Genomic DNA, 51,161 nt, shown 5'->3' on the forward strand with positions numbered 1-51,161 from the left:
AATATTGACAACTTAATATAGAAGAAACTTTTTTAAACTTGATTTAAGACGGCATGAGCTGTTTTAAATAAATAACTTACTAATACCATATAAAAAGGGAGATGGAGGTAATTTGGTTATGAAGAAAAAGTTACTTGGTATGATCCTTTCCGCAACAATGGTAGCAGGAATGCTTACCGCTTGCGGCGAGACAGCAGCAACACCTGCAGCAGAGACACCTGCAGCAGAGACACCCGCAGCAGAGACACCTGCAGCAGAGACACCTGCAGCAGAGACACCTGCAGCAGAGACACCTGCAACTGAGGAAGCAGCAGCTCCTGCAGCTGATGAGGGTAAGGTTCTCAACATTTCAGCTTGGAACGAAGAGTTCAAGTCACGTCTGACAGATCACTATCCCGGATACGAGGTAGTTGATGGAACAACCGGTAAGATCGGTGACGTTACAGTTAATTGGCTTATTACTCCTAACGAGGAGAACGCTTATCAGAACAGACTTGATGAGCTCCTTCTTGCACAGGAATCAGCAGCAGCTGATGAGAAGGTTGACCTTTTCCTTGTAGAGGCTGACTACGCTGTTAAGTACACAGATACAGATTACACAATGCCTCTTGCAGATCTTGGCATCACAGCTGATGACCTCAAGGATCAGTATGCATATACTCAGGCAGTTGTAACAGATTCTAACGGAGTTCTTAAGGGATCTTCATGGCAGGGCTGCCCTGGTGTTATGATCTACAACAGAGCAATCGCTAAGGAAGTATTCGGAACTGACGAGCCTACTGAGATTCAGGCTAAGTTCTCTGATTGGGATAAGTTCTTTGAGTCAGCCGGTGAGCTTGACAAGGCTGGTTACGATGTTATCTCTTCAACAGCTGATACATTCCGTGTATACCAGAACAATGCTAAGCTTCCTTGGGTAGACGGAAACAAGATCCAGGTTGATGACAACCTCATTAAGTGGGTTGAGGATTCCAAGAAGCTTGCTGATGCCGGCTACTGCAACACATGGGGCCAGTGGGGTGAGGACTGGAACAAGGGATTCTATCCTGAAGGAAAGGTATTCGCTTACTTTGGACCTGCTTGGCTTATCGACTTCTGTATGGCAGCTGATGTAGAAGGTTCTGTTGCTCACGATGGCGGCTGGGCTGCTACAGAGGGACCTCAGGGCTTCTATTGGGGCGGTACATGGGTTTGCGCAGCAGCAGGCACAGACAACCCGACTCTTGTAGCTGACATCATCAGAAAGATGACATGCGATCCTGCAGTTATGAAGGACATCGTTCTTAAGGACAATGATTTCGTAAACAACAGACCTGTTATGGAAGAGCTTGCAAACGATACATCATACTCAAGTGCAGTTCTTGGTGGACAGAACGCTCTTAAGATGTTCTGCGCAGGCGCTGACAACATTGATATGGCTAACCTTACAGCTTATGACCAGGGTCTTCTTGGTGACTTCCAGACAGCTATGGGCGACTACATCAATGGCAACTATGCAACAATTGATGAGGCTATGGAGCAGTTCTACACACTCGCACTTCAGAGATATCCTGAGCTTACAAGATAATTTTGTATAGTATCACTACTCAGTGAACAAATTGCCTGCCGGTAATACTGCCGGCAGGCAATTCTTTAAAAAACGCTTGAAATTCTTAAAAATAAAAGAGTAAAGAGTGAAGAGTAAATATTCGCGGAGGTAGAGAGTATGGACAAGAAAAAGTCCACTTCTAACGTGGTTAAGTTTAACAGATGGGGATACATCTTTCTTATACCATTCTTTGTTACATATATCATTTTCAGCTTGATTCCGTTATGTTCAACAATCTATAACAGTTTCTTCGAAAATTATCGTTCCGGACTTAAGCAGATCGGACCTAATCCTGTTGGAATTCAGAACTATGTTAATCTGCTTTCATCACCGGAAATTTGGAAATACTTAGGAAATACGCTTATCATGTGGGTTGGTGGTTTTATCCCCCAGATCGTGATAGCGCTTTTGCTTGCTTACTGGTTCTCAGATCCTTCTCTTAGACTTAAGGGTCAGAGATTCTTCAAGACAGTTATCTACATGCCTAACCTTATCATGGCATCAGCTTTTTCAATGTTATTCTTTGCACTGTTCTCAGACAGTGGCCCGGTTAACCAGATTCTTCTTAGCATCCATGTACTTAAGGAACCCTTCAAGTTCTTCCAGTACGTTGTAGCTTCAAGAATTCTTGTTATGCTTATGAACTTCCTTATGTGGTTTGGTAATACCACCATCCTTCTTATGGCAGGTATGCTTGGTATTGACTCATCACTTTATGAGGCAGCGCAGGTGGACGGCGCAACTTCTTCACAGGTATTCTTCAAAATTACAATGCCTATTCTTCGTCCCATCTTCGTATATGTGCTGATCACATCACTTATCGGTGGTCTGCAGATGTTCGATGTTCCTCAGATCCTGACAAACGGTCGTGGTAATCCGACAGATTCCCTGACCACAGTTATCATGTTGCTGAACCGTTACCTTACAAGTAAGGACGTTGGCCGTGGTGGTGCATTGTCAGTATTCATGTTTGTAGTAACTGGTATTCTGAGTCTTCTCGTATTCAGAATGAACAGTTCCAAAGAAAAGAATTGAGGAGGACAGTGGGATGAATAATGATACTAAAATGAAATCTCATGGCGTGCCAATTGGAGTCAGAAGAATCATTGCATATGTGGTTCTGGTTTTCTTCTCATTCCTTTGCCTTATTTGGTTTTATATTTTGCTTATTAACTCAACAAGATCACATTCAGAGATGACACTTGGATTTACAGTTTTACCAAGTACCCATCTGTTGGATAACTGGCACAGCCTTATTACCGGAACGATTCCTATCGCAAAAGGCTTCCTGAACAGTATTACTGTTTCAGTTTGTACAGCAGTTTTGTGTACATATTTCTCAGCTATGACAGCCTATGCGATCTTTACTTACAGATTCAAGGGCAGACAGGCAATCGCGACCTTCATCCTGGCAATCATGATGATTCCCGGACAGGTTACAGCACTTGGTTTCCTGCAGTTGATCAACAAGATCGGACTTGATGATTCCATCATTCCTCTGATCATACCTGCAATTGCTTCTCCCGTTACTTACTTCTATCTGAAGCAGTACATGGAGAGTAACCTGCCTCTTTCTCTTGTTGAGGCTGCCAGAATCGACGGATCAGGCGAGTTCCGTACTTTTAACACAATTATTTTGCCGCTTATTAAGCCCGCTATCAGCGTACAGATGATCTTCAGTTTTGTAGGAAGCTGGAATAACTACTTCACACCTGCTCTGATCCTTCATACAGATGCTAAGAAGACACTTCCTGTTATGATCGCTCAGCTGCGTGGTGCTGACTGGCTTAGATTTGATATGGGACAGATTTATATCATGATAGCAGCATCTATTTTCCCTGTTATCGTTGTATATCTTATTCTTTCCAAGTATATAGTAGGTGGAGTATCAGCCGGAGCAGTTAAGGGTTGATTATTCTATAAACCTCCTATTTTACTCTTTCCTTTTATAAGCGCTTTTAGAAGAACCATGACGTTCCCCGACGCCATGGTTTTTCGCTGTTTAGACACCGTTTTTTCACTTTTTTGGGTATAGTAAATCACTGTAATTTGTGTTATTGTTTTGGAGGTTGGGAAAAAGGATCACCAAGATCCCGGAGTTTTTAGGAGGAAGTATGAGACGAATCAAATGTATTCTAGTGATGATTATGGCGATCATCTGTCTTGTGGGATGTGGAAAATACGAAGCCGCCATGCAGGTTAACGAAGATGGAACAGGATCAATTGCAGTCCTGTATGCTATTAACCCTGACAAGATGCGGGAAAATGGTATGGATCCCAGTAAGTACAATATGGATTCAATTACAGAAGAGCTTGAGGACAGAGGTTTTACAGTAGAAGATTATAATGAGGACGGCTGTGAAGGTTTTGTTGTAAGTGCAGCCAATGTTGACCTCAATCAGGCGTTTAACAATATGTGTGTTGAAGGCTCGGGAATGGAACTGGTAGGATTTAATCCGGGCAATTTCCAGTTCAATCGTAGCGGCAATGAGTGTACCATCGACTGGTATTTCTATAATACTGATTCCACCAGTACAGAGAAAATTGAAGTAATGCGACAGAGCATCGAAGGTGCCGGCGGAACAGCGAGGGTTACAATGTATTTCCCTTCTGAACCGATAGAACATGATGCACCAATGACATCTGACGGTGGAACAGTTCTTCAGTGGAATATTCTTGATCTTGGTTCCGATCAGTCATTACATGTAAGATATAGAACAGACGGATCTTCATCTGCGGCACCCCAAGGACAGGGCGGTGGTCAGGGTGGTAGCCAGGGCGGTGGCCAAGGCGGCGGCCAGGGCGGCACAGGATCATCCGGTTCACAGGGTAACCAGGGAGGTGGTACTATTATCAGTTTAGGTTTAATTCTTCAGATTTTGGGCGCTGCAGCAGTAGCGGGAACAGGCTTTTATCTCTACTTCACTTATAGAAAGAGAGAGAAGATTGCCGAGATGTATGAAGATTACAACGGAGGAATTGTGAATCCTCTTAATATGAATAAAATGGGCATTCAGCCCCAGCAGTTTTCCAATGGCCCTCAGATGCCTGGAATGGGACAGAAGCAAACAGGCTTTGGCGGACCCGCTGGTATGAACGGAATTAATAATACAATGAATAATGGTATGCCGGGAATGAATGGACAGATGGGTGGAATGAATGCTTCATCACCTATGGGAATGAATGCCGGAATGGGTAATAATGCAGGAATGCAGAATAGTCAGTGGAGTCCCAGAATGAATCAGCAGACTTCTATGGGCGGTATGAACCAGCAGAATCCAATGAATGGCATGAACCAGATGAATGGTATGAATCAGAATCAGTCCACAGGAGCTGCGTGGACACCTCAGGGTGCTCAGCCTATGCAGCAGATGCCCGGTATGCAGGCTCAGGCTACTGATTTTGCACAGAGTGCTCCTTCAGTTACCTCAACTCCCGATTGGGGCGTTAACAATTAAATAATAGCCTATAAGGACATAAAAAAGGCCGTTGCAGATATGATAACTGCAACGGCCTTAATAATTTTATTTACCAAAAGAATTATTTCTTCATAAGCTGGTCGAGCTTATCCTTATCAAGCTTGCCCTGAGCGATGGTATTGGCTACCCAGATCTTCAGAGATTCAACGGTTGAATCGATCTGATCGAGATTCTTCTGGATATCGGCAAAGTCTGAAAGTTCGTCATCGGATACTATTCCGTCTGCTGTGATGTCAATAAGACGGTTCTTCTGATTCTCGAGAGAATTCAGTGATGAGAGCATACCAAGAACGATCTCTGAAAGAGATGAGAGCCTGGCCTCAGGAACTGAAGTACGTCCGATAGCGCACTCGTGAGTACAATAGTAGTTACAAAGCTCCGGCTTCTTGTAGGCCTTAGCCATTGAAACAACATCCTCCGGATAGATGCTGGTCTTACCTGTTTCCATTTTTTCAAGAGAACTGTCGCTTATTCCTCCGAGGAGTTCGCTGGCCTGGGCTCTTGTAAGTCCTGCCTGTTCCCTGCTCTCAAAAAAGATATTCTTATCTTCTCTGATTGATCTTTTCCCCATGATACACCTCCTAAAACACATAAATACTTGTATAACGAAATAATACTGATAAATCCCCTCTAATGGAAAAATAAATACGCTTTATTCGCCAACGTACTTATTTAAACATATAAAGACAAAACTTACAATATTATTATCAAAAGAAACGCAAACAATACAAAAACTCTCCTTATTCTCTCTCTGTCTACGGTTTCTTTTGATAGCCAGTATATGTGGTGTTCCATATTTTATAATGTAAAAAAGCTGTATGCCGCATCCGCCATACAGTTTTTTTCGTTGCAGAAAAAAGTATTCTTGGCAATGTTACCAAAGGGATTTGGAAAAGGACTTCAATATTTATAGAAATTACCGCTTGCCTTCATGACTTTAGTGTGTTAAACTCTTTCAGGTGAACACAAATGTCCGTGGAGGAAAAACATTAAATGCAACAGGACTCAGGTTACTATGTAATCAGAAAACAGGCGGTGCCGGAGGTACTTCTCAAGGTCGTTGAGGCTAAGAAGCTTCTGGAGTCCGGGAAGGTCAAGACGGTGAATGATGCCGTGGCATTCCTTGGAATCAGCCGCAGTTCTTTTTATAAATACAGAGATGATATCTATGAGTTCCACGACAGTCTTCAGGGGACGACCCTTACTCTTACATTCCAGATGAATGATGAGGTGGGACTTCTTTCATTTGTACTTAATCTTATAGCAGAGTTCGGTGCTAATATTCTTACGATTCATCAGTCAATTCCACTGAACGGGGTGGCATCAATATCCATTACGATACAGGTACTTCCCACCACCAGGGATATCATGGACATGATAACTCTCATGGAGGCCAAGGAAGGTGTACACAAGGTTCACATTACGGGACGAAGCGCATCGATTTCGTAATGCGGACAATAAGTTATGAATTATGTTTTAATTATATTATAAAAGTTGGAGGTCATGATGGCAAAGATAGCGGTTTTGGGATACGGAACAGTTGGAAGCGGAGTGGTTAACGTGCTTGATACCAACGCAGAGGATGTGAAGCTCAGCGCAGGTGAAGCAGTTGAAGTTAAATACATTCTGGACCTTAGGGATTTCCCCGGGGACAAGCATGAGGCACAGGTTGTACATGATATCGAGATTATCTTAAATGACCCTGAGGTAGAGGTTATCTGTGAGACTATGGGTGGTCTTGAGCCTGCCTTCACTTTTGAGAAGAGAGCCCTTGAGAAGGGTAAGAGCGTATGTACCTCCAACAAGGAGCTGGTGGCAGCCCACGGCCCTGAGCTGGTGGAGCTTGCAAGACAGCATGGTGTCAGCTACCTGTTTGAAGCCAGCGTAGGCGGCGGAATACCGGTTCTTCGCAGCATCAACGATTCTCTTAAGCATGAGAAGATCGATGCAATCACAGGTATCCTTAACGGAACCACCAACTATATCTTAACCAAGATGGACAAAGAGGGCGCCGACTTTGATACAGTCCTTAAGGACGCTCAGGATAAGGGATATGCAGAGAGAAATCCCGAGGCTGATGTTGAAGGCTATGATGCCTGCAGGAAGATCGCGATCCTGGCCAGCCTTATGAGTGGCAAGCACGTTCAGTACGAGGATATTTATACCGAGGGTATTTCCAAGATAAACACAGCAGATTTTGCTTATGCCAGAAGCCTTAATATGGCTATCAAGCTCCTTGGAATGTGCAAGAAGAATTCGACCGGTTTCTACACAATGGTTGCACCTTTCCTTATTCCGATGGAGAATTCTCTTGCCAATGTAAACGGCGTATTCAACGCAATCAATGTTCATGGCAATATGCTGGGCGATGTAATGTTCTACGGCAAGGGAGCAGGCAAGAATGCCACAGCAAGTGCAGTAGTAGCTGACGTGATTGATATTCTCAAACACAGAGGAAGACATATCGCAGTTAACATGAATGCAGAGAAGGCAGATCTTGCTCCCAAGGACAGCGCAGTTCGTCAGTTCTTCGTAAGAGTTCCCGAGAATGAGAAGGACAAGCTCTTTGACATCTTCGGACCTGAGATCGATATCGTGAAGGCTCCCGAGGTTCAGGGTGAGGTTGCGGTTATTACGGACCTTATTTCCGAGAAAGACTTCGAAGAGAAGCTTAAGAAACTTGATGAGGTCAAGGGATACTTAAGGCTTTTTTGACAGACAGATTACATTGAGGCTCGATTATAGAGGCTTAGTTACAGAGATTTAGTTATAGAGGTTTAGCTAATAAAAAAAAGAAAAAGGAAAAATAGGCGATGAAAAAGGTAGTTAAATTTGGTGGCAGTTCACTGGCAAGCGCAGAGCAGTTCATGAAGGTTGGCGATATCATAAGATCCGATCCGGACCGCAACTATGTAGTACCTTCAGCTCCCGGAAAGAGAAATTCCAAGGATACCAAGGTTACAGACATGTTGTACAAGACCTATGCACTTGCAGAGGCAGGCAAGGATTTCTCCAAGCAGTTATCTGATATCAAGGCAAGATATGATGAGATCATCAAGGGACTGTCTCTTAAGCTGAATCTGTCAGATGAATTCAAGACCATTGAGAAGAACTTCAAGGCCAAGGCAGGAAACGATTACGCAGCAAGCCGCGGAGAGTACCTTAACGGTATTATCATGGCTGCTTATCTTGGATATGAGTTCATCGACTCAGCTACTGTGGTTGCTTTTGACAAGAACGGCGAATTTGATGCGGAGAAGACCAACAAGCTTATGGCCAAGAAGCTTGAGAAGACTCCCAAGGCTGTTATCCCGGGATTCTACGGAGCATATCCCGACGGAAGCATCAAGACCTTTTCAAGAGGTGGTTCTGATATAACAGGCTCCATCGTATCAAGAGCCGTGAAGGCTGATGTATATGAGAACTGGACAGATGTTTCAGGATTCCTTGTGGCAGATCCCAGGATCATCGACAGACCGCCTCACATTGAGACCATCACCTATACAGAGCTTCGAGAGCTTGCTTACATGGGCGCGGGCGTTCTCCATGAGGATGCTATTTTCCCTGTAAGAAAAGAAGGAATTCCGATCAATATCAGAAATACCAACAAGCCTGAGGATCCCGGAACCTGGATCGTTGAGTCAACAGCAAGAAAGTCCAAATATGTTATCACCGGTATAGCAGGTAAGAAGGGCTTCTGCTGCGTGAACGTTCTCAAGGATCAGATGAACTCAGAGGTTGGATTCGTAAGAAGAGTTCTGCAGGCCTTTGAGGATCAGGACATCTCAATCGAGCATGTTCCTTCCGGAATCGACACCATGACAGTCTTCGTTACTCAGGATGAGTTCATTGACAAGGAGCAGGCTGTAGTTTCCGAGATTCACAGACTGGCTCATCCCGACAAGCTTGATATCGAAACAGATCTTGCACTTATCGCTGTAGTGGGAAGAGGTATGAAGTCCACAAGAGGAACAGCGGGAAGAATATTCTCAGCACTTGCTCACGCCAGCGTCAACGTCAGAATGATCGACCAGGGCTCCTCAGAGCTTAACATAATCATCGGTGTAGAGAACCGCGACTTCGAAAAAGCCATCAGAGCCATTTACGACATCTTCGTTACAACACAGATGTGATGACAAAGGGATAAAATAAAAGAAGCATATCATGCTCGCATGATATGCTTCTTTTATTTTATCCCTTTGTCATCACATGTTTCTACCGATGTCACAATTTCTCATTTTAAAAGATAATCTATATACTTCATATCCACATCCGTATGCTGCGAATTAATAACAACCGCCACAGCACACTCCTGACCATAGTACAGACCGTACTTGTCAACAACCTGTGATCCTGTCAGCTTGATGGCAATCGGAACCGGCTGCTCCATTGTGTCCGGAGACTGCTCATCATAGCTAAGCGTCTTGTTGTAGTTATCTGCCATTACAGCAAACTTGTTGTTCTCATCGAACTCGCCGGTTGATATATAGGTCTGATATTCCTCAGAGGCAAGATAATCAAGATATGCCTGATCAACATAGATGAGTCTGTCACTCAAGGACTGAAGCTCCTCTTCGGAATAAACGGTCCTAAGATCAAGGAAGGTCTCCTGGTTAGCATAGAAGAGCATTGTGGGAATATCTGCAGCTATCACATCCAGCTCCTTGGCTGACATGACTGCCATGATCTTCTGACTGGTGGCTACTGTGAGCTCGTCAAAGGTCTGTGTGTGGAAGCTGGAAGTGGTATCTATCAGGCAATCGTAGGTGGTTGTATCGATGCCTGCAATTGGTGCAAATTCATCTTCCATTGCGGTCTGTGCCTCTGAGGCTCCGCAGTTGAGCATCATGGCGTAGAAACCGTAGGGCTTGTTATTTCTGATATCTCTTATTAGGATTGCCAGAAGTATGATGGCAAATATCGCCACGATCGTATGAATCTTATAATAGTCCCAAAAGTACTCAAGGTTAGCCTTAAGTCCTTTGCCTTTCAGCTTTTTTCTTTCCGCTCTTATTTCGTCGTGTACTGACTGTCCGTTTGCCATATTTATCCTTCTTTCTATAATTATTTACTCTATTGTTTAATGCGTTGTTTCCTATGCTTTTTCTATATCTTTAACTTTGAATTAACACAAAAGTAATTTTATTTTGATGTTAAAACATATATAATTGTAATAGGGCGTTTATGCACTTAGTCATGATTATAATTCCTAAGACAAAGGTGTCAATTGAAAATTGAAAATAAAATAGGATTTTGGTTAAAAAACATCTTGAAAGATTATCACAGATAATATAGGATATTCGTTAAATGTTGATATTTTTCACAGAGTTCTTCGAATACTTAACATGGACTTTATTCTATGGTCCGTATCTTTCATTATCAGGAGGTAATTTCAGGCATGGTTAACGACAACAGTTATGTTGAATGCCTAGTGGAGAGTAAGGCATCACCCCTTATGGTGGTACTTAAGTATCTTACTCTTTTTCTGGCAGTTCTATTTTTTATTGCATTTATCATCACACCTTTGGGAATAATTGCTCTTATATTAGGTATAGCCGCAGCTGTAGGATATTATTTTATATCCCTCAACGCCAGCATCGAGTTTGAGTATCAGTACTGCGACAGAGAGATCACAGTTGACAAGGTGCTTAACAAGTCCAGAAGAAAAAATGTAGGTAAATATGAAGTTGAACGTATCGAGATAATGGCTCCTTCACGTTCCTATCACCTTGATGAGTACAGAAACAAGACTTACAAGGTGCTGGATTACTCCGCAAGGGAGAAGAACCCTCAACCGGATCCAACATATACTATCATCTATGATGGCAAGGAAAAACTTATCCTTGAACCGAGCGGCGAATTCGTTGCCGCCGTTAAGAGCGTAGCACCAAGAAAAGTATTTACAGATTAATTGTTAATAAGTATTTAGGGGTAAGGTTACAGTAACTGCTGACAAGATTATAGTTTTTGGGAAGAACGGAGAGAGACAAGATGGGACAGATTATCGGTGAAGGAATTACCTTTGATGACGTACTTTTGGTGCCTGCTTATTCGCAGGTTATACCTAATCAGGTGGATGTTAGTACTTACCTGACCAAGAAGATCAAGCTTAACATTCCGATGATGAGTGCGGGAATGGACACAGTTACCGAGCACAGAATGGCCATCGCCATGGCAAGACAGGGCGGTATCGGCATCATTCACAAGAACATGTCTATAGAGGCACAGGCCGATGAGGTAGACAAGGTTAAGAGATCAGAGAATGGAGTTATTACAGATCCATTTTCACTTTCACCGGAGCACACACTGGCTGACGCAGATTCACTTATGGCCAAGTTCCGTATTTCAGGTGTACCTATCACAGAGGGTAAGAAGCTGGTAGGTATCATAACTAACCGTGATCTTAAGTTTGAGAAGGATTTCTCACAGAAGATAAAAGAGGTTATGACTTCCGAGAACCTCGTTACAGCCAAGGAAGGTATCACCCTTGAGGAGGCCAAGAGCATTCTGGCCAAGTCCAAGAAGGAGAAGCTTCCTATCGTAGATGACAACTACAATCTTGTAGGTCTTATCACTATCAAGGATATTGAGAAAACTATTAAATATCCTCTTTCAGCCAAGGATGATCAGGGAAGACTTCTCTGCGGCGCAGGTGTTGGTATTTCAGCTAACTGCCTTGACCGTGTAGCAGCCCTTGTTGATGCCAAGGTTGATGCTATCGTTCTTGATTCCGCTCACGGACATTCAGAGAACGTTCTTAAGTGCCTTAGAATGATCAAGGAGAAATTCCCGGATCTTCAGGTAATTGCAGGTAACGTGGCAACAGGCGCAGCTACCAAGGCTCTTATTGAGGCAGGTGCAGATGCTGTCAAGGTTGGTATCGGACCCGGTTCCATCTGTACAACCCGTGTGGTTGCAGGTATCGGCGTTCCTCAGATCACTGCTATCATGGACTGCTACGCAGTTGCAAGGGAATATGGTGTACCGATCATCGCTGATGGTGGTATCAAGTATTCCGGAGATATTACCAAGGCTATCGCCGCAGGCGGTAATATCGTAATGATGGGTTCAATGTTTGCCGGATGTGATGAGGCTCCCGGTGAGTTCGAGTTATATCAGGGCAGAAAATACAAGGTATATCGTGGCATGGGTTCAATCGCAGCCATGGAGAACGGTTCAAAGGATCGCTATTTCCAGGAAGATGCCAAGAAGCTTGTTCCCGAGGGCGTTGAGGGGCGCGTAGCATACAAGGGAACAGTTGAGGACACAGTATTCCAGCTTATGGGCGGTCTTCGTTCAGGTATGGGTTACTGCGGATGTGCAACAATTGACGAGCTCAAGGAGAATGGCAGATTTATCAAGATGTCTGCAGCAGCCCTTAGAGAGTCACATCCTCACGATATCCAGATCACCAAGGAGGCGCCTAACTACAGCGCACTGTGATTGACTAACAATTTAAGATAAGCATACTAGCATATTTCTTGAGGGGGAAAAGTGCAGGATACGGTATCTTTAGAGGAACTTGAGAAGACCGCAAAAATGGGCTCCGAAGAGACTACAATGGGAGTCCTTGGGAGTTTTGCGCTCAAAAATGCCAAAGAGATACAGTCCTGGCAGGACCACTTCTGCGAGCTGGCCGGAGTATATGCTCTGTGCCTTGATGAGGATGGAGCTCCCATCAGCCACTTTTCCGGTAACCCTTCGGATGTGGAAGTAATAAGAAAATATGTAACGGATGTACGCATCCACAATATCTATAAACGCGTGTCAGAGAGCGAGCTGGAGGATCAGGCGGTGGAGATCACCGAAGTGCCTAATCTTCGGCTTGCGGCTGTGGCCGTGCGACATAACGGTATTGCCGCCGCTGTCTGGATTGTCTGCGGAGTTTTTCCTGAAGCAGACTATGAAAAAGAGTTCTTTCACTTACCGCCCATAGAATCTTTTGGGTATCAGATTTCCGAGATGAAATTTTATAAGGTTTTGGATCTGCTCCGGGAGACCCTTAATGCCCTTATTGGCGTTGAGACCTCCAGGTCTATTGCTGTTGCCAAGAGCAAGGAGTCAAGGCAGCAGGAGCTGGAGATGACCACCTCTTTCCACAGAGCTGAGACCATGACCGAGATCGTATCCCTCCTTGACAGCGATGAGACCATAGAGAACATTATGGCCACAATACTGTCCAAGCTCTGTTCCTATCTGCAGATCAGTAACGGTTTTACCTGCAAAATAGGAACCCGAGGCCTTATGGACATAATAGTTCAGTGGACAGCTCCGGGTGTAAAAAAGATGTTCACTGATACCACGGACCAGGAAGTATGCTGGTTTCTTGGCAATGAGAAGGCTGTTGTCATATCCTCCGATACCCAGATGAATGCAGGAGAAAGAGAGCAGCTGGATCAGTTCGGAATTAGGGCGCTTGTTTCAATGCCCATTATCATCAATGGTGCTCCAAGGTTCTACGCCTGCTTATCTGAGACCAAGGAAAACCGCATCTGGTCCATCGATGATATCAAGTTCATCAATGACACCATAAGGATCCTGCAGAGTATCATAACCAAGAGAATACAGACCAATTCCCTGGCCAGCTCTTTTGCCTCACTGGAAGCGGTACTTGATAATGTAGGAAGCTCCATTTATGTAAGAGATATCGGCACGGGAGTACTTCTTTTTGCCAACAGGAGCTTCAAAAAGAACTTTAGTAAGGAACTTGCGGAGAACAGACTAATTGAGCTGTTTGAATCAAATATTCCCTCCAGAAGCCATTCCGGCAACTACGAGGTGCATCACAAGCAGAGAGAGAAATGGTACGACGTATATTACACCAGAATTAAATGGGTGGACGGTCGTCCCGTGTCTTTGTGCGCTATTTACGATATTACAGAGAAAAAACTCTATCAGAGAAGAATAGAGCAGCAGGCCTACACAGACTTCCTGACAGGCCTCTATAACAGGATGTGCTGCGAAAAGGATCTGGCCAGATATGTGGATGAGGCAAGACAGAACGGAACCACAGGTGCACTGATGTATCTGGATCTGGATGACTTCAAGCATATCAATGACAGCCTGGGGCACCAGTACGGTGACATCCTTCTTCAGGATATCTCCAAGGCTGTGGGACGCATTGAGGGTATCAGTAACTCCTGCTACCGTATGGGCGGCGATGAGTTCGTAATCATAGTTCCTCCTGAGAGCTATTACAGAATGGATAAGATCATGGAGGAAATCAAGAATGCGTTTGCTACGCCCTGGTATCTCAAGGACAGCGATTATTACTGCACCATGAGTATGGGCGTTGTGAAGTTCCCGGAGCATGGCGATAATGTCTCTGAGCTTATCAGAAAATCTGACGTAGCCATGTATGAAGCCAAGAAGTCCGGTAAGAACAGGATTGCGGAATATTCAGATAACATCGATTCCTCATCAATACACAGACTGGACCTTGAGAAAAATATGTATGATGCCATCGGTAAGAGCTGCAACGAGTTTGAGGTATACTTCCAGCCCATCATCAGCGGAGCGGCAATCGGAAACGGTGAGAAGGATGAGGAGAAGCATATTGCAGCAGAGGCCCTTGTTCGCTGGAACAGCACAAGGCTGGGCTTCCTTAATCCCGATGAATTCGTGCCTCTTGCGGAATATCTGGGGCTTATTACCCCTATCGGTAATCATGTGCTCAAAAAGGCCTGTGAATGCTGCAGACAGTGGAATGAAGCCGGCAACGGGGACTACGCTGTCAGCGTAAATCTTTCTGTTGTTCAGATAATGCAGAACGATATAGTCGATGTTATCAGACAGTGTATAGAAGATAATCATATCAATCCCAATAACCTTATCCTGGAGCTGACGGAGCGCCTTGCCATCAACGATCTGGCAAGAACCAAGCAGACTCTTCTGGATATCAAGGATCTGGGAGTAAGGCTTGCCCTTGATGACTTCGGAACGGGATATACGGCTATTAGCAGTATCAGGGCACTTCCCTTTGATATCATCAAGATTGACAAGGATTTTGTTAAGGATGTAGCCACCAGTGAATACTCAAGGGCCTTCATCAAGATGATGGCTGAGCTGGGGCAGACCATCGGAGCTGAGATCTGCGTTGAAGGAATTGAGACGGCAGAGCAGCTGGAAGCTATCAAGGGAATGGGAGTTAAATATATTCAGGGCTTCTATTTTGACAAACCTATAAGAAGGGCTGCTTTTGAAGAGAAGTATGTATATGACTAAAGATTTTTGGTGACCCTGTGAATAGAATTTGACAATCGTTCTATGTTATAATATGGTGATATGGTTTATACCGATAAGTCTGTTTACTTATCAGTAAACCCAAAATAAGTAGAAAGTTGGTTTTATCAGCAATGGCAGAAGAAGTAATCAAGAATTTAGGCGAGAATGCCGAGGGTGATAATACACCTTCAAGACATTTCATTGAACAGGCAATTGACAAGGACCTGGCAGAGGGAGTTTACGATCACGTTCACACACGTTTCCCTCCCGAGCCCAACGGTTTTTTACATATTGGACATGCTAAGAGTATCCTTCTTAACTATGGCATGGCCAAGGAGTACGGCGGCAAATTCAACATGAGATTCGATGATACCAATCCTACCAAGGAGAAGCAGGAATTCATGGATTCCATCATCGAGGATGTTAAGTGGCTGGGAGCAGATTATGAGGACAGACTCTTCCACGCTTCCGATTATTTTGACGAGATGTATGAGGACGCCGTTAAGCTCATCAAAAAGGGCAAGGCTTATGTTTCCGAGCTGACCGCCGAGGAGATGAGAGAGTACAGAGGAACCCTCACAGAGCCCGGTAAGGATGATCCCAACAGAGACAGAAGCGTAGAGGAGAACTTAAGACTCTTCGAAGATATGAAGAACGGCAAGTTCGAGGACGGCACAGTAACTCTTCGGGCCAAGATCGATATGGCTTCACCTAACATCAACATGAGAGATCCTATCATCTATCGTGTTGCTCATATGACACATGCAAGAACAGGCGACAAGTGGTGCATCTATCCTATGTATGACTTTGCTCATCCTATTGAGGACGCCATCGAGGGAATCACTCATTCACTCTGTACCCTGGAGTTTGAGGATCACAGACCTCTCTATGACTGGGTAAAAAATGAGTGTGAGTACAAGAACCCTCCTCGTCAGATCGAGTTCGCCAAGCTCTACCTCAACAACGTTGTTACAGGTAAGAGATATATCAAGCGCCTTGTAGAGGACGGTATCGTTGACGGATGGGATGATCCCAGACTTGTAACCATCGCATCCCTTAGAAGACGCGGATTTACTCCCGAGTCCATCAAGATGTTCGTTGATATGTGCGGTATCAGTAAGGCCAACTCAACAGCTGAGTATGCAATGCTTGAGTACTGCATCAGAGAGGATCTTAAGCTCAAGGCTAAGAGAATGTGCGCTATTCTTGATCCTGTTAAACTCATTATCGACAACTATCCTGAGGGCGAGACTGAGTACCTTGACATCGAGAACAACAAGGAAGTTCCCGAGATGGGCAAGCGTCAGATTCCTTTCGGCAAAGAGCTGTGGATCGAGAGAGAAGACTTTATGGAGGAGCCTCCAAAGAAGTACTTCCGTCTGTTCCCCGGCAACGAAGTAAGACTTATGAATGCTTACTTTGTGACCTGCACAGGCTTTGAGAAGGATGAGAACGGCGTTGTGACAGAGATTCACTGCACCTACGACCCTGCAACCAAGGGCGGCGACAGCCCAGACGGAAGGAAGGTCAAGGGAACCATTCACTGGGTTGCCGCAAAAGAGGCAGTTACAGCAGAAGTTCGTCTGTATGAGAATATAATTGATGAGGAGAAGGGCGTATATAACGAGGATGGATCACTTAATCTCAATCCCAATTCCATCACCGTTATCAAAGAAGCTAAGCTGGAGCCTGAACTTGGTAAGGCAGTAGCTTACGATAAATTCCAGTTTGTAAGAAACGGATTCTTCTGCGTAGACAGCAAGGATTCCAAACCTGGAGCTCCTGTATTTAACAGGATAGTATCACTTAAGAGTTCTTTTGTATTACCTAAAAACTGATCAGCTTAAGAAAAGAGGTATAGGTTATGGGTATTTTTTCCGGACTTGAGAAACTTGGACTTGGTGGCATCGGCAAAGGGGAACTTTTTGAGGATCCTAAGAAGAAACAGACAACGGTTAAGAAGGAAGAAGCTCCTGTTAAGAAGTTGTCTCTTGTAAATGAAGAGGATTATCTATTCGACAAAAAATACAAATGTCCTGTCTGCGAAACTGATTTCGAGGTCAAGACTGTAAGAACCGGTAAGGTCAGAATGAAAAATGTTGATATCGACCTTCGCCCGGACTACGATGAGCTTGATCAGAACAAGTATGATGTTATCGCATGCCCTGACTGCGGCTATGCAGCCCTTGGCAGGTATTTTACTACCTTGAACAAATACCAGATCGATGATATCAGAAAACAGATCAGTATGAACTATAAGAGGATGGAAAATGAAGGCCCGACCTATTCCTATGATTATGCCAGGAGCCTGTATCAGCTGGCCCTTGCCAATGCAATGGTCAAGAAGGCCAAGAACAGTGAGAAGGCCTATATCTGCCTTAAGACTGCCTGGGTTATAAGAGGCGAGACCCAGCGCCTTGATCCTTCTGAAGAGGGCTATGAGAAGAAGAAGGAAGAGAACGATGCACAGGAGAAGGAGCTTCTTAAGAACGCTCTGGACGGCTTCGTTATGGCAAGACAATCGGAGGAATTCCCCATTGCCGGAATGGATTCCTCTACCCTTGATTATCTGGTGGCTGCCCTTGCGGTGGAGACAGATCAGAGGGATATCGCCAGCAAGATGATAGGAGAGATCCTTATCTCCCGTGTGGCCAATTCCCGTATCAAGGACAAGGCCCGTTACCTCAAGGAGATGCTGGCAGAGAAGGACGACGAGTAAGATCAGATATTAAGACAATAAAAAAGCGGTATGGTCCATCGGATCATACCGCTGTATTTGTATTGTAAGAAATTCAGAAATTACTTCTCGTCGTCGAAGAACTCTTCTGACTCATCGGGCTCATCACTGTCTTTCTTATCATCTGAAGAAGCCTGTTTAGCCGGTTCTGTCTTGTCTGATTCTTCTGCTTCATCACCGGATGTGATATCTACATATTTTCTGGAGCCGAACTTGAAATCTGAGGTGGTGTCGAAGTCGTCATCCTCAAAGTCATCGAAATCATCGAAGTCGTCATCATCGAAGCCCTCGGCAATACGCTCATCTCTCTTGGTCAGATAATAGTAAATTCCTGCGAAAGCGGCCCCCACAGCAGCACAGAACAAAAGGAATTTGCCAAACCCGTTATTTTTAGACATAATGATATCCTCCTCTTTTGAAAACACTAAAGTCATTTTAATACAAAAATCGGGCAAATGAAAGAGGTTTTGAGAAGTTAATCATTAGTCCACTCATTTTTCTTGATGCCCCAGATCAGATTACGCCACTGTTCAAGCTGCTCCGTGGTCATGAAACCATTGGAAGTGCCCATGTAGCCTATCTTGTAGGAGGCAAACAAAAGTGCATTCTTGATGGCATTAACGCTGTCGCCGGTCTCCATGTAATAGTGAAGGAAGCAGGCAAACAGGGCGTTTCCGGCACCTATTGTATTAACAACCTCGTTGGTCTTAACTGTTTTGTAATGAACTCTCACGTCCTTGGTCTTGTCAAAGAGGATAAGACCTTCACGGCCCTGTCCCAGAATAATGATCTCTGTTCCGTAGGTGGCGGCCATTCTGTCTATGAATTCGTAAGGATCTTCATGGAGTGTGTCGTCACTGAAGTAGAGAACCTTGGCGGGCTCAAGGAAGTCAGTGTTGTATTTTTCCTTTTCAGGGTTGTAGTTTCTGATATTTACGGCGATGGGTTTATTATGCTCAACGGCTGCCTTGGCAAAGGGACGGCAGAAGTTGGCATTGGCAAGGATCATCATATCGCAGCTCTCAGCTATGGGGGTCACCATTGACATGTCATATACGTTGTCACGAAGATCCTTGATATCCTCAAAAATCTGCTGCTTCCTGTCTCTGTCATAGAGAACCACCTCAGTGGGGGTCTCTTTCATCTGAGGAATGATATAATCGGTGGACAGGGTTATCTTTCTGTCCGGAGGATTGATGATGCTAAGGTCCTGATTTCTGCCAACGATGGACATAAAGGTAACATCATCTCCAAGCCACTTAAGTGCCAGGGACTCATTGTAAGCATCTCCGCCCACAGCTGTAAAAATGGAATCATTCACGCTGGTAAGCGGTGCATAGCTAACGGGAATCTTGTCCACCCTGACGATGGTCTCAATCTGTGTAACGCCTGCAACTAAGAACTTACTCATGTCAGCCTCCTTGTTTTGCAGATGTCCTGTTTTAGCCTTGTTCCTTTTCATAGGACATTTGCTTAATCATATCTATATATTCCTCTGCTTCCTCAAGAAACAGGTCAGATCTGAAGTTTTCGCTCTTTACATTCTTAAGAAGAATTCCTTCAATGGTATAATCCAGAATCTCTCCGATCTTAGCGTAGTCAACGCCGGGGGCAAAGCCGGTGATATCAGCTCTCTCCTTAAGAGCCACCATGATCCTTCTGTATTTGTCCCTTCTCTCGGTTATCTCCGCAACAGCTTCAGGGTGGGTCTCCTCATCGGCTCTGTCAAGGAAGATGAAGATATAAGGATACTGGGACATGGCAGCAGCCTTGGCGGAGGTTATCTGATTATAGAGTTCAAAATAACGATCCTCATTTTTTTCCACATTCTGAGTAAGCTCTAAGGTCACGAATCTTGTGGCATAGTCGTACAAGAAGGCGTAGAGCCCGATCTTACTTACAAAATAATGGAAAAGAAGTCCCTTGCTGATGCCCGCATGCTTAACAATCTCGTCGGTGCTGGCGTGATAGTAGCCATATTGGGCAAAGACGTAGAGAGCAGCATTGATCATGCGATCCTGTTTTTCTTTTTTTAATTCAAAGAATTTTTCATTCATAATTTCGGTCCTGTCTTCAAGCCTGTTGACCATGTTGGTCTAGTTTAAATATAGCACGGGTTGCCGCTTTCTTCAAATGAATTACCGCTTTTTTAACAATTTTAATATGTTTTTTAGCGTCTCTTGAAATCATTGCCAAAAACTGATACCATAGATTTATGGAAACGTTACCGGGAACGTGCATTATTTCCGGAAATTTTTTTCACAGAAAGGGGTTATTATGGCTAAAAAGAAGGGTAGTAGGGCCTGCGGAGTGCTTCTTCCCATATTCTCGCTGTCGTCGGAATACGGAATCGGCACTTTCTCAAAGGAGGCTTATAAGTTTGTGGACTTTCTTAAGGAGGCCGGACAAAGTTACTGGCAGCTTCTGCCGCTGGGACAGACCAGCTATGGTGATTCACCGTATCAGTCATTTTCGACTTTTGCGGGAAACCCTTATTTTATTGACATAAACACACTTATCGAAGAGGGGCTTTTGACCAAAGCTGAGGCTGATAAGTGTGATTTTGGCGGCTCTGAGGAATACATCGACTACGAGAAGATGTACAGAGCCCGTTTCAAGCTACTTATGAAGGCCTATGAGAACAGAGATAATGCCAAGGACGCAGCAACCATCAAAAAAGAATTTGAAGCCTTCAAGAAGGATAAAGACAATGACTGGCTCTTTGATTATGCTCTTTTCATGGCTCTTAAGAATGCCTACGACGGAAGGGCATGGAATACCTGGGATGAGGGTGTAAGACTCAGAAAGAAAGCGGCGATCAAGGAAGCAACAGCCAAATATGCCAAGGAGATCGATTTCTACAGTTTCCTTCAGTATCTGTTTGCCAAGCAGTGGTCACAGCTTAAGAGCTATGCCAATGAGAAGGGAATAGATATTATCGGTGATATTCCGATCTATGTTGCCTTTGACAGCGCAGATACCTGGGCCAATCCGGAGCTGTTCTTGCTGGATAAGAACAATACACCGATTGATGTTGCAGGATGTCCTCCGGATGCTTTCAGCGCAACAGGTCAGCTCTGGGGCAATCCTTTGTACCGCTGGGACTATCACAAGAAGACCGGCTATAAGTGGTGGATGAAGAGAATCGCCCAGTGCTACAAGCTCTACGATGTGGTCAGGATCGACCATTTCAGGGGCTTTGATGAGTACTATGCAATCCCCTTTGGCAATTCCACTGCGGAGATCGGAGAATGGAGAAAGGGACCGGGCTACGATCTGTTTGACACCATGAAGAAGGAACTTGGTGAGAGGAGAGTTATCGCAGAGGATCTTGGTTTCCTTACACCATCTGTTATAAAGCTTGTTCAAAAGACAGGCTTCCCCGGAATGAAGATACTTCAGTTTGCCTTTGATTCAAGGGAGGAGAGTGATTACCTTCCTCACAATTACACCAGGAACTGCATAGTTTATACAGGAACCCATGACAATGAGACCACCAGGGGCTGGTTTGATCAGCTTCCAAGGGCGGACAAGAAATTCTGCAAGGAATATCTGGGGATCCACTATGCCAAGGATGCGGTATGGGAGTGTATAAGAGCGGCATTTGCCAGCGTCTCCGACACTGTCATCATTCCGATGCAGGACTATCTGGAACTTCCTGCCTACGCCCGCATCAATACACCTTCTACTCTTGGCGGCAACTGGGTGTGGAGAATGAAGAAGGACGCCCTTACAAAAGAGCTTTGTCAGAAGATGCACGATTATGCTAGAATATACCGCAGGCTGAAGTGATTTTGAAGCTTCCTATACCAAATATGTGAGAGTACAGATATGGCAGAAATAACGATCGTAGAAATAGCAAAAAGATGCGGCGTTGGCGTCAGCACCGTATCCAGAGCTATCAATAATCACTCGGATATCAATCCTGAGACCAAGAAAAAGATAATGGCTGTGATCAAGGAGACCGGCTACATACCCAATAACAGCGCAAGGAACCTTAAGAGAACCGATGCCAAGTGCATCGCCGTGCTGGTTAAGGGTATCACCAATCCCTTTTTCTCACCCATGATCGAGGTGGTGGAGCATGAGACCGAGAAGAGGGGCTACGCACTGGTTCTTAGGCATGTTGAGGCCTATGAGGATGAGGTGGATGTCGCTCTGGAGCTTGAGAAGGAGAAGAGACTCAGGGGCATCATCTTCATGGGAGGCAGTACCAAGCATGCGTCAGACAAGGTCAAGCAGTTAAATGTCCCTGTGGTATTTGCTACCATAGGTTCCGATATCTCGGATGATCTTAACAGAAATGCCTATTCTACAGTATCCGTTGACGATGCCTTTGAGAGTAAGAAGATCACCGAGTATCTCATCAGCCTTGGTCACAAAAAGATTGCGATCATGGCTGAGGGAAGCGATACTCCTTCAATTGTCAGGCTACGTCTGGAAGGCTATCTGGAGGCGCTTAAAGATAACAATATCGAAGTTAACAATAACCTTATCAGATACGTTGATAAAAGAATCTACACCATGCAGAATGGTTATGATACCGCCAAGGCACTTATTGATTCCGGAGAGGAATTCACTGCTTTGTACTGTGTATCCGACGTTCTTGCAATTGGTGCGCTGAGGGCCTTTGCCGATGCAGGATTAAGAGTTCCCGAAGATGTGTCTCTTGCAGGCTTTGACGGACAGGAACTGGCAGCCTACTGTGTTCCCAGACTTACGACCATCCGCCAACCCATGGGAGATATCTCCAAGGAGACCATGAAGCTTTTGTTTGACATTATTGACGGAGAGAGCAGACATAAGCATATAGTATTTCCGGGAGAACTCATCGAGGGAGAGTCCACAAGAAAGATCTGAAAATAATATTTATACTTAATTTAGTTAATATTTAATCTTTTTTATGATTACGGAATCTCTACAAAAGTTATAATATAATCGTGGGTATTTGAGAAAGAATATTATGAAACGATTATTGGGATTACCGACAAACTTAAAGAAGATAAGGTTTCTAAACATTCTACCGTTCATTGTATGGCCGCTTTTATTTTTTGCGGCCTTTTTTATTATGTATTTCAGGTTTGTGAATCTGTATGAGAATAACCTCATATGCAAGTGCGAAAATGCGTCATATCAGGTGGAGGGGACCTTTGACTTGTATCTGACCCAGATTGACAATGTGCTTAAGGGATCCGCGGCGACGCTTGAATATATGCTGGACACAGATGCTTCTGAGGAGACTATGCTGCAATTTATTACCTATGAGTCTGAGAGACTGGGAATTGTATCTTCCACAGGAGCGCGCGGAATATTCGGCGTATTTGACGGCAAGTTCCTTCACGGCCTTGGCTGGAACCCTGAGAACTACGATCCCACAGAGCGAGTATGGTATCAGGAAGCTATTAAGGCCAATGGGCAGTATGTCCTTGTAGGACCGTATTTTAACAAAAGAACCGATGAGTATGTTATTACAGCGGTCAAGATGCTTAAGGATGGAGAGAGTGTTATTGCTTTTGCAATAGATTACGAAACCTTCAAGAAGATGACAACCAGCGGAGTTACGGCAGATGAAAGCCATATGGTTCTTGCCATGAACGGAGCGGGTATTGTTCTGGCCAATTCCAATGATGATGAGATGGGAGTGGACTATTCCGTATCTCAGGATCCTTTTAAGAAGGCAATTTACAATGCCATTATGACAAACGGAGGAAAGAGCACTTTTACACTTCGGACAGGAAACGACACAAAAGACAGATACATCATCTCGAGACGGCATGTCCTGTATAATCTCTATGTTGTTACCATCACCAATGAGGATGCGGAGCTGGATGATCTCAAAAAGTCGGCAATCTTGTTTGGAGGCATGCTTTTCCTTGGTATTGTAATTATTCTTGTCTTAAATATTATCGCTCTTTTCCGTGATCTTAAGGCAAGGCAGCGTGCAGAGAATCTTAATGCCATTGCAAATATTTATTCCACTGTACTCAGGATCGACATGAAGCAGGACACCTATGAGAAAATCGCAGTTGCGGAGTACAGGACCTTGAAGTTCTTTGAAGGAGCAGGTTACAAGGCCTCTGTTATGATGAAAGAGGCTGCGGCAGTTGTGGCGGATGACCGTTCCAAGGCGGATCTTCTTACCTTTACGGATCTGTCCACTTTAAGTGACAGGATGAAGGGAAGAGATACTATAGCCCAGGAGTTCCTAAGCTTTGAGCATCTATGGCAGAGAGCCAGATTCATCGTTGTGGAAAGGGATAAAGACGGGAATGTGGAGGACGTTATCTTTGCATCTGAGATAATTGATGATGAAAAGAGAACCCGTGACAAGCTCCAATACCTCGCTGAGACCGATCAGCTGACAGGAATTAACAGAAGAGGAATCGGAGAGAATAAGATAAGGGATCTTCTTAAGAAAAATGTTGGCGGAATGTTCATTATGTTCGACGTGGACAAATTCAAGTATGTAAATGATCATTTCGGACATGAAGTCGGCGACAAGGTTCTGGTGGCAGTTGGTGAAGCCATGCACAAGACCTTCAGAGAAAAGGATATTATAATGCGCCTTGGCGGCGATGAGTTTGCAGCCTATGTTCCCGGGGTATATACCGAGAATGGCGGTAATCAGATCATTGAAAGATTGATAGGGCACATAGATGAAATGGATATTCCGGAGCTTGGGGAACACAAGATAAGTATCAGTATCGGAGCTGCTTTCTTTTATCCTACAGATACCTTTGGATTTGAGGAGCTGTATAACCGGGCAGATTCCGGAACCTATGACAGCAAGAAGGTGGAGGGTTCGGAAGTTACCTTCTACAAGAGAATGGACAGTGGATACAATGAGGGCGAGTAAAATACTCGCCCTCCTATTTTTTACCATATCCACTTCATCCATTTGGGAAGAATCCTGAATTCAAGAGTCTTTGAGCCGTAGTAGCCTTTTTCGGGATCGCCGGTTATGGTTACTTTGCCGGTTCCGACAGAAGTATTGTTGTCGTAAGTTATGAACACGCTGTCGGAGATATCCTTGCCCTCAGAATCTGTAATGACTATTTTTGGAGTGATCTGTTCACCGGTAAAATAGATTTTGTTACTGTCAGCAAGTTTTATGCTGACTTTTTCTGTGTCCGTGATAGCGGTCAGATCGCCGGGGAGCAGGACGATGCGGGTGCCTGTATAGTTCTTACCTTTGGCGGTAATGGTGAGGCTGTACTGATTACTTTCAGCCTCGCTCAGAGCATAACTATATTCCGACGCGGGGATGACTTTTTCGTCCTGCGTAAGTTTTACGGAGACAGAGCTTGGCTTTCCGGCTTTCATGGAACATTTGGCCAGATTGACGTAGATTCCTTTGTCACCAATATTCTTTTGAGTGACGGAATAATTTAAGTCTCCTGTTTTGTCGTTACCTGATACTGTGCCGGCAAAATTACCCCGGCCTGTAATCTTTATATAGGCGTATTTGCCGCTTGTAACCTTTTTGTTGTTACAGTATGTGACTTTGTAGTCTTTTCCCTCTGTAAGAGGCTTGGAATCGTATAATACACTTACTTTTGGTATGCCGCCTATAGGAGAATATGCTGCGCTGTTATCGACGGATACCTTCAGCTTGTTTGCGGCAAAAGCGCTTGCAAGGTCTGCCTTGGTGATTGTGTAGGGAAGTGTCACTTTGCCTTTGTATCTGTTAATTCCTGTAATGACTATGCTGTACTTGCCGGCATCTACGACCTGATCTGCAGTTATGGCTTCCTTACCACGCATATAAGAAACGGTATAATCCTGATCAGGGATCAGCCTTGTGGTGATGGTGGGAAGAGCGCGTCTGCCTGTGTATGTGGATGCTCCTGTGCAGTCAAACATTGATGAGGACAGTGATGCTTTACCCTTAACCGTAGCATTTTTGCCGATGCAGGTAATGGTGTAAATTCCGGATTTGCCCTGATAATCACCGGTGTACAGGCCGTTTTGGCTGTTGGCCTCAAGCTGCAGGTAATAGGTTCCTTCTAAGGTGATTCCGGGGACTTTTTCTGTTAAGTCTTCGTCCACATAGTAGCTGACGGTATAGAGGTTCTTTTTAACTGTAGAGGGACCGTTTTTAACTGTGACAGCGGCATATTGGAGCTTGTTTTTGCCCTTGACGCGCACATATTCGGGAACGGTTATGTCCATGGCAGCCATGTCAGCCTTGTGGATACTAAAGGTAGCTATCAGCGGTGTGCTGTTCTTGTAATCACCCATGCCCTTGACAATGACCTTGGGAACACGGGGGGCATTTGCTGCGACCTCTGACAGTTCGCAGGGCTTAACGTTATTCTTGCAGGTCAGCTTGTAATCTGTGCCTGCGTTAAGGACTTTACTTCCGTCTCTTACAATTATCGAAGGAGTAACAGCTTTGCCTGTATAGTAATAGCTTTCGGGCCTTAGGATCTCGATGCTTATGCCGGTATCAGCTCCGTTTTTGTCCACATGGGTTTGGGCCCATTTTGCAAAAAGAGTGATATCTTTTACAACAGCGTCTTTTTCAAAATCCCATTCATCAGAGAATTGTTCATCCTTGAACCAGCCGCAGAAGACATAGCCGCTTCTCTTGGGATCGGAGGGCTTTGTTATGGTGCTGCCCACATCGGTGGTCACAGGGCTGATAACTGTTTTGGTTCCTGTATTAAAGGAAACGGTTCTGCTTAAGTTTTTCTGTGTAGACCAGCCTGCATAAAGTGTCGTATCTGCTTCAACCACATCCTTGGCAAAATTCCAGCGAAGGCTGCAGGCTTCATCTTTGAACCAGCCTGCGAAGTAAAGATCATCCTTTTCAGGGGACGTGGGAGCTTTGATGGTTTCGCCGGATCTGACATTCATAAGGGTGTCCACTACGGAGCCTCCCTGAGAATTGAAAATGACGCAGTATCCGTAATCTTTTGAATCGACCGGTTTGTTATCAGAGCTTATCACTGCGCAGCTGCCATCATTCTCCTTAAGGTCAATTCCGCCTTCGGGAATGGTGAGAGCATCAAAGGTAGTCTTGTTGATGTCGCCTTCAACGGTGATTTCGGCTGTTTTGCCGGGAGTAGCGGTGGATACATGGAATCTGTCGCTGTAGTTCTCAGTGGACACGGCCTTGTCTGTTGCTGTTACATACAGGCTGTACCAAGGCATTGACACGGCATTGCTTGTGACGAACAGTTGTTGCTTGGTGTCCTCGTCGAAGGAGGTTTCCACATTGCCGCCACATTTGATGGTTATTTTGCCGGGGAGCTGTGCCTTTACTGAGGAGTGGAACCCTGCTGCGCCGAAGCTGTAGTGGAGCGTTGTTATATACAGATCCGGAGAGACGCTGTCAGGAGATATGGTATAGCTCTTATTTTCTGCGAGCTTAGGCAGTTCAAACTCATATTCCGGATTTTCTCCCCATTGGTTGACAGTGCCTTTGCAGCTTATCTTGAGTTTGCCTGCGGTCTTTTTGCCATACCGTATTGTTGCTGAGTCTTTGCCGCTGCTGATGGTAAATGAAGAGTAGCTCGTGTTTAATCTGTAGGTAGCGGCGGCTGTCTTATCTGATTCTTTTACTCCGTAGGGATCGATGGTTCCCGGAGAAGTAAGGCCTGCGGAACTGGTTAGTATCTCTTCTGCGGTGGTTACAGAACCGAAAAATATGTCAGCGGAGCTTCCGTATTCCTTCTCCAGTTCGCTGAAGTCGCATGTAAAGTACCCGTCGGAATCCTTTGAGATAACGGCTAAGTAGGGTTTCTCATTATAATTGCAGTCATATATGGACAGGTTATATGTGTCCGGGGATACTTCCTGCAGATCGTAGGCCACGATGGCATGAGCAGCACGGTTTTCGTCACTGTCTCCCTTGTAAATCAGTACACACAGAACTACAGGCTCATAATTCTGTTTCATTTTTTGAAGAGCTGCTTCGATATTTGAGGCTTCGGCAGCTTTTGTATGCTCGGCGCTTGCGTTGTTGATGATGGCACGAAGAGTGCGGTTCCATTTAAGAATCTGATAGTAATTGATCAGACTTTCAAACTTGCCTGTCAGTTTATAAGGCATATCATCCTTGATTGATACGCTGCGGGGATTCGGGCGGTTCTTTTTAAAGGATTCTGTATCAATGACATTCTGACTGCACAAAACAGCGGTGGCAGACATTCCAAAGCAGGATCCTGTCCATCTTTCATCCCTGGCTTCCTTAAATGCAGCTTTATCTGCGTTGTTGTTATTAGCAAGAAGGATCTTAAAATCTTCATTGAGGATGTCATATTTATAGAGGTATCCGAAGGGATTAGCTCCATCAATAATATAATCCAGTTCGTAGGGTGAACAAAAAGCAGTGGAAGAATTGGTAAATCCCCAGGTATGGGTATCAAAATCAAAACCGGTTTTCTCCCAGGCTGCATAGAGTGTGATGTCATCCTCAATGTAATATCTCTTTGCCTTGTTTTTCTCATGGAAGAAATCCTGCTTGGTAGTGGGGTTTTCCATATCATACCAGCCTGCGAACTTATATCCGCCTCTTATGGGTGTAACCGCATCGTACTTGAAATCTTCCCAGGGCTTAACGAGCTGCGTATATACTACCGTGTCGGTGCCGTCGTTTTTTTTGTAGGTTACTCTGAAGGCATCGGTGATTGCCATTTTGAGGTCAAGGGTTTCAAGTACATTCCCCTTGGAATCGAGGAGGTTAATGTATATGCCCTTATTGCTGTTAATGGTGTTCTTTTCCCGGTTATAGTTCTCTTTGAAAAGTTTGCCGGGGATTATGGAAAAGGTTCTGTTTGTGTCCTCAAAGAGGTTTGATCTGTAACCATGTTGCCCTACAACATACTTTGCGACACTACCCAGTTCCTTAGAGGGGGTGACTCTGATCGCAATTACTTCTTCGGAACCTGTCACATATTTGGCAGTGGTGTTAAGTCCGTCGTACCAGGGGGTCCCTCTGTGGATCTCGACCTTGGTGGGTTCTGTTTCCGGATCATCGGGGGCAGGAGTTACCTCAATGTCCTTTCTGAAAACAGCAATCAGCGGAAGGAGGTATGAGGCGTTAAAATATCTGTCTTCACTGCCGGCGATGGTTTCCAGGGTTTCTTTCCTTGTTTTGCCTTCTGTGGTACCGGTAACATCGATGCCAACTGTATATATTCCGTATTTTGTTCTGAGTTTATCTGCCTGCTCATATATGCTCTTTTTGTTATCGTCAGGAGATCCCTGGCTGAACATTACAATGTACTTATTCTTGCAGGAGCTCTTTGAAAGCACTTTATCGGCATTTTGAAGGGCGGATAGGAAGTTGCTCTTGCCGCTTGCTACCTGCATATTGATGCGCCTGTCGGGAATGCTTTTCAAAAAAGTTCCTTCCTCGGCAATATATGAATCATCAGAGTAGGTTACCATAGATATCCTGGTGTTATACTTGGGGCCGCAGACGTAGTCGGTGAATTCGGTTGCGGCTTTTTTGAGGGCATTCATGCGCTTTTGAGTCATTTTGGAGGATGTATCCAGGACAAGAACGATTTCGGTTCCGCCATTGGAATCATCGTATTTAATGAATTTACCGGTTCTTTTGCTTGCGCTTTGCCACTCTGATGTATCATATCCCTTGCCGGATCTGGGGTAGTAAACTGTGCAGTTATCTAATCTTGCATATGTAAAACTGATTGTCGGAGCTGTTTTGCCGGTAAAGATCAGTTCTTCGGGTGATCCAAAAGGGCTACCTGAACATTTGGATAAAGCAGGTGATAATTCGATGAAATCTACTGAGGAGCCATTCCACGCATTATTATCCAAATGTTGAACAGATCCTGTCATTACTACATCTTTAAGCTTCTCAAAACCGGAAAAAGAACCCGTTCCAATCTTGTTTACATCGCCTTTTATAGTTATTTGTGATATAAAAGGAGCTGCGGACTGCCAGGGAGCGGGAGAGGTGCTTGAGTAGCCGGGAATGCTTCCTGTTCCTGTAATTATAAGATTGTGGAATGATGGCGCTTCCACTTCCCAGGTAAGACCATCAATTGTACCCTTATAAGTTATCCCGTCAAAGTCGGTCTTGGTCATTCGGAAGTTTTCACCGATATGTAATCCCTTGAAACTGCCGCATCCCTTGAAGGTATTTCCCTTGAGAGTAACATTGTCAAGTATGGTGACATAATCCAGTGTGGGGCAGTCACTGAAGGCACCGGTGTCCACAACTGCGCCGGCTGGGATTTTGATGTTATTGTATCCTGTGCACTTGGCAAATGCGTTTTTCCCAATGTAGGTCACTGTTTGGGGTAAATAAGGCATAAAGATCTTCTCACAGCCATAGAAACAATTTTCTCCGATGCGCTGCACTTTTTGTCCGCCATTAATATGGGTTACACCGCTGCAGCCATAGAAAGCATTGTCTCCTATTTCGATAACTGAATTTGGTATGTTCAATTCAGGTAAGGAAGTACAGCCATAGAATGCATTCTCGCCTATGTATTCCAGCTCCGTACAGGTTGATGTCTGTAAGCTTCTCAATTTACTGCATCCCTTGCAACAGTTATCGGGAATTGTTTTTAGGTTGTTTAAATATAAAATTCTGAGGTCAGGGAAAGCGTTTTTCCCGACTGTTTCAATGTTTTCATACAAGGTGAGCTGATTAAGTTCAGGACAATTATCGAAACAGTGATCGCCGATGGATTTAAGACCTTGGGAAAGCCATATGTCACCCAGTGAGGTGCAGGATGCAAATGCATACTCACCAAAAGACTCTAATGTCTGAGACATTCGAATCGTCGTTACTTTATCGTTGCCAAAAAACGCCTTGTCTCCAATGGCTGTAACGGTATATCCACCAAGAGTCTCAGGGATAGTTACGAAATCTTTACTACCGGTATATTTAGTGATAACGGCTTTACCACTGCTTACTGTGTATTTAAAATCTCCGGAGGTGAGAACTTGTTCGGTAAGTTCTGCTTCCTCGATTGGAGTAACTTCTTCGGAGTCTTCTTTTTCAGAGTCTTCCTCTGTGAGTTCTTCCTCTATTGGTTCCAACTCTGTGAGTTCTTCTGATGCAGTGATTGTCTCATCTGCGTCAATGACTTCATCGGAAGTGGTGACCTCATCTGTCGGATCTAATGTATCCTCCTCGATAATTACATCTTCATCACTTACAAATTGGGAAATATCAGCCTGATCACCGGCATAAGACAAAATATGGTTTGTAGAAATCCCCATGGAAAATGCCAGTAGAAATGCTAATCCCCTTCGCACTACTGCTTTTTTCATTACACTATTACCCTCCACGCTGTAAAATATGCTTTACGCAGCGCCATTTTATCATCGCTAAATGTTGATGTATAGTGGTTTTGCGCAGAGTTCAGCCTTTGTTCACAATCTTTGGCGGGATATCGGCAATTTTTCCTTGCAAAAATATGGGCTACATAGGATAATACACTTGCATTGTATCCGGAGAGACCGGAATGATAGCAAAGGAGGAAACAGAATATGGCTAATACCCAAACTGCCGCAGCCGGCGGCGAACTTGGCGCGCAGCTCAATGAGAGAAACGCGACCGGGCTTCAGAACATGACTGTTCTGGCGTTCTTTACGGCAATCATTTTACTTATGAGCTACACACCACTGGGGCTCATCGACCTGCCACTTATCAAGGCAACAATCCTTCATGTACCGGTTATTATCGGTGCCGTTATCCTGGGACCTAAGAAAGGTGCATTTCTTGGCTTCGTCTTTGGTTTCGTATCACTTATCAAAAACAGCATGGCTCCCAGCCTTCTGTCTTTTGCCTTCACACCCCTTGTTCCCGTGCCCGGCACAGGCCACGGCAGCCCCTGGGCAGTTGTGATCGCACTCGTACCAAGAATGCTGGTTGGCGTAACACCTTATCTTGTTTATGCAGGTATCAGGAAGCTTGCAGCAGGTAAGTTTAATCTTGGCGTCAAGACCATCGCCCTTACAATCGCAGGAGTAGTAGGTGCTCTTACCAACACAGCTCTTGTTATGGGTCTCATCTTCGTTCTTTTCAAAGAGGCTTTTGCAACAGCCAAGGACATTCCTGTTGATGCTGTAAGAGACGTTATCCTTGGAATCGTAGCAGCCAACGGAATCCCTGAGGCAATCTGTGCTGCAGTTATTGTTCCTTTGGTAGTTACAGCTCTTTTGAAGGTAGACATGGTTCGCAGAATGGCCAAATAAGGTAGAGTTACATGATTCTTACTTTTGATGTAGGTAATACAACCATCGCAGTCTGCGGTGTATATGAGGGAAATATCCTGTTTAAGGAAGGCTTTGCCACTTCGCTTCACGGCTTGGAGGAAGGGTATCTGCCGTCGCTTAAGCAGGTTTTGGACAAAAATATATCAAACCCAAATGATATTTCGGGCACAATCATCTCATCGGTTGTGCCCGATGCAAATATTATGCTGAAAAATGCAGTTCTTTCTCTGACCGGGAAGGAACCTCACTTTGTAGATCCGGCCGATGATACCGGCCTTATGATAAAAGATTATGACGAAAGCTGCCTTGGCATCGACAGGCTCATAGACTGCGCTGCAGCGGCCAAATACTACGGAGCCCCTGTCTGTGTGTATGATCTTGGAACTGCCAGCACCTTGTCGGTTGTTGATAAGGAAGGATGTTTCAGAGGCGGAGCTATATCGGCAGGAGTTCAGCTAAGCCTTGATACTCTTGATGATCGCTGCGCAAGGCTCCCGCTTTTTTACGCAAAAGATGCTAAGATAGAGGCAGTTATAGGAACAGATGTTAAGACCTGCATGGAGATAGGTGCTGTTGTCGGATGCGCGGCTATGATAGACGGGATGGCAGCAAGGGTATCCGGGGAACTTGGATGTGACAGGGGAGAACTCAAGGTGGTTCTCACCGGCGGAAATGCGCCTTTTGTCTTACCACATATTATGTACGAAAATGTTGTTTATGATCCGGACCTTATACACAAGGGAATGGAAATTGTATGGAGGAACAGCTCATGTTAAAGGGAAAACACATACTTCTTGGAATATCGGGAGGAATCGCAGCCTACAAGGCAGCATCGCTGGCATCAAGTCTTGTGAAGCAGCATGCTGACGTACATGTCGTTATGACAGAGAATGCCACCAAGCTGATATCACCTGTGGTATTTGATTCTCTGACCGGGAATAAAACAAGTATTGATACCTTTGACAGAAACTATGAGCACAAGGTGGAGCACATCGCTCTGGCCACGCTGGCAGATCTGGTTATTGTGGCTCCTGCCACTGCCAACGTCATTGCCAAATTTGCCAACGGCCTTGCTGATGATATGCTCACAACCACGGTTCTGGCCTGCAGATGCCCCAAGATATGCGCGCCTGCAATGAATACCGGCATGTATGACAATCCTGTCACTCAGGATAATATAGATAAACTCCGGCACTACGGATGGGAAATAGTTGAGCCTGCCGATGGGTATCTTGCCTGCGGAACTTCCGGCAAGGGCAGAATGCCTGAAGCAGATCAGCTCCTGGAGGTATGTCTCCATGCTCTTCGCCATGAGCATGACATGGAGGGAATGAAGGTCCTGGTTACTGCCGGACCCACCAGAGAGGCCATTGATCCGGTGCGTTTTCTTACCAATCATTCCACCGGCAAAATGGGATATGAGGTTGCCAAGGCAGCAACCGCGAGGGGGGCCAAGGTGACATTGGTGTCAGGGCCGGTTGAGCTCACACCTCCGCCTTATATGGATGTTGTTAATGTAATGAGTGCAAGGGATATGTTCGAGGAAGTAACTTCACGAGCAGGAGAGCAGGATATCATTATCAAGGCAGCAGCGGTGGCAGACTACCGACCTGCTGATGTAGCCTCCGATAAGATTAAGAAGTCGGGAAATGATGACGACCTCACCTTACAGCTCGAGCGCACAGATGACATACTTGCATATCTTGGAGTACACAAAAAAGACGGACAGATTCTCTGCGGCTTCTCAATGGAAACCAAAGATCTGCTTGAGAATTCAAGAAAGAAACTTGAGAAAAAGAATCTTGATATTATCGCTGCCAACAGCCTCACCACTGAAGGAGCGGGATTTGGCGTTAATACCAATGTTCTTACGCTGATCACTAAGGATGGCCAGGAAGAGTTGCCGCTGATGTCTAAAGCTGAGGCAGCGGACAGATTGCTGGATGAGATATTGAAGCTGAGATGAGAATGACACGGGATGACACGGGGACGGTTTTTATACCAATGGGGACGGTTCTTAATGGTAAAGTTTTTGCAAAGAAAAAACTTTACCATTAAGAACCGTCCCCATTGGTATAAAAACCGTCCCCGTGCCATTAGTGCAGGTACACAATCTTCTTAGCCATCTCACTTGCAGCCTCCGCACCCTGGAAATGCTCAATTATCGCAAGTCCGAAAGGAATCGCAGTTCCCATGCCGCGGCTGGTGATGAAATTGCCGTCCTTGACTGTTTCTGTGGTCTGTACATCAGCACCAAGAAGGTCAGGTTCTCTTCCCGGGAAGCAGGTGGCTTTTTTGCCATTTAGAAGTCCCATCTTGCCATAAACTGTGGGAGCGGCGCAGATTGCTGCCAGCATCTTGCCGGCTTCATTGAATCTGGTGATCTGCTCTTTTAACGGAACGCAGTTGTCAAGGTTGGTGGTTCCGGGCATTCCGCCGGGAAGAATCAGCATATCTGTGCTGTCAAAATCTATCTCATCAAAAAGAGCATCGGATTCTACTGTGATGTTGTGGGAGCCGGTGACATTTTTTCTTCCCATGATGGAAGCTGTTGTTATGTCTATTCCCGCTCTTCTTAAGAGGTCCACAACGGTAAGAGCTTCGATTTCTTCAAAACCGTCCGCAAGAAAAATAACTGCTTTTGCCATATATCATTCTCCCTTTCTTCTAAACTATAGTAAAATCATTATAACAAAGAATTTTGCCAAGGGAAAAGAAAGGTATAAATATTCAAAATGGGAATTGAAATAGAAAAGAAATTCACTGTGAAAAGTCTTCCGGAGGATCTTACGAAATATCCTTACCATGAGATAGAGCAGGGGTATCTCAACGTCCATCCCGCTATCAGAGTGCGCAGGCAGGACGACATATATTACATGACCTACAAATCATCTGCAATCTCCGAGAATACAGATAACATCGGACAGACAGAGTACAATATGCCTCTTGATGAACAGTCCTATGAGCATCTGGCGCAGAAGGCAGACGGCAATGTCATCAGGAAAACAAGATATTTGATCCCGCTTAACGAAGATGCATATTCGGAGGCGTATCTTAGTGATACTCCCGAGCTTGATAAGCTAATTAAGGATGGGAAGATGGTCATTGAGCTGGACGTGTTCAAGGCGCCCTTCGACGGGACAATTGTGGCAGAGGTAGAGTTTCCTTCGGAGGAGGCAGCAGCTGCATACAAGCCTGCGCCCTGGTTTGATAAGGATGTGACATCAGATCCCAAGTACAGAAATTCCTACATGAGTTCTCTAAAACTTGGTTGAGATACTATATGATCTAAAGCAAACATTACAAAAAATCGGCGGACATGCGTATGTTGCATGTCCGCCGTTATTATGTGCAATATAGATTATTTGAAGAATTCCATCTCCTGATTGAGCTTCTCGGCAACTTCCTTGAGGCCGTTGGCACTGCTTGCAAGGGTTGTAACCGTAGCGGAGAGTTCTTCCATGGAGGCGCCTGTCTCCTCTGATGAAGCTGCGTTCTCTTCGGAGATTGCGGACAGGGCACTCATGGTATCAACAACAGCATTCTTGGAGCTCTCGCAGGTATCTGCACCCTGGGAGATGAGCTGTACGCCGCCTACGGTGCTTCCGATATCTCCAAGCATTCCGTTTACTGCATCCAGTGTCTCGCCAAGAGCAAGCTGCTGGTCCATATTTCCCTGTTTTACGTCTTCAGCAGCAGTAACGGCAGCCTTGGACTGTTCGAGAAGGATATCCATCTCTTTTCTGATATCGTCAGCCATTGCCTTGGAATCATCGGCAAGCTTACCAATCTCTTCGGCAACAACCGCAAATCCTTTACCTGCCTCACCGGCTCTTGCAGCCTCGATGGAGGCATTGAGGGACAGGAGGTTGGTCTGGGTTGCGATGGAGGAGATACCCTCAACCTTGTCATTGATATTGGAAACGGCTTCCTGGGTAGCTGCGATGGTTCTTGAAATATCGTCGATCTTGGTTGTCATCTCTGTGGAAGAATTCTGAAGGGATGCCAGTGAATTGCTGGATATCTCGGAGGCTTCCTTCATCTTGTTTGCCAGATTTGACAGATTGTCTGTGGAATTCTGTACATCTCCCACAGCATCACCGATACGTCCGACATTTTCGGAGGCCTGCTGGATCTCATCAGCTTGCTGAGTGGCTCCTGATGCGATTTCCTGTACGGCATTGGATACGTCCTCTGCGGTTTGGGAGATCTGGTTAGCCATATCTGACAGTTCTTCGGAGGAGGAAGCAACGCTGAAGGCAGATTCTTTTATGCTCTGAACAATGTCCTCAAGCTTATCGATAACGGAATTGGTACTGTTTACCATGGTGCCGAATTCGTCTTTCTGAGAAGTGAATTTATTAATTTTGGCAAAATGTCCGTCGGCAAGTTTGGCAAGGGAGTCGTTAACAGCCTTGACGGGATCGGTGAAGCTCTTGGCCATCATAAAGGAAATAACGGAAGCTATTAGCAACATTACGACACCAACGATGATGGTGAATATAGCAGATTTCTGAGCAGCATTCATAGCCTTGTTATAGTCAGTAGATACTACAACCTTGTAGCCGGTAACCTCATCTGTGCACCAGGACATGATCAGTGGTGTTTCATAGGATACCTTATCAATTATGGTTCCCTGGTCAGACAAAGTGTAGGGAGCTCCTGTAAGATCATATACATCGTCTACGCCAAGGGACATCTTTGCGTGGGCTGCCATTATATTATCTCTGGCTATCACAAAGGCATCCTCTGTTTCCTGCTCAAGGAAAAGATGCAGAGCCTCAAGATTGTAGTTTCTCTGAACTTCACCAAGTACAGTTCCTGAAGGATCTTTAATGGGAACTGCCATTGTTATCTGACGAAGTCCTGAGGAGGCACTAACGATGACATTTGATATGAAGATATTGCCCTTCATGGCTTCCTGGAAGTACTCCCTTTCGTGAACATCAACGCATTTGCCGGTGGATCTTATGATCTGCATACCGGTGGTATCTGCGATGGCCATGGAGTTGCCGTCGTTTAAGATATTATCGCCTGAAGTCAACATATCAATCATTACCTGATCTTCGATTCCTGCTGTTCCCTGCATGTAAACGAGTGTTGTAGGGTTACTGGCAATACTCTCAAGGATCATAAGATTCTTGTTAATGATATCGGCATAATCGGCGGCAATATATTTTGCCTGCCATCCAAGGGCAGTTTTAGCATCTTCGAGAGCTTTATTGGTTGAAGATACGTAGCTGATAATAAGTGATACAATGAGCGGAATAGACACTAACAGCAAAATAATGGCAATTAGCCTTGTTTTTATGCTGTTTGTTGCACTGATTTCATTTTTTTTCTTCACTGAATCTGCCATAATGAGCCTCCGTGGAATTTGTTTGTATAAACATAAAGATACGATATAACGTACACAAATTATACAACTAATACGGCGGAATGTGGCATCATTTGGGGATTTTTAATACTTTTTTAATTCTTGGAATTATTTATTAATAGATAAAGGTTATTGATAAAAATTATCAATTGGCAAACTTTTTGTGCATATTATGAATAAAACCTTTTCACAGGTAAAAAGGTTTTCAAAAAGGTTTTATTATAAAAAAATGTGGATATTCAAATTGTATTGTGATATAATCTGAAAGCGATTGTGCCTAAATGCGGGCAAAAGGGCTGTAAACCACAATATGACAGCTCTTTATATAAATATTTATCTAGGAGGAAATACAAATAAAATGAGCGTAACAGTAGAGAAGCTTGAGAACAGCATGGCTAAGCTTAAGATCGAAGTATCTGCAGAGCAGCTTGAGAAGGCCCTTCAGAAGGCTTATGAGAAGAATAAGAACAAGATCCAGCTTAATGGATTCCGCAAGGGTAAGGCTCCTCGTAAGATGATCGAGAAGATTTATGGCAAGGAGATCTTCTATGAGGATGCAGCCAACGAACTTATCGAGGAAGAGTATCCCAAGGCAGTAGAAGAGTGTGGTGAGGACATTGTTTCTTCTCCCAAGATCGATGTTGAGCAGCTTGAGGCAGGCAAGGACTTCATCTTCACAGCTGAAGTAGCACTTAAGCCTCCGGTTAAGCTTGGTAAATATAAGGGAATCGAAGTAGAGAAGATGGACCTTGACGTTACAGACGAAGAGGTTGATGCTGAGATAGACAAGCAGAGAAATACCAACGCAAGAACTGTTGAAGTTACAGACAGAGCAGTTGCTATGAACGATATCGTAACTCTTGATTTCGAGGGATTTGTTGACGGTGTTGCATTCCAGGGCGGTAAGGGAACAGATTATCCTCTTACAATCGGCTCAGGTGCATTCATTCCCGGCTTCGAGGAGCAGCTTGTAGGCTTCGAGATCGGCAAGGAAGGCGAAGTTAACGTAACATTCCCTGAGGAGTATCAGGCAGAGGAGCTTGCAGGTAAGGATGCTACCTTCAAGTGCACAGTTAAGGCTATCAAGGCTAAGGAGCTTCCTGAGCTTAATGATGAGTTCGCCAGCGACGTTTCTGAGTTCGACACCCTTGACGAGTACAAAGAGGATGTAAAGAAGAAGCTTGCTGAGAAGAAAGAGAACGAAGAGAAGGCTAAGAGAGAGGATGTTGTAGTTAAGGCTGTTATCGATGATTCAGAGATCGAGCTTCCTGAGGCTATGGTTGAGACTCAGCAGAGACAGATCGTTAACGATTTTGCTCAGAGACTTCAGATGCAGGGCATGAACATGGACCAGTATCTTCAGTACACAGGCAGCAGCGTAGACAAGATGCTTGAGCAGGTTAAGCCTCAGGCTATCGAAAGAATCAAGGCAAGACTTGTACTTGAAGAGGTTGCTAAGAAGGAGAACATCACAATCAGTGATGAGGAGTTCGAGGCTGAACTTCAGAAGATGGCTGACCAGTACAAGATGGAAGTTGCTAAGCTCAAGGAGCTTATGCCTGAGTCAGAGTTCAAGACAATGAGAGAGGACCTTGCAGTACAGAAGGCCGCTGATTTCCTTGTAGAGAACGTTAAGGAAGGCGCTAAGAAGGCAGCTAAGAAGACAACAACCAAGAAGGCTGCTGACAAGGACGAGACAGAGGAGAAGCCTGCTAAGAAGACTGCAGCTAAGAAGACAACAACCAAGAAGGCTGCTGACAAGGACGAGACAGAGGAAAAGCCCAAGAGAGCAACAAGAAAGAAAAAGACTGAGGAAGAGGCTTGATCCTTAATATCCTATAGGCTTTGAATATCATATGATAAATAATAAGAGGCTGAGCGCTTAATGTGCTCAGCCTCTTTGGTTATATGTCATGTACTTATATCCTGAGAAGAACTGTCGGAAAATCCCGGCTGGTCGGGAACAGGCGTTGTATCTGCTTCGCCGGAGTCAGGTCCCGGATCGGGAAGCTCAGGAAGAGTCGGTTCATCGGATGGAGCAGGCTCTTCAGGTGCAGGCTCGGGATCTGCAGGTGCGGGATCGGGAGCAGGAGTAGGTGCAGGTGCGGGATCCGGTGCAGGTGCAGGTGTTTCGCCGTTGTCACCGTTACCCGGTTCTTCGGGTGTTGGATTCTCTGCGGGAGTTGTGGGCTCTGTGGGAGCGGCCGGTTCTGTATTCGATGCTCCATCGGAAGGTGCGTCCGTATTCTCTGTGGGAGTAGTGGATGCCTCTCCTGAATTCTCTTTGCTTGCCTCGGCGCTGGTTGCGGCTGCTGATGCAACTTCGTTGCCTTCTTCTATGATGCTGGCTGAAGCAACCGCTGTGTCAGCAGGAGTAGATGATGCTTCTGGAGCTTTCTTCTTTTTCTTCTTGGTAGGATTAACTGCCGGAGCAGAAGGTTCGCTGGTCTGTGACGGCGGTGTGTAGGCCGGTGTGTTGGCTGCATCGCTGGTTGTATCCTGATAGGAATACGGCGTCTGAGACATAGCGATCTGCTTTCTGGCAGTATTTGCTGCAGAGGATGCAACAGTTCCAAGACTGGAAGCTGTGCCGGTGTTTGTGGTAGCTGTTGTAGCTGCGGAAGTGGATCTGCCGTCCTTGATAACCTTGAACTGGCCGGTACTTATGCCGGAGCCCTTGGCGGAGGCACGGTCTTCCTTGTCGGACTTAAGGAGAGACAGGCTTAAGGATGAATCGGAGCCTGCTGCACTCTTTTCTACCTGTTTGGACAGTTTCTCGGAGCGGGAGTCGCTCTCAGAAACCACGTCTATAATAATTTCATTTGTGTCATCCGTCAGATAATCATTGGCTCTTAGAACCTCCACCGTCATATCGATCGCATCACTAATGGAGTTATATTTTACACCCTGATGAGTAAGTGTCTCGATGATCGGTTGTGCTTCCTCATTCAGAGCCTCGATTTTGATTACCTTGTCCAAACGGTTCAAAGTATATTCAATGGAGGGTGTTGCATCCAGTGTTACGTAGGAACAGGCAACTGAGGTCTCGTAATAACCAACGCCCATGGTAAGGACTGCCGCTGCTGCGATACCCGACAGAATGGGGAGTGATTTCCTTAAGGTTGTGGAACAGGACTCTGCTGTTATAAAGTCCGAGCTCTTAACCTCAATGGTGTCGCCCACTTTGTGGACTCCCCTGATCTTACGGAAGGTTCCGTCTTCACACAGGACTACGCATATTTTCTTTTTTCCTTCCATTACAACTGCTTTCATGTTGTAGTCCTCATACTTCCTTAACAAATTTCATGTATTCCGAGAGAAGCGGATAATCTCCGGAAATGATCTCGACTGCTGCTATAATGTATCTCCTGTGGCGGTCAAGAATCTTCCTTGATATATTGGCCATACTTGACAGGTCTTTCATTGGCAGTGTTCTGGTTTTTCTAAAACTGCTCATAAGTTCATCGGAGCCGATAAGGGTCTTGATGGCAATCGCACAGGCTGTCTTGGTTTTCTGTGCTGTGGGAGAACACTCAACAAGATCGGAGAAGCCAAAGCCATAGGGCTCTAATGCCTGGGACAGGGCTTCAATCTCGTCCTTGATGGTAACGTCTGCACTTACAGAGGTGCTTTTCTCTGCGGACAGGGTCGCTGTTCTCTCCTTTAGCTCGAAGGCAATGGGATTGTTCTCGTCCTCATTTAATTCGCCTTCCATCATGTAGGGTTCGACACTTATCTCTGCTTTGTGGCGGTACTCTTTCTCCATATGATCAAGAAGTCGTCTTTTGATGACAATTTGAGCAAAAGTTGAGAAAGCCCCCTTCGTTTCATCAAAGGAGCGGACCGCTTCATGGAATGCACTCAGAGCGACAGCATATTCATCATCGCTGTCAGACACATATTTATGAACAGATTTATAAGCACATTGCTTGATAAATTTACTGTTGTTTTTAATGAAAGCATTCAGCCTCTGGGAATCTTCTCGAACTGCGAGAGCTTCCGTACCAAACACATCTTCTTTCATTAAAAGTCTCCTGTGTCATGTTATATTAATTCGATTATAACTTATCTAAAAGTGGGGTACGAAGAAATAAAAATAAATAAAAATAAACATTTTATAAAACAAAATTCTAAACCCCAATTTTTTATTTTTGACCCCCGAATCTTTTTAATAACCGAACAAGAAAGTCGGTTTTACGTTAACCGCAGCATCAGTTTTACTTAATTTCTGATGATGAGAGAGGCGGATAGCATTCACTGGAATGAAAGCCGCCCGGAGGCACCAACAGGCGACCGGCAATTACAGCCGCCCTGATGCAAGGATAAACAGCCGGATCCTTGGGATGGCCAGCACCCCGATAACCGGCACACAAAAATTGTCGTCCGAAAGCCCCAACCTTTAAGGGAAGTCACGGAGGATGCGCCCTAAAGCTTCGCAACCGGAGCTGCTTGAAAAAACGATCTGATGATCCACGTCCCAGGTCATACAGGATTGTAAGAGTAAAACAGATCTCCAAAAGTATTTTTTATCATCCGGATAAGAAAATATGGCGGACTATAAGGATTGGAGCACAACGGATCCATGAACCGAAACGAAATAATCGAAAGTGTTTTCGATAGGGAAGACTTCAGAAGGAAGACTTCAAAATGCAGATTTCGTATTTTCGAGATGGAAGAAAGCCCTGCAGAAGTCTTGGGACTTCTGACGAGATTGAGGCTTTTTTGGACGATCAATCACTATTGGCAGTTGGCAAAAAGTCAAACTAGCCGTATAATATAGTGTGGTTGTATATAGTTTTTCGAGAGTAAAGACTATATACCACCGCACTATTTTTTTCGAGAGGAGTAAAAAATGAGCTTAATTCCATACGTCATTGAACAGACCAGCCGTGGAGAGAGATCCTATGACATCTACTCCAGACTTTTAAAAGAGAGAATTGTATTTTTGGGTGAGGAGGTTAACGCAACTTCCGCAAGTATCGTGGTTGCTCAGTTGCTTTTCCTTGAAGCAGAAGATCCCAACAAGGATATTCATATGTACATCAACAGCCCCGGAGGAGAGATCACATCCGGAATGGCAATATATGACACAATGCATTACATCAAGTGCGATGTCAGCACAATCTGTATCGGCATGGCAGCCAGCATGGGAGCATTCCTTCTTGCAGGCGGTGCTAAGGGTAAGCGTATGGCTCTTCCCAATGCAGAGGTTATGATCCACCAGCCTCTTGGCGGAACTCAGGGCCAGGCTACAGAGATTGAGATTGCTGCCAAGCACATCCTCCGCACCAAGGAGAAGCTCAACAGAATGCTGGCAGAGAACACAGGCAAGCCCTATGAGCAGATCGCAGCAGACACCGAGCGTGATAACTGGATGAGCGCCCAGGAAGCTCTTGATTATGGTCTTATTGATTCCATCATCGAGAATCGTCCCAGCGAGAAGGACAATAAATAATTAAGCCAAAGGAGATATGATGGCAGGAAAGAATTCAGGAGAGATCAGGTGCTCTTTTTGTAATAAGACACAGGATCAGGTAAAAAAACTTATAGCAGGACCCGCAGGTGTTTATATCTGCGATGAGTGCGTTGATATCTGTGCCGATATCATTGAGGAAGAATTTGAGGATGAGCCTGTATCCGGCAAGGCCCAGCAGATCAATCTGCTCAAGCCCGTTGAGATCAGGAATTTCCTTGACGAATATGTAATCGGACAGGAGGAGGCCAAGAAGGTCCTCGCCGTATCCGTTTACAATCATTACAAGCGTGTTCTTGCTCCCAAGACTGATGACAAGAACGAGGTTGAGCTTCAGAAGAGCAATATTATCATGATCGGACCTACAGGTTCAGGTAAGACCTATCTTGCCCAGACCCTGGCCAAGATCATCAATGTTCCTTTTGCAATTGCAGATGCCACCACACTTACCGAGGCAGGTTATGTAGGTGAGGACGTTGAGAATATTCTGCTCAAGCTCATTCAGAATGCAGATTACGATATTGAGAGAGCTCAGTACGGAATCGTATACATCGACGAGATAGACAAGATCACCAAGAAGAGTGAGAACGTTTCAATAACAAGAGACGTATCCGGTGAAGGTGTTCAGCAGGCACTTCTTAAGATCGTGGAAGGTACCGTTGCTTCTGTTCCACCTCAGGGCGGCAGAAAGCATCCTCATCAGGAACTTATACAGATCGATACCAGCAACATCCTCTTTATCTGCGGAGGAGCTTTTGACGGACTGGACAAGATTGTTGAGGCAAGACTTGACCGCAATTCCATCGGATTCAATGCTGAGATAGCAGACAAGACAGAGCGTGAGATCGGTGAGGTTCTCAAGGAGGTTACACCTCAGGACCTCGTTAAGTTCGGACTTATCCCCGAGTTTGTAGGCCGTGTGCCTATCACTGTAACCCTGGAAGGACTGTCCAAGGAGGCTCTTGTAAGGATTCTTACAGAACCCAGAAATGCGCTGGTTAAGCAGTATCAGAAGCTATTTGATTTCGACGATGTTAAGCTTACCTTTGAGGATGAGGCAGTTAAGAGAATTGCCGAGATGGCTTACGAGAGAGAGACCGGTGCCAGAGGACTTCGTTCTATCATGGAGAAGTCCATGATGGATGTTATGTACGAGATTCCTTCGGATGATACCATCACAGAGTGCGTCATTACAGATGCATCCGTAGACGGAACCAGTCAGCCGCTCATCGTGCACAAGGATTCCAAGAGGCTTAAGCCCGCGAAGTAAATTGTATATGGACGCTGCCACAAAAGCCCTTTGTGGCAGCGTTTTTTAAACACCACGAGATCACGACAGGGCAATAAGGAGTTATTTATGGTTATAAAGAATGTAAATCTGGAGACCGTATGCGGTATCACCAGCACTCTTCCCGAGAATGAGCACCCTGAGTTTGCTTTTGCCGGCAAGAGTAATGTGGGAAAGAGTTCTCTTATAAACGGTCTTATGAACCGCAAGAACTATGCAAGAACCTCCCAGGAACCGGGGAAGACCCAGACCATCAACTATTACAATATCAACAATGAGTTCTACCTTGTGGATCTTCCGGGCTACGGTTTTGCGAGGGTTTCCCAGAAGACCAAGGAGCAGTGGGGCAGGATGATAGAGAATTATCTTCATACCTCCAAGCAGCTCATGAGAGTATTTCTTTTGATCGATATAAGGCACGAGCCCTCCGCCAATGACGTTCAGATGTATCAGTGGGTTGTTCATCAGGGCTTCCAGCCTGTGATAATTGCCACCAAGGCAGATAAGATCAAGAAATCCCAGCACGAAAAGCACCTCAATATGCTAAGAAGCGGTCTGGGACTTCCCGATGATGTGAGAATCTTCCCCTATTCGGCCCTTAGCAAGGAAGGCAGACAGGAGATATATGATTTCATGGATGAGCTTCTTGCAGAGGCGGCAGGAGACGCTGAATAAATAATATACCGGGGGCATAAGCAATCATGGAAAAGGCAAAAAAGTACAAACTTCACAATATAGTTCAGGCTCTTATTACGATTGCCATAGGACTTGTACTGGCGGTATGGCCGGGAGCCAGTGTAAATTTTGTAACTAAGGCATTGGCAGTTTTGCTGCTTCTTATCGGAGTGGTTTTTGTTATCGCATATTTTGTGCGAAAGGAGAAGAGTTTTGTCTCCTCCGGCGAATTTGTTGTGGGAATACTTGTGGCTGTTATAGGCGCCTGGATATTTGTTAATCCGGGCCAGTTCACGGATCTTATCCCCAAGCTGTTCGGAGTGTTTATCATTGTCAGCGGACTTGGCAATCTGGGACAGACTTTTTCCCTTATCAAGGCCAAATTCAGCAAGTGGTGGACATCGCTCCTGATAGCTGTTCTTACGGTGGGACTTGGAGCTTTCCTTCTCTTTAATCCAACTTCAGCCAAGGAAATTGCGATAACACTTATCGGAGCATTTCTTATTATCGACGGTGTGACCAATCTTTTGACCTATATTATGGTCATGATAGCCCAGAAGAACAAGGAGAAGGATGAGGAAGCTCTGGTGACGGACGCCGAGGTGGTTGAGGAAACAGTGGAGTCCACAGATATTGAAGTAGTTGACAGTTCTGATTCAGACAGTGAGGAATAATGAATTTTATACCTTTGAAAGTATCGCTTGATGAAGCCTGCCTAAGGGAATTTGTCAGGCGATATCATTTTAATGACACGGATAAAAAAGAAATAATAAGGCTCTACAGACAGCTTTCACCCAGAGTGCATGCGGAGTTTCACTATGTATTGGAGGGCGGGAACGCTGTAGTTGTCATGACTTTGGGTAATGCCTTTGACGAGCTGCAGGACAGTTACATCCAAAAAGGTGATATCAACAGAGCCTATATGGTGGACTGTCTTGGACTTGAGATTATGTCTCAGGCCTACGACAGGATAGATGAGAAATTGCAGGAACTTACAGGCAAATATGCCGGAGGATATATTTTCACAGGAGTGGAAGAGCTGCCTTTGTCGGAGACCCCTAGGCTTATGGCACTGTTAGGGCAGAAGGTTGTGACCTATAATGAGGCCTTTGTTCTGATGCCCAAAAAGAGCGTCCTTTTTATTGCGCCTTTGTTTGATGAGAAGATAGAAAAGCATGATAAATGCGCATATTGCAGCGCGGCAAATTGCCAGCTAAGGAAAGCGGAGTATATCGGTGGCAGCAGCTCCTATAAAGAAGATAAGTCCGGTGATGATGCCGGGAGTGATTCAGGTTTAGGAGATTCTCAGAATATGACTTCTGTAGTGGAGAGACACCCCGGTCTTATCCATTTGTACACAGGAGAGGGCAAGGGCAAGACTACAGCAGCTATCGGATTGTCCGTAAGAGCTGCCGGAGCAGGCAAAAAGGTTGTGTTCGCCCAGTTTATGAAGGGTAGAGATACCTCAGAGCTTGGCATCCTTAAGAGTATTCCGAATATCAGGGTGGTTCGTAGCAGTAAGAATCTTGGCTGGTTTAAAAAAGATGATCCGGATTCCGTTGCTGCTTTTACTGAGCTTCACAACGGCCTTTTGGATGAGATTGAAGGTTATGTTTACGGCGGCGACTGTGATCTTCTTGTTATGGATGAGGTGACCTATCCCGTTAACTATGGCATTATCGATACTGATCGTATTGCTAAGCTAATAAACTCCAAGCCACCTTACCTTGAGCTTGTTCTTACCGGAAGAAATGCTCCCGATCTTTTTGCCAAGAAGGCAGACTACATTACGGAAATGCACAAGGAGAAGCACCCTTATGATCAGGGGATTCAGGCCAGACGAGGCATTGAATACTGATTGAAATAAGCCAAAAGGCTGGTCTTAACGGACCAGCCTTTTGTTGAGAGTGCCCCTGCTCCCTGAGACTTGGCGGTGCTGGCCGTTCCCGGCAGAAGGATAGAAATGTTCGCCCCTCCTTCGCTTAGATTACATGGCCCGCTCAGAAGGTCACGTCTAATCTACGGCTCAAAACTCCGCCCGGATTGTACTGCTATGGTTTCCCGGATTATGGTGGCCGGCTGGGGTGCTTGTTGGAGAGCATCTGCTTCCCTTGCTTTGATGGGGCTGTCCCTCCCCGGCAGAATAATAGAAATGTTCACCCCTCCTTCGCTTAGATTGCATGGTTCTCCCAAAAGGCCCCGAATAATCTACGACTCAAAACTCCGCCCGGAATATACTGTTATGGTCTTCCTGATAACAACGGCCGGGCGTCAGACAATGAGCCGTGAACAGATTCTTCGGGACCTTTTGAGAGAACTCATGAATCTATACGCTCCATCCCAGGCTCACATTTCTATTATTCTGCCGGGGAGGGACAGCCCCACCAAGGCAAGGGAAGCAGATGCAGCCCAACAAACAACACCCAACCGGTCAATTAGGGGAACACCATAGCAGTGTGATCAGAGCGGAGTTTTGAGCCATAGATCCTTTGGGGCTTCTGACCGGACTCATGAATCTATATGCTCCCTCCCAGGCTCACATTTCTATCCTTCTGCCGGAAATGGCCAGCCCCGCCAAGTCCCAGGGAGCAGGTGCACAGGGAAGAAGCATCCGGCCAATTTAAACAGGGAGACCATAGAGATATATTCCGGGCGGAGTTTTGAGCCGTGAACAAATTCTTCGGGGCCTTTTGACCGAACTCATGAATCTATACGCTCCAATAGAGGCTCACATTTCTATCCTTCTGCCGGGGAGGAACAGCCACGCCCAGGCCAAGAAGGCAGATGAACTTCGCCAAGCACCCCACAAGGCCAAATTCTTTGGGGGACCACTGCACATACTCCGGGCGGAGTTTAGAGCCGTAGATTAGATGTGGCCTTCTGAGCGGGCCATGTAATCTAAGCGAGGGAGGGGCGAACATTTCTATCATTCTGTCAGGGAGGAGCAGTATTGCGGGGCGCAGGACGAAAATATGAATAAGGCTTGACAGCGAAAAAAGATGTGTTATAGTTGTAATAGAACAAGAATAACAAGTGGAGAAATGCGCTTTCGGATAGAGAGGAGGAGCTTATGAATATACAGAAGTTTACCCAGAAGTCTATAGAGGCGGTAAATGGCTGCGAGAAGGTTGCCATAGAGTATGGCAATCAGGAGATTGAGCAGGAGCATCTGCTATATGCTCTTATGACCATTGAGGATAGCCTTATTGCCAAGCTTGTGGAGAAAATGGGCGTTGATACAAGGGCATTTTTGGACAGGATAGAGCAGGGCATCAAGAAGAGACCCAAGGTTCAGGGCGGTCACCCCTTTGTGGGTTCTGACCTTAACAAGGCGCTTCTTTCTGCAGAGGATGAGGCTAAGGCTCTCGGTGATGAGTATGTATCTGTAGAGCATCTGTTTATGGCTGTACTTAAGAAGCCCAACAGAGAGGTCAAGGACATCATCCAGAGCTTTGGCATCGACAGGAACAGATTCCTACAGGCTTTGTCAGAGGTTAGAGGCAACAGGAACGTTACAACGGACAATCCGGAGGCGACCTATGACACCCTGAACAAGTACGGAACAGAGCTGGTTGAGAAGGCAAGAAAGCAGAAGCTTGATCCGGTTATCGGCAGAGATACCGAGATCAGAAATGTCATCAGGATCCTTTCCAGAAAGACCAAGAATAATCCGGTTCTGATCGGTGAGCCCGGCGTTGGTAAAACAGCTGTTGTTGAGGCACTTGCCCAGAGAATAGCAGGGGGCGATGTTCCCACTGCCCTTAAGGACAAGAAGATCTTTTCCCTTGATATGGGCGCTCTGGTGGCCGGAGCTAAATACAGAGGCGAGTTTGAGGAGAGACTCAAGGCGGTTCTTGAGGATGTTAAGCAGTCAGACGGAGAGATCATTCTTTTTATCGATGAGCTTCATCTGATTGTTGGAGCCGGCAAGACAGACGGTGCCATGGACGCCGGTAATATGTTAAAACCCATGCTGGCCAGAGGCGAGCTCCATTGTATCGGAGCCACAACGCTGAATGAGTACAGACAGTACATCGAAAAGGATGCGGCTCTTGAGAGACGTTTCCAGCCGGTAATGGTTGAGGAGCCCACTGTTGAGGACACCATCAGTATTCTTCGAGGACTTAAGGAGAGATATGAGGTTTTCCACGGCGTCAAGATCATGGATTCAGCCCTGGTGAGCGCTGCAGTTCTTTCTAACAGATATATTTCCGACAGGTTCCTTCCTGACAAGGCCATTGACCTGGTGGATGAGGCCTGCGCCCTTATCAAGACCGAGATGGATTCCATGCCTGCGGAGCTGGATGAGCTGAACCGCAAGATAATGCAGATGCAGATCGAGGAAGCTGCCCTTAAGAAGGAGGACGACTCCCTTAGCATTGAGAGGCTTAAGAATCTGCAGAAGGAACTGGCTGAGCTCAAGGAGGAATTCGATTCCCAGAAGGCTCAGTGGACCAATGAAAAAGAGGCTGTGGACAAGCTGGCAGCCATGCGTGAGCAGATAGATACCATCAACTCAGAGATCGCCATCGCCCAGAGAAACGGTGATTATGAGAAGGCCGGAGAGCTTCAGTACGGCAAACTTCCTGCCCTCAAGAAGCAGCTGGAGGAGGCTGAGGAAGCTGCAAGGGAAAAAGAGAACGACACAACCCTTGTACATGAGAGAGTTTCTGAGGATGAGATTGCGGGAATCATCAGCAGGTGGACCGGAATTCCTGTAAATAAGCTGACTGAGAGTGAAAGAAACAAGACACTTCATCTGGCAGATGAGCTGCATCTTCGTGTCATTGGACAGGATGATGCGGTTACCAAGGTTTCTGAGGCTATCATGAGATCCAAGGCAGGAATCAAGGATCCCAGTAAGCCCATTGGCTCATTCCTGTTCCTTGGCCCCACCGGTGTAGGTAAGACAGAGCTTGCAAAAAGTCTTGCTCAGGCGCTTTTTGACGATGAGAACAACATGGTCAGAATTGACATGAGTGAGTATATGGAAAAATACAGCGTGTCAAGGCTCATCGGTGCACCTCCCGGATATGTAGGCTATGAGGAGGGCGGGCAGCTTACAGAGGCTGTGAGAAGAAAGCCCTATGCTGTGGTTCTTTTTGATGAAATAGAGAAGGCTCATCCCGATGTTTTCAATATTCTTCTGCAGGTTCTTGATGACGGAAGAATTACTGATTCACAGGGTAGAACCGTTGATTTCAAGAATACGATACTGATCATGACTTCCAATATAGGAGCGCAGTATCTGCTGGACGGAATAAGAGATGACGGAACCATTAGTGAGGAAGCTGAGAATGATACCATGGAGGACTTAAGGGACCACTTCAGACCGGAGTTCCTTAACAGACTGGATGAGATTATTATGTTCAAGCCCCTGACCAAGGGCAATATCGGCGGAATCGTGGATCTTGTTATCGATGATCTTAACAGACGTCTGTCTGACAGGGAGATCAATATCCGTCTGACTCCTGCGGCAAAGGACTATGTTATTGACAATGCTTATGATCCAATCTACGGAGCAAGACCGCTTAAGCGTTATATACAGAAATATGTGGAGACGCTGTCGGCGAAGCTGATACTGGAAGATGCGGTTCATCCGCACCAAACCATAGAATTCGACGTATCCGGGGACAATCTTACCGCAAGAGCAACCTCTTGATTATGTAACGGTCAAAATGCCGGAAGCGAAGTGTATTCACAGCATAAAAAATCCGGGTCTTCGAAAGCGCTGTAAAAATGCTGGTTTTCGTTCGCCTCGTGATTCTCTGAAACTCGATAAAGAAGAAATGTCTCCTACTCATGCCTATTCGTGGACAGTCGCCATTTCTTCTTTCTCTCGTTTCGACAATCATCTCGTCGCCCAAAGAACTGCACATTTTTCCAACACTTCCGAAGACCCGGATTTTTTATGCCAAGTGTACATTGTTGATTTCCGTCATTTTTCCCTGTGTATAAACTGATGCAGGTTTGTTGATGCCGGAGTAAGTAAGATTTCCTCCGGTAGTCACTGGTTTTTAATATAATGATATGGGTGTCAAAAGTCAAAAATGCGTACATGCTTGCATGTTAAGCATTTTGACTTTATGACCCGAACAAATATGAGGAATAAGCA

The 51,161-nt window shown here is 45.4% G+C and carries 36 protein-coding genes; 26 read left to right on the forward strand and 10 right to left on the reverse strand.

Annotated elements, in window-relative coordinates; translation table 11 throughout:
• Nucleotides 1-118: 118 nt before the first annotated feature.
• From G588_RS0112885 to G588_RS21655, 4 genes are all read left to right on the forward strand, one after another.
• On the forward strand, nt 119-1,567 hold the full coding sequence (locus G588_RS0112885) for an ABC transporter substrate-binding protein (RefSeq protein WP_022779152.1): 1,449 nt from the start codon (nt 119-121) through the stop codon (nt 1,565-1,567).
• A 138-nt stretch (nt 1,568-1,705) separates the two neighbouring features.
• Nucleotides 1,706-2,623 carry a carbohydrate ABC transporter permease gene (locus G588_RS0112890; RefSeq protein WP_022779153.1) on the forward strand — a complete coding sequence of 306 codons (918 nt, stop codon included), beginning with the start codon at nt 1,706-1,708 and terminating at the stop codon, nt 2,621-2,623.
• A gap of 13 nt (nt 2,624-2,636) precedes the next feature.
• Nucleotides 2,637-3,500 (forward strand): carbohydrate ABC transporter permease, encoded by an 864-nt coding sequence (locus tag G588_RS0112895; protein WP_022779154.1) that lies wholly within the window; start codon nt 2,637-2,639, stop codon nt 3,498-3,500.
• A 202-nt stretch (nt 3,501-3,702) separates the two neighbouring features.
• Nucleotides 3,703-5,046 carry an LppM family (lipo)protein gene (locus G588_RS21655; protein WP_155830799.1) on the forward strand — a complete coding sequence of 448 codons (1,344 nt, stop codon included), beginning with the start codon at nt 3,703-3,705 and terminating at the stop codon, nt 5,044-5,046.
• A gap of 82 nt (nt 5,047-5,128) precedes the next feature.
• Here G588_RS21655 and G588_RS0112905 read toward each other — a convergent pair whose 3' ends face one another.
• Nucleotides 5,129-5,638 carry a helix-turn-helix domain-containing protein gene (locus G588_RS0112905; protein WP_022779156.1) on the reverse strand — a complete coding sequence of 170 codons (510 nt, stop codon included), beginning with the start codon at nt 5,636-5,638 and terminating at the stop codon, nt 5,129-5,131.
• Between the two features lie 422 nt (nt 5,639-6,060).
• Here G588_RS0112905 and G588_RS0112910 point away from each other — a divergent pair, with 422 nt between their 5' ends.
• From G588_RS0112910 to G588_RS0112920, 3 genes are all read left to right on the forward strand, one after another.
• Nucleotides 6,061-6,516 (forward strand): ACT domain-containing protein, encoded by a 456-nt coding sequence (locus G588_RS0112910; RefSeq protein WP_022779157.1) that lies wholly within the window; start codon nt 6,061-6,063, stop codon nt 6,514-6,516.
• Between the two features lie 57 nt (nt 6,517-6,573).
• Nucleotides 6,574-7,782 carry a homoserine dehydrogenase gene (locus G588_RS0112915; protein WP_026668772.1) on the forward strand — a complete coding sequence of 403 codons (1,209 nt, stop codon included), beginning with the start codon at nt 6,574-6,576 and terminating at the stop codon, nt 7,780-7,782.
• Nucleotides 7,783-7,880: 98 nt separating this feature from the next.
• Nucleotides 7,881-9,200, forward strand: a complete 1,320-nt coding sequence (locus G588_RS0112920) for an aspartate kinase (RefSeq protein WP_022779159.1) — start codon at nt 7,881-7,883, stop codon at nt 9,198-9,200.
• A gap of 101 nt (nt 9,201-9,301) precedes the next feature.
• On the opposite strand, the gene G588_RS0112925 is transcribed toward G588_RS0112920, so the two are convergent.
• Nucleotides 9,302-10,111 (reverse strand): hypothetical protein, encoded by an 810-nt coding sequence (locus tag G588_RS0112925; RefSeq protein WP_022779160.1) that lies wholly within the window; start codon nt 10,109-10,111, stop codon nt 9,302-9,304.
• 354 nt (nt 10,112-10,465) lie between these two features.
• On the opposite strand from G588_RS0112925, the gene G588_RS0112930 reads away from it, so the two are divergent.
• The 5 genes from G588_RS0112930 to G588_RS0112950 all read left to right on the forward strand — a co-directional run bounded on the left by G588_RS0112930 (nt 10,466) and on the right by G588_RS0112950 (nt 18,010).
• Nucleotides 10,466-10,978 (forward strand): DUF6106 family protein, encoded by a 513-nt coding sequence (locus G588_RS0112930; protein WP_022779161.1) that lies wholly within the window; start codon nt 10,466-10,468, stop codon nt 10,976-10,978.
• Nucleotides 10,979-11,058: 80 nt separating this feature from the next.
• Complete coding sequence (gene guaB, locus G588_RS0112935; RefSeq protein ID WP_022779162.1) at nt 11,059-12,510, forward strand: IMP dehydrogenase; 1,452 nt, start codon at nt 11,059-11,061, stop codon at nt 12,508-12,510.
• A gap of 51 nt (nt 12,511-12,561) precedes the next feature.
• Entirely contained in the window at nt 12,562-15,291 is a 2,730-nt protein-coding gene (locus G588_RS0112940; protein WP_022779163.1) for a putative bifunctional diguanylate cyclase/phosphodiesterase, read from the forward strand.
• A 131-nt stretch (nt 15,292-15,422) separates the two neighbouring features.
• Entirely contained in the window at nt 15,423-17,129 is a 1,707-nt protein-coding gene (locus tag G588_RS0112945; RefSeq protein WP_022779164.1) for a glutamine--tRNA ligase/YqeY domain fusion protein, read from the forward strand.
• A 26-nt stretch (nt 17,130-17,155) separates the two neighbouring features.
• Nucleotides 17,156-18,010 (forward strand): DUF2225 domain-containing protein, encoded by an 855-nt coding sequence (locus G588_RS0112950; RefSeq protein ID WP_022779165.1) that lies wholly within the window; start codon nt 17,156-17,158, stop codon nt 18,008-18,010.
• Between the two features lie 80 nt (nt 18,011-18,090).
• On the opposite strand, the gene G588_RS20230 is transcribed toward G588_RS0112950, so the two are convergent.
• The 3 genes from G588_RS20230 to G588_RS21660 form a co-directional block, all read right to left on the reverse strand.
• Entirely contained in the window at nt 18,091-18,426 is a 336-nt protein-coding gene (locus G588_RS20230; RefSeq protein WP_022779166.1) for a hypothetical protein, read from the reverse strand.
• 77 nt (nt 18,427-18,503) lie between these two features.
• Nucleotides 18,504-19,439: a carbohydrate kinase family protein gene (locus G588_RS0112960; RefSeq protein ID WP_022779167.1), complete on the reverse strand. Its 936-nt coding sequence runs from the start codon at nt 19,437-19,439 to the stop codon at nt 18,504-18,506.
• A gap of 31 nt (nt 19,440-19,470) precedes the next feature.
• A complete protein-coding gene (locus G588_RS21660; RefSeq protein WP_022779168.1) occupies nt 19,471-20,118 on the reverse strand; it encodes a TetR/AcrR family transcriptional regulator in 648 nt (215 codons plus the stop codon).
• Between the two features lie 187 nt (nt 20,119-20,305).
• Between G588_RS21660 and malQ the strand changes: the two genes are divergently transcribed.
• From malQ to G588_RS21665, 3 genes are all read left to right on the forward strand, one after another.
• Complete coding sequence (malQ, locus tag G588_RS0112975) at nt 20,306-21,820, forward strand: 4-alpha-glucanotransferase (RefSeq protein ID WP_035788514.1); 1,515 nt, start codon at nt 20,306-20,308, stop codon at nt 21,818-21,820.
• A gap of 39 nt (nt 21,821-21,859) precedes the next feature.
• Nucleotides 21,860-22,888 carry a LacI family DNA-binding transcriptional regulator gene (locus tag G588_RS0112980; protein WP_022779171.1) on the forward strand — a complete coding sequence of 343 codons (1,029 nt, stop codon included), beginning with the start codon at nt 21,860-21,862 and terminating at the stop codon, nt 22,886-22,888.
• Between the two features lie 208 nt (nt 22,889-23,096).
• Nucleotides 23,097-24,884: a sensor domain-containing diguanylate cyclase gene (locus G588_RS21665; RefSeq protein WP_022779172.1), complete on the forward strand. Its 1,788-nt coding sequence runs from the start codon at nt 23,097-23,099 to the stop codon at nt 24,882-24,884.
• 20 nt (nt 24,885-24,904) lie between these two features.
• Here the strand turns inward: G588_RS21665 and G588_RS0112990 are convergent, their stop codons facing one another.
• Nucleotides 24,905-31,285 (reverse strand): leucine-rich repeat protein, encoded by a 6,381-nt coding sequence (locus G588_RS0112990; RefSeq protein WP_022779173.1) that lies wholly within the window; start codon nt 31,283-31,285, stop codon nt 24,905-24,907.
• A 219-nt stretch (nt 31,286-31,504) separates the two neighbouring features.
• On the opposite strand from G588_RS0112990, the gene G588_RS0112995 reads away from it, so the two are divergent.
• Genes G588_RS0112995 through coaBC form a run of 3 tightly spaced genes read left to right on the forward strand, consistent with a single transcriptional unit; the run spans nt 31,505 to nt 34,199 of the window.
• On the forward strand, nt 31,505-32,212 hold the full coding sequence (locus G588_RS0112995; RefSeq protein ID WP_022779174.1) for an ECF transporter S component: 708 nt from the start codon (nt 31,505-31,507) through the stop codon (nt 32,210-32,212).
• 11 nt (nt 32,213-32,223) lie between these two features.
• A complete protein-coding gene (locus tag G588_RS0113000) occupies nt 32,224-33,009 on the forward strand; it encodes a type III pantothenate kinase (RefSeq protein WP_022779175.1) in 786 nt (261 codons plus the stop codon).
• Nucleotides 33,003-34,199, forward strand: a complete 1,197-nt coding sequence (gene coaBC, locus G588_RS0113005) for a bifunctional phosphopantothenoylcysteine decarboxylase/phosphopantothenate--cysteine ligase CoaBC (protein WP_022779176.1) — start codon at nt 33,003-33,005, stop codon at nt 34,197-34,199. The genes G588_RS0113000 and coaBC overlap by 7 nt, the downstream gene beginning before the upstream one ends.
• A 130-nt stretch (nt 34,200-34,329) precedes the next feature.
• On the opposite strand, the gene G588_RS0113010 is transcribed toward coaBC, so the two are convergent.
• Nucleotides 34,330-34,881 carry a DJ-1 family glyoxalase III gene (locus G588_RS0113010; protein ID WP_022779177.1) on the reverse strand — a complete coding sequence of 184 codons (552 nt, stop codon included), beginning with the start codon at nt 34,879-34,881 and terminating at the stop codon, nt 34,330-34,332.
• A gap of 87 nt (nt 34,882-34,968) precedes the next feature.
• Between G588_RS0113010 and G588_RS0113015 the strand changes: the two genes are divergently transcribed.
• A complete protein-coding gene (locus G588_RS0113015) occupies nt 34,969-35,508 on the forward strand; it encodes a CYTH domain-containing protein (RefSeq protein WP_022779178.1) in 540 nt (179 codons plus the stop codon).
• A gap of 86 nt (nt 35,509-35,594) precedes the next feature.
• Here G588_RS0113015 and G588_RS0113020 read toward each other — a convergent pair whose 3' ends face one another.
• Nucleotides 35,595-37,592, reverse strand: coding sequence for a methyl-accepting chemotaxis protein (locus G588_RS0113020; RefSeq protein ID WP_022779179.1), 1,998 nt, complete (start codon nt 37,590-37,592; stop codon nt 35,595-35,597).
• Between the two features lie 376 nt (nt 37,593-37,968).
• Here G588_RS0113020 and tig point away from each other — a divergent pair, with 376 nt between their 5' ends.
• Nucleotides 37,969-39,435, forward strand: coding sequence for a trigger factor (gene tig / locus G588_RS20245; RefSeq protein ID WP_022779180.1), 1,467 nt, complete (start codon nt 37,969-37,971; stop codon nt 39,433-39,435).
• 86 nt (nt 39,436-39,521) lie between these two features.
• Here the strand turns inward: tig and G588_RS0113030 are convergent, their stop codons facing one another.
• On the reverse strand, nt 39,522-40,883 hold the full coding sequence (locus tag G588_RS0113030; protein WP_022779181.1) for an anti-sigma factor domain-containing protein: 1,362 nt from the start codon (nt 40,881-40,883) through the stop codon (nt 39,522-39,524).
• A gap of 10 nt (nt 40,884-40,893) precedes the next feature.
• Nucleotides 40,894-41,634 carry a sigma factor gene (locus G588_RS0113035; protein ID WP_026668778.1) on the reverse strand — a complete coding sequence of 247 codons (741 nt, stop codon included), beginning with the start codon at nt 41,632-41,634 and terminating at the stop codon, nt 40,894-40,896.
• Between the two features lie 828 nt (nt 41,635-42,462).
• Between G588_RS0113035 and clpP the strand changes: the two genes are divergently transcribed.
• From clpP to clpB, 6 genes are all read left to right on the forward strand, one after another.
• Nucleotides 42,463-43,065, forward strand: coding sequence for an ATP-dependent Clp endopeptidase proteolytic subunit ClpP (clpP, locus tag G588_RS0113045; protein ID WP_022779183.1), 603 nt, complete (start codon nt 42,463-42,465; stop codon nt 43,063-43,065).
• A 19-nt stretch (nt 43,066-43,084) separates the two neighbouring features.
• On the forward strand, nt 43,085-44,353 hold the full coding sequence (gene clpX, locus G588_RS0113050) for an ATP-dependent Clp protease ATP-binding subunit ClpX (protein WP_022779184.1): 1,269 nt from the start codon (nt 43,085-43,087) through the stop codon (nt 44,351-44,353).
• 87 nt (nt 44,354-44,440) lie between these two features.
• Nucleotides 44,441-45,046 carry a ribosome biogenesis GTP-binding protein YihA/YsxC gene (gene yihA, locus G588_RS0113055; protein WP_022779185.1) on the forward strand — a complete coding sequence of 202 codons (606 nt, stop codon included), beginning with the start codon at nt 44,441-44,443 and terminating at the stop codon, nt 45,044-45,046.
• A 26-nt stretch (nt 45,047-45,072) separates the two neighbouring features.
• Nucleotides 45,073-45,720 carry an HdeD family acid-resistance protein gene (locus tag G588_RS20250; RefSeq protein WP_022779186.1) on the forward strand — a complete coding sequence of 216 codons (648 nt, stop codon included), beginning with the start codon at nt 45,073-45,075 and terminating at the stop codon, nt 45,718-45,720.
• Complete coding sequence (locus G588_RS23105; RefSeq protein WP_022779187.1) at nt 45,720-46,904, forward strand: cob(I)yrinic acid a,c-diamide adenosyltransferase; 1,185 nt, start codon at nt 45,720-45,722, stop codon at nt 46,902-46,904. Before G588_RS20250 ends, G588_RS23105 begins: the two co-directional genes overlap by 1 nt.
• A gap of 1,212 nt (nt 46,905-48,116) precedes the next feature.
• Complete coding sequence (clpB, locus tag G588_RS0113080) at nt 48,117-50,708, forward strand: ATP-dependent chaperone ClpB (RefSeq protein ID WP_022779190.1); 2,592 nt, start codon at nt 48,117-48,119, stop codon at nt 50,706-50,708.
• The last annotated feature ends 453 nt before the right edge of the window (nt 50,709-51,161 follow it).

The sequence above is a fragment of the Butyrivibrio sp. AE3009 genome (genome assembly GCF_000420845.1).
Classification (GTDB): Bacteria; Bacillota; Clostridia; order Lachnospirales; family Lachnospiraceae; genus Butyrivibrio.

What these genes read in the sequence shown, in the direction of transcription:
- G588_RS0112995 (WP_022779174.1), top strand. Translation starts at nt 31,505, where the DNA reads ATGGCTAATACCCAAACTGCCGCAGCCGGCGGCGAACTTGGCGCGCAG.
- G588_RS0112930 (WP_022779161.1), top strand. Translation starts at nt 10,466, where the DNA reads ATGGTTAACGACAACAGTTATGTTGAATGCCTAGTGGAGAGTAAGGCA.
- G588_RS0112980 (WP_022779171.1), top strand. Translation starts at nt 21,860, where the DNA reads ATGGCAGAAATAACGATCGTAGAAATAGCAAAAAGATGCGGCGTTGGC.
- G588_RS0113015 (WP_022779178.1), top strand. Translation starts at nt 34,969, where the DNA reads ATGGGAATTGAAATAGAAAAGAAATTCACTGTGAAAAGTCTTCCGGAG.
- G588_RS0112960 (WP_022779167.1), bottom strand. Translation starts at nt 19,439, where the DNA reads ATGAGTAAGTTCTTAGTTGCAGGCGTTACACAGATTGAGACCATCGTC.
- G588_RS21665 (WP_022779172.1), top strand. Translation starts at nt 23,097, where the DNA reads ATGTATTTCAGGTTTGTGAATCTGTATGAGAATAACCTCATATGCAAG.
- G588_RS0112945 (WP_022779164.1), top strand. Translation starts at nt 15,423, where the DNA reads ATGGCAGAAGAAGTAATCAAGAATTTAGGCGAGAATGCCGAGGGTGAT.
- G588_RS20230 (WP_022779166.1), bottom strand. Translation starts at nt 18,426, where the DNA reads ATGTCTAAAAATAACGGGTTTGGCAAATTCCTTTTGTTCTGTGCTGCT.
- clpP (WP_022779183.1), top strand. Translation starts at nt 42,463, where the DNA reads ATGAGCTTAATTCCATACGTCATTGAACAGACCAGCCGTGGAGAGAGA.
- G588_RS0112990 (WP_022779173.1), bottom strand. Translation starts at nt 31,285, where the DNA reads ATGAAAAAAGCAGTAGTGCGAAGGGGATTAGCATTTCTACTGGCATTT.
- G588_RS0113010 (WP_022779177.1), bottom strand. Translation starts at nt 34,881, where the DNA reads ATGGCAAAAGCAGTTATTTTTCTTGCGGACGGTTTTGAAGAAATCGAA.
- G588_RS0112885 (WP_022779152.1), top strand. Translation starts at nt 119, where the DNA reads ATGAAGAAAAAGTTACTTGGTATGATCCTTTCCGCAACAATGGTAGCA.
- G588_RS0112890 (WP_022779153.1), top strand. Translation starts at nt 1,706, where the DNA reads ATGGACAAGAAAAAGTCCACTTCTAACGTGGTTAAGTTTAACAGATGG.
- clpB (WP_022779190.1), top strand. Translation starts at nt 48,117, where the DNA reads ATGAATATACAGAAGTTTACCCAGAAGTCTATAGAGGCGGTAAATGGC.
- G588_RS0112920 (WP_022779159.1), top strand. Translation starts at nt 7,881, where the DNA reads ATGAAAAAGGTAGTTAAATTTGGTGGCAGTTCACTGGCAAGCGCAGAG.
- clpX (WP_022779184.1), top strand. Translation starts at nt 43,085, where the DNA reads ATGGCAGGAAAGAATTCAGGAGAGATCAGGTGCTCTTTTTGTAATAAG.
- guaB (WP_022779162.1), top strand. Translation starts at nt 11,059, where the DNA reads ATGGGACAGATTATCGGTGAAGGAATTACCTTTGATGACGTACTTTTG.
- yihA (WP_022779185.1), top strand. Translation starts at nt 44,441, where the DNA reads ATGGTTATAAAGAATGTAAATCTGGAGACCGTATGCGGTATCACCAGC.
- G588_RS23105 (WP_022779187.1), top strand. Translation starts at nt 45,720, where the DNA reads ATGAATTTTATACCTTTGAAAGTATCGCTTGATGAAGCCTGCCTAAGG.
- G588_RS0112925 (WP_022779160.1), bottom strand. Translation starts at nt 10,111, where the DNA reads ATGGCAAACGGACAGTCAGTACACGACGAAATAAGAGCGGAAAGAAAA.
- G588_RS0112905 (WP_022779156.1), bottom strand. Translation starts at nt 5,638, where the DNA reads ATGGGGAAAAGATCAATCAGAGAAGATAAGAATATCTTTTTTGAGAGC.
- G588_RS0113030 (WP_022779181.1), bottom strand. Translation starts at nt 40,883, where the DNA reads ATGAAAGCAGTTGTAATGGAAGGAAAAAAGAAAATATGCGTAGTCCTG.
- tig (WP_022779180.1), top strand. Translation starts at nt 37,969, where the DNA reads ATGAGCGTAACAGTAGAGAAGCTTGAGAACAGCATGGCTAAGCTTAAG.
- G588_RS0112910 (WP_022779157.1), top strand. Translation starts at nt 6,061, where the DNA reads ATGCAACAGGACTCAGGTTACTATGTAATCAGAAAACAGGCGGTGCCG.
- G588_RS0113000 (WP_022779175.1), top strand. Translation starts at nt 32,224, where the DNA reads ATGATTCTTACTTTTGATGTAGGTAATACAACCATCGCAGTCTGCGGT.
- coaBC (WP_022779176.1), top strand. Translation starts at nt 33,003, where the DNA reads ATGTTAAAGGGAAAACACATACTTCTTGGAATATCGGGAGGAATCGCA.
- G588_RS0112895 (WP_022779154.1), top strand. Translation starts at nt 2,637, where the DNA reads ATGAATAATGATACTAAAATGAAATCTCATGGCGTGCCAATTGGAGTC.
- G588_RS0113035 (WP_026668778.1), bottom strand. Translation starts at nt 41,634, where the DNA reads ATGAAAGAAGATGTGTTTGGTACGGAAGCTCTCGCAGTTCGAGAAGAT.
- G588_RS20250 (WP_022779186.1), top strand. Translation starts at nt 45,073, where the DNA reads ATGGAAAAGGCAAAAAAGTACAAACTTCACAATATAGTTCAGGCTCTT.
- G588_RS21660 (WP_022779168.1), bottom strand. Translation starts at nt 20,118, where the DNA reads ATGGTCAACAGGCTTGAAGACAGGACCGAAATTATGAATGAAAAATTC.
- G588_RS0112915 (WP_026668772.1), top strand. Translation starts at nt 6,574, where the DNA reads ATGGCAAAGATAGCGGTTTTGGGATACGGAACAGTTGGAAGCGGAGTG.
- malQ (WP_035788514.1), top strand. Translation starts at nt 20,306, where the DNA reads ATGGCTAAAAAGAAGGGTAGTAGGGCCTGCGGAGTGCTTCTTCCCATA.
- G588_RS0112950 (WP_022779165.1), top strand. Translation starts at nt 17,156, where the DNA reads ATGGGTATTTTTTCCGGACTTGAGAAACTTGGACTTGGTGGCATCGGC.
- G588_RS0113020 (WP_022779179.1), bottom strand. Translation starts at nt 37,592, where the DNA reads ATGGCAGATTCAGTGAAGAAAAAAAATGAAATCAGTGCAACAAACAGC.
- G588_RS21655 (WP_155830799.1), top strand. Translation starts at nt 3,703, where the DNA reads ATGAGACGAATCAAATGTATTCTAGTGATGATTATGGCGATCATCTGT.